This is a genomic window from Lentzea sp. NPDC004782 (assembly GCF_040609115.1).
In the GTDB taxonomy this organism is placed as follows: Bacteria; Actinomycetota; Actinomycetes; order Mycobacteriales; family Pseudonocardiaceae; genus Lentzea.
The window spans coordinates 43,107-100,777 of record NZ_JBEXJN010000003.1 but is presented as its reverse complement, the minus strand read 5'-3'; the positions used below and the strand labels follow the sequence as shown (position 1 = coordinate 100,777).

At 69.9% G+C, this 57,671-nt stretch carries 54 protein-coding genes and 1 riboswitch (1 of these 55 only partly in view); of the genes, 12 read left to right on the top strand and 42 right to left on the bottom strand.

What is annotated here, in order from left to right; all coding sequences use genetic code 11:
* From ABZV40_RS03750 to rimP, 17 genes are all read right to left on the bottom strand, one after another.
* Nucleotides 1–511, bottom strand: the beginning of a protein-coding gene (locus ABZV40_RS03750; RefSeq protein ID WP_355435230.1) for a pitrilysin family protein. 884 nt of this gene lie to the left of the window's left edge; only the first 511 of its 1,395 coding nucleotides appear in the window; its start codon is at nt 509–511; its stop codon lies beyond the left edge, outside the window.
* A 2-nt stretch (nt 512–513) separates the two neighbouring features.
* Entirely contained in the window at nt 514–2,760 is a 2,247-nt protein-coding gene (locus ABZV40_RS03745; protein ID WP_355435227.1) for a polyribonucleotide nucleotidyltransferase, read from the bottom strand.
* Between the two features lie 224 nt (nt 2,761–2,984).
* Entirely contained in the window at nt 2,985–3,254 is a 270-nt protein-coding gene (rpsO, locus tag ABZV40_RS03740; RefSeq protein WP_189254463.1) for a 30S ribosomal protein S15, read from the bottom strand.
* A gap of 127 nt (nt 3,255–3,381) precedes the next feature.
* Nucleotides 3,382–3,828 (bottom strand): 2'-5' RNA ligase family protein, encoded by a 447-nt coding sequence (locus ABZV40_RS03735; protein ID WP_355435224.1) that lies wholly within the window; start codon nt 3,826–3,828, stop codon nt 3,382–3,384.
* Between the two features lie 52 nt (nt 3,829–3,880).
* Nucleotides 3,881–4,363, bottom strand: a complete 483-nt coding sequence (locus ABZV40_RS03730; protein WP_355435785.1) for a helix-turn-helix transcriptional regulator — start codon at nt 4,361–4,363, stop codon at nt 3,881–3,883.
* A gap of 84 nt (nt 4,364–4,447) precedes the next feature.
* Nucleotides 4,448–5,380, bottom strand: coding sequence for a bifunctional riboflavin kinase/FAD synthetase (locus ABZV40_RS03725; protein ID WP_355435221.1), 933 nt, complete (start codon nt 5,378–5,380; stop codon nt 4,448–4,450).
* 35 nt (nt 5,381–5,415) lie between these two features.
* Nucleotides 5,416–6,303, bottom strand: a complete 888-nt coding sequence (truB, locus tag ABZV40_RS03720; RefSeq protein WP_355435218.1) for a tRNA pseudouridine(55) synthase TruB — start codon at nt 6,301–6,303, stop codon at nt 5,416–5,418.
* Nucleotides 6,304–6,314: 11 nt separating this feature from the next.
* A complete protein-coding gene (locus ABZV40_RS03715; RefSeq protein ID WP_355435215.1) occupies nt 6,315–7,640 on the bottom strand; it encodes an MFS transporter in 1,326 nt (441 codons plus the stop codon).
* 99 nt (nt 7,641–7,739) lie between these two features.
* Entirely contained in the window at nt 7,740–9,041 is a 1,302-nt protein-coding gene (locus tag ABZV40_RS03710) for an MATE family efflux transporter (protein WP_355435212.1), read from the bottom strand.
* A gap of 55 nt (nt 9,042–9,096) precedes the next feature.
* Nucleotides 9,097–10,230: an ROK family transcriptional regulator gene (locus tag ABZV40_RS03705; RefSeq protein ID WP_355435210.1), complete on the bottom strand. Its 1,134-nt coding sequence runs from the start codon at nt 10,228–10,230 to the stop codon at nt 9,097–9,099.
* Entirely contained in the window at nt 10,227–11,213 is a 987-nt protein-coding gene (locus ABZV40_RS03700; protein ID WP_355435207.1) for a bifunctional oligoribonuclease/PAP phosphatase NrnA, read from the bottom strand. The genes ABZV40_RS03705 and ABZV40_RS03700 overlap by 4 nt, the downstream gene beginning before the upstream one ends.
* Before the next feature lie 122 nt (nt 11,214–11,335).
* A complete protein-coding gene (gene rbfA, locus ABZV40_RS03695) occupies nt 11,336–11,785 on the bottom strand; it encodes a 30S ribosome-binding factor RbfA (RefSeq protein ID WP_355435204.1) in 450 nt (149 codons plus the stop codon).
* Nucleotides 11,786–11,798: 13 nt separating this feature from the next.
* Nucleotides 11,799–12,095 (bottom strand): DUF503 domain-containing protein, encoded by a 297-nt coding sequence (locus ABZV40_RS03690; protein WP_167975948.1) that lies wholly within the window; start codon nt 12,093–12,095, stop codon nt 11,799–11,801.
* A gap of 301 nt (nt 12,096–12,396) precedes the next feature.
* A complete protein-coding gene (gene infB / locus ABZV40_RS03685) occupies nt 12,397–15,525 on the bottom strand; it encodes a translation initiation factor IF-2 (protein ID WP_355435201.1) in 3,129 nt (1,042 codons plus the stop codon).
* Between the two features lie 87 nt (nt 15,526–15,612).
* A complete protein-coding gene (locus ABZV40_RS03680; RefSeq protein WP_355435198.1) occupies nt 15,613–15,936 on the bottom strand; it encodes a YlxR family protein in 324 nt (107 codons plus the stop codon).
* Between the two features lie 42 nt (nt 15,937–15,978).
* A complete protein-coding gene (gene nusA / locus ABZV40_RS03675; protein WP_355435195.1) occupies nt 15,979–16,992 on the bottom strand; it encodes a transcription termination factor NusA in 1,014 nt (337 codons plus the stop codon).
* Entirely contained in the window at nt 16,989–17,513 is a 525-nt protein-coding gene (gene rimP, locus ABZV40_RS03670; protein ID WP_355435192.1) for a ribosome maturation factor RimP, read from the bottom strand. Before rimP ends, nusA begins: the two co-directional genes overlap by 4 nt.
* Nucleotides 17,514–17,642: 129 nt before the next feature.
* On the opposite strand from rimP, the gene ABZV40_RS03665 reads away from it, so the two are divergent.
* Entirely contained in the window at nt 17,643–18,086 is a 444-nt protein-coding gene (locus ABZV40_RS03665; RefSeq protein ID WP_355435189.1) for a hypothetical protein, read from the top strand.
* Entirely contained in the window at nt 18,083–18,514 is a 432-nt protein-coding gene (locus tag ABZV40_RS03660; RefSeq protein WP_355435186.1) for a ferritin-like domain-containing protein, read from the top strand. Before ABZV40_RS03665 ends, ABZV40_RS03660 begins: the two co-directional genes overlap by 4 nt.
* A 118-nt stretch (nt 18,515–18,632) precedes the next feature.
* Here the strand turns inward: ABZV40_RS03660 and ABZV40_RS03655 are convergent, their stop codons facing one another.
* From ABZV40_RS03655 to ABZV40_RS03640, 4 genes are read right to left on the bottom strand one after another with little or no spacing between them, the layout of a single operon-like run.
* On the bottom strand, nt 18,633–19,361 hold the full coding sequence (locus ABZV40_RS03655) for a hypothetical protein (protein WP_355435183.1): 729 nt from the start codon (nt 19,359–19,361) through the stop codon (nt 18,633–18,635).
* A 55-nt stretch (nt 19,362–19,416) separates the two neighbouring features.
* Nucleotides 19,417–20,370, bottom strand: a complete 954-nt coding sequence (locus tag ABZV40_RS03650) for an aminotransferase class V-fold PLP-dependent enzyme (protein WP_355435181.1) — start codon at nt 20,368–20,370, stop codon at nt 19,417–19,419.
* Entirely contained in the window at nt 20,363–20,827 is a 465-nt protein-coding gene (locus tag ABZV40_RS03645) for a DUF4442 domain-containing protein (RefSeq protein WP_355435178.1), read from the bottom strand. The genes ABZV40_RS03650 and ABZV40_RS03645 overlap by 8 nt, the downstream gene beginning before the upstream one ends.
* 11 nt (nt 20,828–20,838) lie before the next feature.
* Nucleotides 20,839–21,747: a nucleotide disphospho-sugar-binding domain-containing protein gene (locus tag ABZV40_RS03640; RefSeq protein ID WP_355435176.1), complete on the bottom strand. Its 909-nt coding sequence runs from the start codon at nt 21,745–21,747 to the stop codon at nt 20,839–20,841.
* A 22-nt stretch (nt 21,748–21,769) separates the two neighbouring features.
* Here ABZV40_RS03640 and ABZV40_RS03635 point away from each other — a divergent pair, with 22 nt between their 5' ends.
* Together ABZV40_RS03635 and ABZV40_RS03630 are read left to right on the top strand one after the other, a co-directional pair.
* Nucleotides 21,770–22,327, top strand: coding sequence for a sugar O-acetyltransferase (locus tag ABZV40_RS03635; RefSeq protein WP_355435173.1), 558 nt, complete (start codon nt 21,770–21,772; stop codon nt 22,325–22,327).
* A gap of 4 nt (nt 22,328–22,331) precedes the next feature.
* On the top strand, nt 22,332–22,739 hold the full coding sequence (locus tag ABZV40_RS03630; RefSeq protein WP_355435170.1) for a YjbQ family protein: 408 nt from the start codon (nt 22,332–22,334) through the stop codon (nt 22,737–22,739).
* Here the strand turns inward: ABZV40_RS03630 and ABZV40_RS03625 are convergent.
* Nucleotides 22,635–23,594, bottom strand: coding sequence for an ABC transporter permease (locus ABZV40_RS03625; RefSeq protein ID WP_355435167.1), 960 nt, complete (start codon nt 23,592–23,594; stop codon nt 22,635–22,637). The two genes, ABZV40_RS03630 and ABZV40_RS03625, sit on opposite strands and share 105 nt — an antisense overlap.
* 118 nt (nt 23,595–23,712) lie before the next feature.
* Here ABZV40_RS03625 and ABZV40_RS03620 point away from each other — a divergent pair, with 118 nt between their 5' ends.
* Together ABZV40_RS03620 and ABZV40_RS03615 are read left to right on the top strand one after the other, a co-directional pair.
* Nucleotides 23,713–24,639, top strand: coding sequence for a hypothetical protein (locus ABZV40_RS03620; RefSeq protein ID WP_355435163.1), 927 nt, complete (start codon nt 23,713–23,715; stop codon nt 24,637–24,639).
* 57 nt (nt 24,640–24,696) lie between these two features.
* Complete coding sequence (locus ABZV40_RS03615; protein WP_355435160.1) at nt 24,697–25,134, top strand: hypothetical protein; 438 nt, start codon at nt 24,697–24,699, stop codon at nt 25,132–25,134.
* A gap of 41 nt (nt 25,135–25,175) precedes the next feature.
* Here the strand turns inward: ABZV40_RS03615 and ABZV40_RS03610 are convergent, their stop codons facing one another.
* Nucleotides 25,176–28,181, bottom strand: coding sequence for a BTAD domain-containing putative transcriptional regulator (locus tag ABZV40_RS03610; RefSeq protein ID WP_355435157.1), 3,006 nt, complete (start codon nt 28,179–28,181; stop codon nt 25,176–25,178).
* Nucleotides 28,182–28,973: 792 nt separating this feature from the next.
* On the opposite strand from ABZV40_RS03610, the gene ABZV40_RS03605 reads away from it, so the two are divergent.
* Entirely contained in the window at nt 28,974–29,267 is a 294-nt protein-coding gene (locus tag ABZV40_RS03605; protein WP_355435154.1) for a hypothetical protein, read from the top strand.
* A gap of 46 nt (nt 29,268–29,313) precedes the next feature.
* Nucleotides 29,314–31,869 (top strand): BTAD domain-containing putative transcriptional regulator, encoded by a 2,556-nt coding sequence (locus ABZV40_RS03600; RefSeq protein WP_355435152.1) that lies wholly within the window; start codon nt 29,314–29,316, stop codon nt 31,867–31,869.
* A 61-nt stretch (nt 31,870–31,930) separates the two neighbouring features.
* Here ABZV40_RS03600 and ABZV40_RS03595 read toward each other — a convergent pair whose 3' ends face one another.
* The 4 genes from ABZV40_RS03595 to ABZV40_RS03580 all read right to left on the bottom strand — a co-directional run bounded on the left by ABZV40_RS03595 (nt 31,931) and on the right by ABZV40_RS03580 (nt 36,377).
* A complete protein-coding gene (locus tag ABZV40_RS03595; protein ID WP_355435149.1) occupies nt 31,931–33,466 on the bottom strand; it encodes a DEAD/DEAH box helicase in 1,536 nt (511 codons plus the stop codon).
* Between the two features lie 233 nt (nt 33,467–33,699).
* On the bottom strand, nt 33,700–34,608 hold the full coding sequence (locus tag ABZV40_RS03590) for an RIO1 family regulatory kinase/ATPase (RefSeq protein WP_355435782.1): 909 nt from the start codon (nt 34,606–34,608) through the stop codon (nt 33,700–33,702).
* Between the two features lie 259 nt (nt 34,609–34,867).
* On the bottom strand, nt 34,868–35,596 hold the full coding sequence (yaaA, locus tag ABZV40_RS03585) for a peroxide stress protein YaaA (RefSeq protein ID WP_355435146.1): 729 nt from the start codon (nt 35,594–35,596) through the stop codon (nt 34,868–34,870).
* Between the two features lie 25 nt (nt 35,597–35,621).
* Nucleotides 35,622–36,377, bottom strand: coding sequence for a class I SAM-dependent methyltransferase (locus tag ABZV40_RS03580; RefSeq protein ID WP_355435143.1), 756 nt, complete (start codon nt 36,375–36,377; stop codon nt 35,622–35,624).
* 85 nt (nt 36,378–36,462) lie between these two features.
* On the opposite strand from ABZV40_RS03580, the gene ABZV40_RS03575 reads away from it, so the two are divergent.
* Nucleotides 36,463–37,443 (top strand): GNAT family N-acetyltransferase, encoded by a 981-nt coding sequence (locus tag ABZV40_RS03575; RefSeq protein ID WP_355435142.1) that lies wholly within the window; start codon nt 36,463–36,465, stop codon nt 37,441–37,443.
* A gap of 159 nt (nt 37,444–37,602) precedes the next feature.
* Here the strand turns inward: ABZV40_RS03575 and ABZV40_RS03570 are convergent, their stop codons facing one another.
* Nucleotides 37,603–37,965, bottom strand: coding sequence for a VOC family protein (locus tag ABZV40_RS03570; RefSeq protein ID WP_355435138.1), 363 nt, complete (start codon nt 37,963–37,965; stop codon nt 37,603–37,605).
* A 122-nt stretch (nt 37,966–38,087) separates the two neighbouring features.
* Here ABZV40_RS03570 and ABZV40_RS03565 point away from each other — a divergent pair, with 122 nt between their 5' ends.
* Nucleotides 38,088–39,830 (top strand): proline--tRNA ligase, encoded by a 1,743-nt coding sequence (locus ABZV40_RS03565; RefSeq protein WP_355435135.1) that lies wholly within the window; start codon nt 38,088–38,090, stop codon nt 39,828–39,830.
* A 58-nt stretch (nt 39,831–39,888) separates the two neighbouring features.
* Here ABZV40_RS03565 and ABZV40_RS03560 read toward each other — a convergent pair whose 3' ends face one another.
* The 13 genes from ABZV40_RS03560 to ABZV40_RS03500 form a co-directional block, all read right to left on the bottom strand.
* Nucleotides 39,889–40,752, bottom strand: coding sequence for an RICIN domain-containing protein (locus tag ABZV40_RS03560; RefSeq protein WP_355435134.1), 864 nt, complete (start codon nt 40,750–40,752; stop codon nt 39,889–39,891).
* 124 nt (nt 40,753–40,876) lie between these two features.
* The gene (gene cobA / locus ABZV40_RS03555) at nt 40,877–42,085 is read right to left on the bottom strand and encodes a uroporphyrinogen-III C-methyltransferase (protein WP_355435130.1); all 1,209 of its coding nucleotides are present in this window, start codon (nt 42,083–42,085) and stop codon (nt 40,877–40,879) included.
* Nucleotides 42,086–42,136: 51 nt separating this feature from the next.
* Nucleotides 42,137–42,850, bottom strand: coding sequence for a PIG-L deacetylase family protein (locus ABZV40_RS03550; RefSeq protein WP_355435128.1), 714 nt, complete (start codon nt 42,848–42,850; stop codon nt 42,137–42,139).
* A 124-nt stretch (nt 42,851–42,974) separates the two neighbouring features.
* Nucleotides 42,975–43,751: a serine protease gene (locus ABZV40_RS03545; protein ID WP_355435125.1), complete on the bottom strand. Its 777-nt coding sequence runs from the start codon at nt 43,749–43,751 to the stop codon at nt 42,975–42,977.
* Nucleotides 43,752–43,875: 124 nt separating this feature from the next.
* Nucleotides 43,876–45,249, bottom strand: coding sequence for a M4 family metallopeptidase (locus ABZV40_RS03540; RefSeq protein ID WP_355435122.1), 1,374 nt, complete (start codon nt 45,247–45,249; stop codon nt 43,876–43,878).
* Nucleotides 45,250–45,352: 103 nt separating this feature from the next.
* Nucleotides 45,353–46,609 (bottom strand): cobalamin biosynthesis protein, encoded by a 1,257-nt coding sequence (locus ABZV40_RS03535; protein WP_355435119.1) that lies wholly within the window; start codon nt 46,607–46,609, stop codon nt 45,353–45,355.
* Nucleotides 46,606–47,427 (bottom strand): hypothetical protein, encoded by an 822-nt coding sequence (locus ABZV40_RS03530; RefSeq protein WP_355435116.1) that lies wholly within the window; start codon nt 47,425–47,427, stop codon nt 46,606–46,608. The genes ABZV40_RS03535 and ABZV40_RS03530 overlap by 4 nt, the downstream gene beginning before the upstream one ends.
* Nucleotides 47,427–48,455, bottom strand: coding sequence for a cobalt-precorrin-4/precorrin-4 C(11)-methyltransferase (locus tag ABZV40_RS03525; protein ID WP_355435113.1), 1,029 nt, complete (start codon nt 48,453–48,455; stop codon nt 47,427–47,429). Before ABZV40_RS03525 ends, ABZV40_RS03530 begins: the two co-directional genes overlap by 1 nt.
* Before the next feature lie 29 nt (nt 48,456–48,484).
* Nucleotides 48,485–49,858, bottom strand: a complete 1,374-nt coding sequence (locus ABZV40_RS03520; protein ID WP_355435110.1) for a cobyrinate a,c-diamide synthase — start codon at nt 49,856–49,858, stop codon at nt 48,485–48,487.
* The gene (gene cobO, locus ABZV40_RS03515) at nt 49,855–50,469 is read right to left on the bottom strand and encodes a cob(I)yrinic acid a,c-diamide adenosyltransferase (RefSeq protein WP_355435106.1); all 615 of its coding nucleotides are present in this window, start codon (nt 50,467–50,469) and stop codon (nt 49,855–49,857) included. The genes ABZV40_RS03520 and cobO overlap by 4 nt, the downstream gene beginning before the upstream one ends.
* A 12-nt stretch (nt 50,470–50,481) precedes the next feature.
* A complete protein-coding gene (locus tag ABZV40_RS03510; protein ID WP_355435103.1) occupies nt 50,482–52,383 on the bottom strand; it encodes a putative cobaltochelatase in 1,902 nt (633 codons plus the stop codon).
* 39 nt (nt 52,384–52,422) lie between these two features.
* Nucleotides 52,423–52,563, bottom strand: a riboswitch (cobalamin riboswitch).
* 221 nt (nt 52,564–52,784) lie between these two features.
* Nucleotides 52,785–53,744 (bottom strand): beta-eliminating lyase-related protein, encoded by a 960-nt coding sequence (locus ABZV40_RS03505; RefSeq protein WP_355435100.1) that lies wholly within the window; start codon nt 53,742–53,744, stop codon nt 52,785–52,787.
* 10 nt (nt 53,745–53,754) lie between these two features.
* On the bottom strand, nt 53,755–54,258 hold the full coding sequence (locus tag ABZV40_RS03500) for a helix-turn-helix domain-containing protein (RefSeq protein WP_355435097.1): 504 nt from the start codon (nt 54,256–54,258) through the stop codon (nt 53,755–53,757).
* A gap of 82 nt (nt 54,259–54,340) precedes the next feature.
* Between ABZV40_RS03500 and ABZV40_RS03495 the strand changes: the two genes are divergently transcribed.
* Entirely contained in the window at nt 54,341–55,174 is an 834-nt protein-coding gene (locus ABZV40_RS03495; RefSeq protein ID WP_355435094.1) for a zinc-binding dehydrogenase, read from the top strand.
* Here the strand turns inward: ABZV40_RS03495 and ABZV40_RS03490 are convergent.
* Nucleotides 55,158–56,219 carry a hypothetical protein gene (locus tag ABZV40_RS03490; protein WP_355435091.1) on the bottom strand — a complete coding sequence of 354 codons (1,062 nt, stop codon included), beginning with the start codon at nt 56,217–56,219 and terminating at the stop codon, nt 55,158–55,160. The two genes, ABZV40_RS03495 and ABZV40_RS03490, sit on opposite strands and share 17 nt — an antisense overlap.
* A gap of 43 nt (nt 56,220–56,262) precedes the next feature.
* Between ABZV40_RS03490 and ABZV40_RS03485 the strand changes: the two genes are divergently transcribed.
* Nucleotides 56,263–57,456, top strand: coding sequence for an 8-amino-7-oxononanoate synthase (locus ABZV40_RS03485; RefSeq protein ID WP_355435088.1), 1,194 nt, complete (start codon nt 56,263–56,265; stop codon nt 57,454–57,456).
* Nucleotides 57,457–57,671 lie beyond the last annotated feature (215 nt).

Genomic DNA, 57,671 nt, shown 5'->3' with positions numbered 1-57,671 from the left:
CGTCGCGCATCGCGATCTCTTCGAGCACCACACCGCGTTCGGTCTCGAAGTCGCGGGGACCGCAGATCGCCTCGAACACCACGTCCGCGACCAGATCGACCGCCAGCGGCAGGTCCTCGTCCAGGACGTGCGCGTAGTAGCAGGTGTGCTCCTTGGCGGTGAACGCGTTCAGCTCGCCGCCGACCGCGTCGATCTCCTCGGCGATGGCCGCGGCCGAGCGACGCGCGGTTCCCTTGAACAGCAGGTGTTCCAGGTAGTGCGCGGCACCCGCGACCTCGGGCCGTTCGTCCCGGGACCCGACCTGCACCCACAGCCCGACCGAGGCGGACCGCACGCCCGGGATGCGCTCGGTGATGACCCGCAGACCCGAGGGCAGCATGCTGCGCCGCACCTCCGAGCCCGCGGACGCTTCGAGCACGCGCGTGCTGCCCGGCCGCTGGAGGTGCCCCAACCGTCCGGTACGCGGACGGCCGCGGGTGGATGCACCCGCGGCCGTCGCCTTGTCTGTCACGCTCACTGCGCGGGAGCCGCCTCAGCGGGCGCCTCGGCAGCGTCGGCGGCCGGAGCGTCGGCCGGCTTCGCGGCGTCGTCGTCCGACACCACGACCAGGCTGATCTTGCCGCGCTGGTCGATGTCGGCGATCTCGACGCGGAGCTTGTCGCCGACCTTGACGACGTCCTCCACCTTCGCGATGCGCTTGCCGTTGCCCAGCTTCGAGATGTGGACGAGGCCGTCCTTGCCGGGCAGCAGCGAGACGAACGCGCCGAACGCGGCCGTCTTCACCACGGTGCCCAGGAAGCGCTCGCCGACCTTCGGCAGCTGCGGGTTCGCGATCGCGTTGATCATGCCGATCGCGGCCTCGGCCGAGGGGCCGTCCGCCGCACCGACGTAGATCGTGCCGTCGTCCTCGATGGAGATGTCGGCACCGGTCTGCTCGGTGATCGAGTTGATCATCTTGCCCTTCGGGCCGATGACCTCGCCGATCTTGTCGGTCGGGATCTTGACCGACGTGACGCGCGGTGCGAAGGCGCTCATCTCGTCCGGGTCGGAGATGGCCTCGGCCATGACCTCCAGGATCGTGTAGCGAGCGTCGCGCGCCTGGCCGAGGGCCTGCGCGAGGACCTCGGACGGGATGCCGTCGAGCTTCGTGTCGAGCTGCAGCGCCGTCACGAACTCCTTGGTGCCCGCCACCTTGAAGTCCATGTCGCCGAACGCGTCCTCGGCACCGAGGATGTCGGTCAGCGCCACGTAGCGGGTCTCGCCGTCGACCTCGTCGGACACGAGGCCCATCGCGATGCCGGAGACCGGGGCCTTCAGCGGGACACCGGCGTTGAGCAGCGACATCGTCGACGCGCAGACCGAACCCATCGAGGTCGAGCCGTTGGAGCCCAGCGCCTCGGAGACCTGGCGGATCGCGTACGGGAACTCGTCGCGCTTGGGCAGCACGGGCATGATCGCCCGCTCGGCCAGCGCGCCGTGACCGATCTCGCGGCGCTTCGGCGAACCCACGCGGCCGGTCTCACCGGTCGAGTAGGGCGGGAAGTTGTAGTGGTGCAGGTAGCGCTTGTGCGTCTCCGGGGACAGCGAGTCGATCTGCTGCTCCATGCGCAGCATGTTCAGCGTGGTGACACCCAGGATCTGGGTCTCGCCGCGCTCGAACAGCGCCGAGCCGTGGGTCCTCGGGATCACGGCCACCTCGGCACCCAGGTCGCGGATGTCGGTGAGGCCGCGGCCGTCGATGCGGACCTTGTCGCGCAGGATCCGCTGGCGCACGAGCTTCTTGGTCAGCGAGCGGAACGCGGCGCCGATCTCCTTCTCGCGGCCCTCGAACTGCTCGGCCAGCTTGTCCAGCGTGGCGGCCTTGATCTCGTCGAGCTTGTCCTCGCGCTCCTGCTTGGCCGCGATGGTCAGCGCCTGCGCGAGCTCACCGGACGCGGCGGCCTCGACGGCCTCGAACGCGTCGGGCTGGTAGGCCGGGTACGTCGGGTACTCACCGGTCTCCTTGGCGGCGACCTGCGCGAGCTGCGCCTGCGCCTCGCAGAGGACCTTGATGAACGGCTTGGCGGCCTCGAGGCCCGCGGCCACGACCTCCTCGGTGGGGGCGACGGCGCCCTCGCCGATCAGGTCGATCACGTTCTCGGTGGCCTCCGCCTCGACCATCATGATCGCGACGTCGCCGGAGGGGACCACGCGGCCCGCGACGACCATGTCGAACACGGCCTTCTCGAGCTGCTCGTGGGTCGGGAACGCCACCCACTGGCCCTCGATCAGCGCGACGCGGACGCCGCCGATCGGGCCGGAGAACGGCAGGCCGGCGAGCTGCGTGGACGCGGACGCGGCGTTGATCGCCACGACGTCGTACAGGTCGGCCGGGTTCAGGCTCATCACGGTGATGACGACCTGGATCTCGTTGCGCAGACCGTCCACGAAGGACGGGCGCAGCGGACGGTCGATCAGGCGGCAGGTGAGGATGGCGTCCGTGCTGGGACGGCCCTCACGCCGGAAGAACGAGCCGGGGATGCGGCCCGCGGCGTACATGCGCTCCTCGACGTCCACCGTGAGGGGGAAGAAGTCGAAGTGCTCCTTGGGCTGCTTCGACGCCGTCGTGGCGGAGAGCAGCATCGTGTCGTCGTCCAGGTACGCGACCACGCTTCCGGCGGCCTGACGCGCGAGGCGCCCGGTCTCGAAGCGGATCGTGCGCGAGCCGAACTTGCCGTTGTCGATAACGGCAGTCGCCTCGTGGACCTCGATGTCCGTCATTTACTTGTTACTCCTCGTCTTTTGGACACCGCACACGCGTCTTGACGAGGCCGGTCTTCGATCGAAGTCCTCCGGAGCCGTCCGGAGGGCCACTACCGAGGACCGGCGATAACTGCTTCGCGCGATGCGGGCCCTGTTTTGTTCCTCTTTCAACCAGGGATCTGTATACACCTGGTTGTGCGCCGAGGGGGAGTGACCGGCCGGTCACTCCCCCTCGGCAAGCATCACCTGCGCAGACCGAGGCGCTGGATCAGCGCGCGGTAGCGGTTGATGTCCACCTTGGTCAGGTAGTTCAGCAGACGGCGGCGACGGCCGACCATCAGCAGAAGACCACGGCGGGAGTGGTGGTCGTGCTTGTGCTGCTTCAGGTGCTCCGTGAGGTCCGCGATGCGCTTGCTCAGCAGGGCGACCTGGGCCTCGGTCGAGCCGGTGTCGCTGTCGTGCAGACCGTACTCGGCGAGGATGGACTTCTTCTGCTCCGTGGACAGTGCCACTAGGTACTTCTCCTACTTGTTCAGGTCCGTGCGGCCCCACGCCCGCCGAATTGCTGGCCGGGGTAGCCGGTACTGGCCGCCACGGACCGCAGCCAGACCCAACTGCGAAGGTTATCAGGCACGATGCTCAGCGGCGCGCTGACGTGCGCAACCCCACCCGCGCGACGGGTGTGTAGACGCCGTCGGCGCTGCTCACGAGCACTGCTTCGGCCGGCTGCCACGGGCTGCTCAGGAAGGCCGGCATCGGCTGACCTTTGTACCCGTACGCCACCGTCAGGTGCGCCCACCAATTGTCGTTCGCGCCCGCTGCCCTTGCCAACCGATTTAACTCGCCGTCGATTCCCGCCCACAGGACCCGGCCGCGGAAGTTCCCGAAGTTCTTCAGCCGGATTTCCCCGACCTCGTGGCCTTCGAGCGCTTTGAAGCGTTCGTGATCTGCGGATTCGCCGTGGAAGCACAACGTGATGTGCCACTTCTCCGGCTTCGTCCACTCCAGGTCGAGGCTGCGGTCGAGCACCGCGTCGAGTTCCTCGACCACGTGCTGAGGCGGGTAGAGGGCGGTGAAGAACTTCATCGCCCTCGCGCGATCTCGCGGGTCTGGGGGTCGCTCCCCTGAGCGAGCCACTTCACCGCTGGCTGGCGGCGCGGATGGCGCGCCGGAACAGCTCGGCGATCGCCGGGAAGTCCTCGTGCAGCAGGTCCGCGGCCTGCTGGAGCTCGGTGCGGTCGGCGACCCGGCGCAGCACCGGGTACGCGACGCTCTCGTCGCCGTTGACCGGCAGGTTGTCGCGGGACACGGTCGGCTTGGACTCGCGCACGTCGTCGAGCGCCCGCTGCAACGCCTCCGGCGCCCCGGTCGCCACGTCCGGGGTGAGGATCTTGCGCTCCAGCATGATCATCCGGGCGAGCACGGCCGGGTTGCCGATCTTGGCGCGGCGGCCGCTCATCACCTGGCTGAGCATCGGCGCGCTGATCCCCAGCACGTCGGCGAGCTGGGCCTGCGAGACGTTGAAGGCCACGACCAACCTGCGCACCCGGTCACCCAGAGGTTCCCCGTACCACTCCCTCTGCAGGGCGAGGTTGCGCTGAACGATCTTGTGGTCCTCCACGTCGGCCTCTCCCGTAGCCCTCACTCCGACCAGCATCCTGCCAGCCTGCGGACGCCCCCACGTCCGCTTCGCCCAATCTGACGGTCACGACTCGGTCAGCAGTTCCCTCGTTCGGTCTACATCTCGGTGCATCTGCTCGAGAAGTGCCTCGACGGAGTCGAACTTGACCATTTCGCGCAGCCTGTCGACGAAGTCGACGGCGACCCGCTGCCCGTAGTAGTCCTCGTCCACGTCCAGCACGAACGCCTCGACGCGCCGCTCCCGGCCGGAGAACGTCGGGTTGGTCCCGACGCTGACGGCCGCCTTGAGCTTCTTGCCCCTCGCGTCGGTGAACCAGCACGCGTAGATGCCGTCCGCCGGAACGGCCGCGAACTTGGGCGTCGAGAGGTTGGCGGTCGGGAACCCCAGGTCCTTGCCGCGCCCGTCGCCGCGCACGACGATGCCCTCGAGGCGGTGCGGCCGCCCCAGCGCCTCCGCCGCCGCCTTCACGTCCCCCGCGTCGATGCACGCCCGGACGTAGGTCGACGAGTAGGTCACCTCGTCAGCGGACACCAGATCAGCCCCCTCGGTCACGAATCCGAACCGCTGCCCGAGCCGGCGCAGCAGTGCGACGTTACCCGCCGCCTTGTGCCCGAAGGTGAAGTTCTCACCCACTACGACCGCCGCCGCGTGCAACTTCTCGACCAGCACCTCGTGCACGAACTCGTCGGCGGGCATCCGGCTCGTCTCAAGGCTGAACGGCACCACCACGAAGTGGTCGACCCCCAGCTCCTCGACCAGCTCGGCCCGCCGCCGCAACGTCGTCAGCTGGGCCGGGTGGCTGCCGGGACGCACCACTTCGGACGGGTGGGGGTCGAAGGTCATCAGCACGCTCGGCAGCCCGCGCTGCTCCGCGAGCTCGACCGCCCTGCCGATGAGGGCCTGATGCCCTTTGTGGACACCGTCGAACACGCCGATGGTCACGACGCAGCGGCCCCAGCCGCCGGGAAGGTGATCTAGTCCGCGCCAGCGTTGCACGGTGATCAGCCTACGTCGGGTCGTGCCGCGCGGGCTCACCCAGCCGGGCTGAGAACCACGACGGGCTTGCACGCGTTGCCCTCGTCCTTGGCGAGCGCGATGACGTGCCCGTCCGGCCCGAAGACCCCGTAGGTGCCCTCGAAGCCGCCAGCGCGCAGCCGTTGCCCGTGCGAGAGCGCCGACGCCTCCCGCGGGTCGATCTCGCGGCGCGGGAACGCGGTGGCGACCGCGGCGTCGAGGTCCAGCGACAGGCCCGGTGTCTCCTCGAGCTGCTGGAGCGTCTTGGCCACGCGCAGGTCGAACGGGCCGACCCTGGTGCGCCGCAACGCACCCAGGTGGCCGCCGACGCCCAGCGCGGCACCGAGGTCGCGGGCCAGCGCGCGCACGTAGGTGCCGGAGGAGCACTCGACCATCACGTCGAGCAGAACCGTCTTGTCCTCACGACGCGTGAAGAGCACGTCGAACCGATGCACGGTGACCGGCCGTGCGGGGATCTCGACCTGCTCGCCCGCACGGACCCGTGCGTAGGCGCGCTTGCCGTCGATCTTCACCGCGGACACGGCCGACGGCACCTGCTGGATCGGCCCGGTCAGCTTCGCCACCTCGGCGGCGATCGCGTCGTCCTCGACACCGGAAGCGTCCACAGTGGACAGAACGTCGCCCTCGGCGTCGTCCGTGGTGGTGGCCGCGCCGAGCACGATCGTCGCGAGGTAGGCCTTGCTGTCGAGCGCGAGGTGGCCGAGGAGCTTCGTCGCGCGCTCGATGCCGAGCACGAGCACGCCGGTCGCCATCGGGTCCAACGTGCCGGCGTGCCCGACCTTGCGGGTGCCGAGAATCCTGCGCACACGCGCCACCACGTCGTGCGAGGTCATGCCGTCCGGCTTGTCGACGACGACCAGGCCCGGTGCAACAGAGGGTTTCACGGCCCGAAATCCTAAGCGACGCGCAGAGCGTCCCAGCGACGACGCCGCAACTGCACCGGCACCGTCTCACCACGCTCCTCCGCCGCGAACACCGCCGCACGCGCGCGCCGCCACCACACGAGCATCCGCCAGCCACCGAACGCGAGCACGATCACGCAGAAGCTGAACGCGACCCGGAACGCGGACTGCGGGGCGAGCACGCCCTCGACGAGGTCGAGCAGCACGCCGACGCCCAGCGCGGTCACCGTGACGGCGAGGAAGCCGCCGACGTTGACCAGGCCGCTCGCGGTGGACTGGCGGTGCACCGGGTTGTAGTCGCGGGCCAGCGCGAACGCGACACCGGAGATCGGCCCGCCCACGGTCAGCACGACGAACACGGCCGCGATGACCGGCACCGGCACGTGACCGCCCGGCCACAGCAGCAGCACGGCCCAGCCGAGGAGCGCGAACGCGAGGAACCAGCCCGCGATCGGCATGCGCCACTCGGGGTTGCGGGAGAACAACGCGCCGACGATCGGACTCGCCACGATCGCGCCGATGACCAGCAACCCGAGCGTGGACGACGCCGCCTTCGCCGACATGCCCTGCGCCTGCACTAGGTACGGGAACCCCCACAGCAGGCCGATCACGGCCGGCGTCGACATGGTGCTGAAGTGCGCCCAGAAGCCGAGCCGGGTGCCGGGCACGCTCCAGGCCTGCCGCACCTTGGGCCAGATCTGCCGCACCGGCACGGGTTCCGGCTTCGGCGCGGTGAAACCGGACGGCACGTCGCTCACCCTCAGGAACGCCACGGCCGCGTACAGCGCGGTGACACCGCCCGCGATGAGGAACGCCCAGGTCCACCCGATCGAGCCGAGCATGAGCGTCAACGGCACGGTCGCGACGAGGTTGCCCACACCGCCCAACGCGGCGGTGATCGCGATCACGAGCGAGTACTGCCGTGGCGGGAAGTGCGCCGCGACGATGCGGATCACGCTGATGAACGTCATCGCGTCACCCATGCCCAGCACGGCCCGTGCGACGAGACCCAGGCCGTACGAGTCGGCGACGGCGAAGAGGAGCTGGCCGGTGCCCATGAGCAACGCGGCCGCGGTGAGGATTTTGCGGGGCCCGAACCGGTCCACGAGCAGACCGGTCGGGATCTGCATGAAGGCGTAGACACCGATCTGCAGCACGGTGAACACACCGAGCTGCGCGGGTCCGAGCCCGAACCGCGCACTCGCTGCCAGCCCGGCCACGCCGAGCGTGCTGCGGTGGAAGACGGCGGCGAAGTAGACGAAGACGGCGGTGGTCCAGATCAGCCACGAGGTTCGGGTGGCGCGATCGACCGACGGCAAGACGGCACTCTCCCAGGTCGGAGGCAGGCAGACATTAGTTACATCGCCTAAACAACCTTCTTGGTAACGATTTCATGCCGTGAGGTCCGACACAGGGCCTCACCGGGAAGCCCCCTCGACCGCCCATTCGCCGGAACGAGCCCTCCACACCACTGCCACCAGTCGCAGAACCATGAACGCCGACAACCCGCTCCAAATCCCGGTCAGTCCCCATCCGAACCGATAGGACGCCCACACGAGCGGCAGGAAGCCGACCACGGCCGCCCCCAGAGTCGCGGTCCGCATGAACCGGACGTCGCCGGCGCCCAGCAACACCCCGTCCAGGGCGAACACGACCCCGGCGACGGGCTGCAGCAGAACGAAGAACCACCAGGCGTGCGGAATCTCCGCCAGCACCCCGGCATCCGAGGTGAACGCGGACGGCAGCACCGAAGCCAGCGAGGCGAAGACCACGCCGAGCCCGATTCCGAAAACCAGCCCGTAACGGGTGATCTGCCAGGCCAGCCGCTCCGCCTGAACCCGCCGGGACGCCCCCAATGCCGCCCCAACGAGCGACTGTGCGGCAATCGCAAGAGAGTCGAGCACCAAAGCCAGGAACGTCCACAGCTGCAACACGACCTGATGCGCGCCCACTGCCGCGACGGACGTCCGTGCCGCCACGGAAGCGGCGCTCACAAAACAGGCCTGGAACGCCAAGCTCCGCAACACCAAGTCACGGCCCATGCCCAACTGCGCGCGCATGGCGGCCCAATGTGGCGTGAGCGGCACCCGTTCCGCGAACAGCGCCTTGATGAACAGCCCGGCCGCGAGCACCTGCGCGACGACGTTGGCCACCGCGGAACCCTCAAGCCCCCAGCCCGCACCGTAGACGAGCACCGGGCACAACACCGTGGAAATGCCGTTGCCGATCAGGATGTATTTCAGGGGTCGCCGTGTGTCCTGAACACCGCGCATCCACCCGTTGCCGGCCATCGTGACGAGAATGAACGGCGCACCGAACAGCGCAATGCGCACCCACTCCACCGCCGCGTCCGCCACGCCGCCGTTCCCCGCGAGCAGCTCCGCCAAAGGTCGTGCGAAGACCTGGCCCAGCACCACCACGAGCAGACCGGCCGCCAGCGCGAGCCACGTGGCCTGCACGCCCTCCGACACCGCGTCCGCGCGACGGCCCGCGCCGTGCAAGCGAGCCGTGCGTGCCGTCGTGCCGTACGACAGGAACGTCAGCTGCGTCGACACCTGCGTGAGCAGCACGCCGCCGAGCGCCAGGCCGGCCAGCGGCAACGCACCCAGATGACCGACCACGGCCGTGTCGACCAGCACGTACAACGGCTCGGCTGCCAGCACCCCCAGGGCCGGGACGGCCAGCCCGATCACCCGCCGCGCGGGAACCCGATCCTCCACCCGACGAACGTAAGACGTCGTGCGCGCCTATGGCCGCTATAGCGACCAGAACCACTCACGCGCGTTGAGGCAGGCCGAACACCCGCTCACGTGCCACAGCCAGCGCCGAGTGCAGTGCGCCCGCGCGCACCGGCTTCGCGGTGATCTGGGCGAGCTGCACGGGCGTGCGCGGCACCACGAGCTTCAGCAGCTCCGCCGACACGAGATCGCACAACGTCTCGCCGCCCGCGTGCGCCACGCTGCCGGACATCAGCACCAGCTCCGGGTCGAGCACGCACACGACGTTCGCGAGGCCGAGCGCGATCCGGTGTGCCAGGTCGGTGAGGAACGCGCGGCCTCCGGTGCCGGCGGTGAGGGCCTGGGCCACGGCTTCGAGGCCGGACGACGCCGCGATGCCGTGCGAGGCGGCCAGGGCGACAAGGGCCTCGTTGTCCACCTGGTCGCCGTAGCGGCCGCCGGGGATCTGCATCGAGTCGATCTCGCCGGCCCCACCGGTGACACCGCGCAGCAGCACGCCGTTGACGACCACCGCCGAACCGATCTCGTCGGCCGGCCAGAACAGGACGAAGTTGCGGACGCCCGCGGCCTTGCCGGAGCTCATCTCCTCCAGCGCGGCGAGGTTGATGTCGTTCTCGATCGACACCGAGGTGCCGAGCAGGTCGCGCAGGGTCGCGGGCAGGTCGACGTCGACCAGCCCCGGCAGGTGCGGCGCGAAGCCGAGGTGGCCGGTGGCCGGGTCGACCGCGCCGGGCGTGCCCACGACCACGTGGGACAGGCTGTCCAGCCGCAGACCGGCCAGGGCGGCGGCCTTCTGCGCGGTCTCGCGGAACACCTGGAGCGTGTTCTCCTTGGGCATCGGCGCGCTGTGCTCGGACAGCAGCGAGCCGGTGATGTCCGCGATCGCCACGTCGATCAGGTCCGCCGACAGCGCCACGGCCGCGACATGACCCACGCCGCCGTTGACCGCCCACATCTGGGCGCGCGGGCCCCGGCCGCCACCGCGCAGTCCCGTGCGGACGACCATGCCGTCCTCTTCCAGACGCGCCAGCAGTTGCGCCGTCGCGGGCTTGGAGAGGCCGATGACCTCCTCCAGTTCGGCGCGCGTCATCGCCCCGCTGCGCAGCAGGGTCTCGATGGCCGCCCGATCGTTGATCTCCCGCAGCAGTCGCGGGCTTCCTGTCCGTGTCATGACTCCACCCGTTCCAACGCGCCCTTGAGCGCGGCAACGACCTGGTCCGCGGCACCGTCGCGGGTGAACCCGGCCGCCAGCCGGTGCCCGCCCCCGCCGAGCGCCTGCGCCACCTCACGCACGTCGACCCGGCCGACGGCGCGCAGCGACACCGACCAGAACCCGGGCCTCAGCTCCTTCAGCACGGCGGCCACCTCGGCCTCGGAGGTGGAGCGCACCACGTCGATCACGCTCTCCACCTCCTCGCTGCGCACGTCGCGCGCATCGTCCAGGCCCACCACCGCGTGCACCAACCCCAGTCCGTGCGCGGCCTTCTGGTCCAGCTCCGCGCGGGCCAGCACGCGCGACAACATGCCGAGGTACGCGAACGGATGCGCGTCCATCAACGGGCGCGTGACGGCGTACGCGTCCACTCCGGTCTGCAGCAGCCGCGCGGCCGTCTCGTGCGCGGCGGGACCGGCCTTGCGGAAGCCCCCGGTGTCCGTCACGAGCCCGGCGTAGATGCACCGCGCGATCGGCTCGTCGATCTCGACCGACATCTCGTCGAGCAGCCGCAACGCGATGAGCGCCGTTGCCTCGGCGTGCTCGTCGATGCAGTGCAACGTCCCGTAGCGCGTGTTCGACACGTGGTGGTCGATGACGATGACCGGACCGGTGCAGTGCGCGACACGGTCCGCCAGCGGTCCCAGCCGCCCCAGACTGCCGGTGTCCATGACCACGAGCATCTCCGGCGCGAGCGGCACCTCGTCCCGGTGCACCAGCAGACCGGCGGTGTCCAACGCCTTCAGCGACTCCGGCACGACCTCGGGCTCACCGAACGCCACGCGCACCGCGACACCGCGCCGGTGCAGCGCGAGCCCCACCGCCAAGGCACTCCCGAGCGTGTCCGCGTCGGGGTTGATGTGACTCAGCAAGGTCACATCGCGGGCGCCGGCCAGCAACCGCGCGGCCTCGGCAATGGTGGTGCTCAGATCGTCTGCCACAGGGAGACGTTAGCCGTTCGGCATCCCCATTTGCTGCAGGGCACCCTCGGACAAGACGGTTTCCACCTGGCGAACGAGCAAGGGACCGTTCCAGCAAGAGCTGTGTGAACGGTCCCCGCTGCTCAGTCCTCGTCGTCGTCCTCACGAGGAGCCTTGTACGGATCGGCCTCGCCGGCCGGAGACGCCCCCGCCGCCAGCCGAGCCACCTCGGCGTCGGCGGCCTGAGCACGAGCCAGCAGCTCGTCCATCTTCCTGGCCGCGTCCGGCACGGTGTCGGTCATGAACGTCAGCGTGGGCGTGAACCGCACGCCGGTCTGCTGGCCCACCATCGAGCGCAGCACACCCTTGGCCTTTTCCAGAGCGGCAGCCGCCCCGGCGAAATCAGGCTCGGAATCCAAACGCTCGCCGAGAACCGTGTAGTAAACGGTCGCGTCGTGCAGGTCGCCGGTCACCTTGGTGTCGGTGATGGTGACCCGTGCCAGACGCGGATCCTTGACCTCGTGCTCCAGAGCCGAAGCAACGATCTGCGAGATCCGCTTGGCGAGCTTGCGGGCACGTGCCGTGTCGGCCACGAGCCTCCCCTTCCTAGTCGTCCTCCGGCCCGACGAGCCTTGTCCGAGCCGAAAGCAGTTCCAGTTCGGGACGTCCGGCGACCAGCCTTTCACAGCTGGCCAGCACGTCCCTGACGTGCTCCAGGTCGGCGGCGACCGCCGCCACCCCGATCAGACTGCGCCGATGCAGGTCCAGATGACCGGCCTCGGAGACAGCGACCTCGAAGCGCTTGCGCAGCTCGGCCACGACGGGCCGCACCACCGAGCGCTTCTCCTTCAACGAGTGGACGTCACCCAAGAGCACGTCCAGTTCCAGAGCCCCCACGTACATGGGCAAGATCCTCCAGAAGAAGGAGGGTTAACGCATCAGCATTACGAACGACACGGTCCGCGCCTTCCGCCGCATCAGCACACGAACCCCGTTCGGGCGCGCAGCGCCCGAACACGCGGGCTTCCGGGGGTCGCCCCCCAGAAGACACCACGATCCACACTTTTCGCCACATCAGCATACGAACCCCGTTCGGGCGCGCAGCGCCCGAACCTGCGGGGGTCTGGGGGTCGTCCCCCAGAAGACACGACGAGCGACGTGGTCCGCGCTTTCCGCGGACACACGTCCCCCGAGCGAGTACCGATCAGGCGCGCGGCTTCTCGCGCATCTCGTAGGTCTCGATGATGTCTTCCAGCTTCAGGTCGCTGTAGTTGCCGAGCGTGAGACCACACTCGAAACCTTCACGGACCTCGGTGGCGTCGTCCTTGAACCGCTTGAGCGAGCTGATCGGGAGGTTCTCCGCGATCACCTTGCCGTCACGGATGAGGCGCGCCTTGGCGTTGCGGCGGATCTCGCCCGACAGGACCATGCAACCCGCGATCGTGCCGACCTTGGAGGACTTGAAGACGTCCCGGATCTCGGCGCGGCCGAGCTGGACCTCCTCGTACTCCGGCTTGAGGAGACCCTTGAGGGCCGCCTCGATCTCGTCGATCGCCTGGTAGATGACCGTGTAGTAGCGGACGTCGACGCCCTCGCGGTTCGCGAGCTCGGTCGCCTTGCCCTCGGCCCGGACGTTGAAGCCCAGGACGATGGCGGAACCGGCCACGGCGAGGTTGATGTCGCCCTCGGTGATGCCACCGACACCGCGGTGGATCACGCGCAGCTCGACGTCGTCGCCGACCTCGATCTTCATGAGCGCGTCCTCGAGGGCCTCGACGGTACCCGAGTTGTCACCCTTGATGATCAAGGTGAGCTGGCTGGTTTCCTTGAGCGCCGCGTCCAGGTCCTCGAGGCTGACGCGCTTGCGCTTGGCGGCGTTCTGCGCGTTGCGAGTGCGGGCCTGGCGACGCTCGGCGATCTGCCGTGCGACGCGGTCCTCCTCGACCACCAGGAACGTGTCACCGGCGCGCGGCACCGACGTCAGACCGATGACCTGCACCGGACGCGACGGCAGAGCGTCGTGGACGTCCTCGCCGTGCTCGTCCACCATGCGGCGGACGCGGCCGTAGGCGTCGCCCGCGACGATCGAGTCGCCGACGCGGAGCGTGCCTCGCTGGACCAGCACCGTGGCGACCGGACCGCGACCGCGGTCGAGGTGCGCCTCGATCGCGACACCCTGGGCCTCCATGTCCGGGTTGGCCCGGAGGTCCAGCGACGCGTCGGCGGTCAACAGGATGGCCTCCAGGAGGCCGTCGATGTTGATGCCCTGCTTCGCGGAGATGTCGACGAACATCGTGTCGCCGCCGTACTCCTCGGCGACCAGGCCGTACTCGGTCAGCTGCTGGCGGATCTTGGAGGGGTTCGCACCCTCCTTGTCGATCTTGTTGACCGCGACCACGATCGGCGCCTCGGCGGCCTGCGCGTGGTTGATCGCCTCGACCGTCTGCGGCATCACGCCGTCGTCCGCGGCGACGACGATGACCGCGATGTCGGTCGAGTTCGCACCACGGGCACGCATGGCGGTGAACGCCTCGTGACCCGGGGTGTCGATGAAGGTGATCAGACGCGGGTTGCCTTCGAGCTCCGTGCGGACCTGGTAGGCACCGATGTGCTGGGTGATGCCACCGGCCTCGCCCTCGTGCACCTTCGCCTTGCGGATGGTGTCGAGGAGTCGGGTCTTACCGTGGTCGACGTGACCCATGACGGTCACGACCGGCGGGCGGACCTGCAGATCGTCCTCGCCACCGGCGTCCTCGCCGTAGGTGATGTCGAACGTCTCCAGCAGCTCGCGGTCCTCCTCCTCGGGGGACACGACCTGCACGACGTAGTTCATCTCGGAGCCGAGCAGCTCCAGGATCTCGTCGGACACCGACTGGGTCGCCGTGACCATCTCGCCCAGGTGGAACAGCACCTGCACGAGCGACGCCGGGTTGGCGTTGATCTTGTCGGCGAAGTCGGTCAGCGAGGCACCGCGCGGCAGGCGGATCGTCTCGCCGCTGCCCTTGGGCAGGCGGACGCCACCGACCGAAGGCGCCTGCATGTTGTCCATGTACTCCTGGCGCTTCTGCCGCTTGGACTTGCGTCCACGGCGCGCCGGACCACCCGGACGACCGAAGGCACCAGCGGTACCGCCGCGACCAGCGCCGCCGCCACCGCCACCGGGACGACCGCGGAAACCGCCGCCACCACCGGCCGGGGCGCCGCCACCGGCACCGCCACCACCGCCGGGACGGAAGCCACCGCCTCCGCCACCGCCGCCACCGGGACGGAAGCCGCCACCGCCGCCTCCGCCGCCACCGCCGCGGAAGCCACCGCCGCCGCCTCCGCCGCCACCGCCGCGGAAGCCGCCACCGCCGCCACCACCACCGGGACGACCGCCACCGCCACCGGGACGGCCACCGCCGCCACCAGGACCGGGACGGTTACCACCGGCGGGGCGACCCGGCATCATGCCGGGGTTCGGCCGCGGGGGCATGTTGCCCGGGTTCGGGCGAGGACCGCCCTGACCGGGCGCGGACGGACGCGGGCCGCCCTGCGGGGCAGCCGGGCGCGGACCACCCTGACCGGGCGCGCCGCTGGGACGCGGACCGGCCGGACGCGGGTCGCCGGGCTTCGGGCCGGACGGACGGTCGCCGCCGGACTCCGGACGCGGGCCGGGACGAGGTCCAGGACGCGGCGCGGGAGCGTTGCCGCCACCCACGCCGAACGGGTTGTTGCCCGGACGCGGGGCACGCGGGCCTGCGGGCTTGGGAGCCTGCGGGCGCGGAGGCACCACGGACGGGGTCGAGCCGGCGGACGCGGCCGGGGCCTGCGGCTGCGGTTGCTGCTGCGGGGCCGGACGCGGGCCGGGACGCGGGGCACCGGGCTTGGGGCCGGGAGCCGAGGGTGCGGCCTTGGGCGCGGCCGGTGCCGGTGCGGCGGCGGCCGGTGCCTGGGGCTGCTGGACGGGCGCGGGCGGAGCCGGGGCCTGCGCGGCAGGGGCTGCCGGAGCGGGCTTCGGCGCCGGCGGGCGCGGGGCGGCCGGCTTCGGGCCGGGAACGGCCTTCGGCGCGGCGGGCTTGTTGTCGGTCGCGGCCGGCTTCGGCTCCGCCGGTGCGGCGGGCGCGGCGGCGGCAGCGGGTGCCGGAGCCTTCGGCTTCGGAGCGGACGGCTTGGGGGCCGACGGCTTCGACTTGGCTTCGTAGGCGTCACGGAGCCGCCGGGCCACGGGGGCCTCGACGGTGGACGACGCGGACTTCACGTATTCGCCTTGTTCGGCGAGCTTGTTCAGAACTTCCTTGCTCGTGACTCCGAGCTCTTTCGCGAGCTCGTGCACGCGGGCCTTGCCTGCCACTGCTCTCCTTGGTCGTGAGGCCGGCGGGCAAGTCCCATCGACCTCGTCTTAACGTCGCGCGTTCATGTCTTCAGCTTCACGGCTGACTCATGACGGGTCGACCTGCTTCCTTGTTTCCTGCGGACCGAGAGGCTGTCCCTCGATCGTTTTCCCGTGCTGCTCCAAGTGCTCGCGCAACAACGCGACGTCGAGTGCTCCCTGGACCCGGAGGGCCCGTGAGAACGCTCGTCGCCGCTCGGCGTTGCGCAGACATTCGAGATCGAAATGCAACCAAGCACCCCGACCAGGAAGCCGCCTGCGGACGTCCGGAACCACCGAACCGTCCACCGCGACCACACGCAGCAGCTCAGAGGGCAACGTTCGGGTGCGGCATCCGATGCACGTGCGAACAGGGCCGATGTGCTGGGTCACCGAACCCGACGTTGAACCGTTGATAAGTCTATCCCCTGGAGCTCATTCGGCCGAACTGGATGTGACTGCTCCGGCAGCCGGGGACTCCGCGTCGCTGCGGATGTCGATGCGCCAGCCGGTCAGGCGGGCGGCCAGGCGGGCGTTCTGCCCCTCCTTGCCGATCGCCAGCGACAGCTGGAAGTCCGGCACCACCACGCGCGCCGTCTTGGCGCGCTCGTCGAGCACCCGTACGGACACAACCTTCGCAGGTGACAATGCATTCCCGACGAAAGTGGCCGGGTCGTCCGAGTGGTCGATGATGTCGATCTTCTCACCGCCGAGCTCGTGCATCACGTTGCGCACGCGGGCACCCATCGGGCCGATGCAGGCACCCTTGGCGTTCACTCCGGCAACCGTTGATTTCACCGCGATCTTCGAACGGTGACCTGCCTCACGTGCCACCGCGGGGATCTCCACGGTGCCGTCCGCGATCTCCGGAACCTCGAGGGCGAACAGCCGCCGGACGAGGTTCGGGTGCGTGCGAGAGAGAGCGATCTGCGGTCCGCGCGCACCGCGGGACACGCTCACGACGTAGCACTTGATGCGCTCGCCGTGGTTGTACTGCTCGCCCGGCACCTGCTCGGCCGGCGGCAGCACGCCCTCGGTGTCGCCCACCTGGACGACGACCATGCCGCGGGCGTTCGCGCGGGCGTCGCGCTGCACGACCCCGGCGATGATCTCGCCCTCCTTGGCGGCGAACTCGCCGAACGTGCGCTCGTGCTCGGCGTCGCGCAGGCGCTGCAGGATGACCTGGCGCGCGGTGGTGGCGGCGATGCGGCCGAAGCCCTCGGGAGTGTCGTCCCACTCCTCCTGCACCGCGCCGTCCGGCCCCAGCTCCTGCGCGAGCACGCGCACGACGCCGGTCTTGCGGTCGATCTCCACCCGCGAGTGCGAGTGATGCCCTTCGGTGTGCTTGTAGGCGGTCAGCAGTGCTGACTCGATCGCCTCCAGGACCGTCTCGAAGGGGATGTCCTTTTCACGTTCGATCGCCCTCAGGGCGGCGATGTCGACGTTCACCTCGGCTCCTCCTTCGGTGCTTTCCGAGTGAGCCGAGCCAGTTCCTCGACCGGCGGCTGCTTGAACTCGATCTCCATGACCGCGCGTTCGATGTGGCGGTACTCCACGCGCCGCAGCTCGCCCTGGTGCAGCAGCTCGACACCGGTCTCGTCGCACTCCCCGACCCGGCCGAACCACTCGACCTGCTCGGGCTGCTTGACCTTCACGAGACGCAGGTGCGCGCGCTTCCAGTGGCGCGGGCGGGTGAGCGGGCGGTCGACACCCGGCGAGGTGACCTCGAGGGTGTACGGCCCGTTGATCAGGTGGTCGTGCGCGTCGAGCGCGGCGGAGACCACCCGGCTCGCCTCGGCGACCTCGTCGAGCCCGATGCCGTCCTCGCCGTCCACCACGACCTTGACCAGACGGCGGCGCCCAGCCTGATTCACGTCGAGTGCGTCGAGGTCGAAGCCGATCGCTTCGAGTGCTTCTCGCACAACGGGTGCTAGCTGCGCGGCAAGCTCTCCGCGCGGCGGGCTGGACACGTGGTGTCTCCTTGTCGTTCGAACGCATGAAAACCCCGGCCGACGGTGTTTCGGCGGCCGTGGACGCCCAGACTATCTCCTTTGCCCGGCTCCCACCGCGCCGCAGGGCTGCTGGCAAGATGGGTTCGCGTGATCTCCGAATCGGTCAGCCGCCGCCGCGTGCTGCTCGCGGTGGCCGCGGCACCGCTCGCCGTTGCGTGCACCACAGAACCTCCCCCGCCCCCGCCGCCGGACCCGTTGTCGGCGCTCGCGTCCCAGGCGCGGGCGGACGCCGCGCTGGCCCAGACGCTGACGGGCGTGGCGGCGGCCGCGGAGATCGCCAAGGCCCGCGACGCGCACGCCCGGCTGCTGCAGGCCGAGGTCGACCGCGAACGCCCGCCGCTGTCCTCGACGGCGCCGCCCGCGCCCACCGCGCCGCCCACGCCGCCGGACCCGCTGGCGGCACTGCGGACCGCTCTCGACTCCGCCGTGCGCGACGCGTCGGCGATCGTGCCCAAGCTGCCCACCTACCGCGCCGGCCTCGTCGGTTCGGTGGCCGCGGGCTGCGCTTCGCTGCGGGAGGTGCTCTCGTGAGCGACGTGGACGCCGTGCAGACCGCGCTCGGCACCGAGCACGCGGCGTTGTGGACCTACGAGCTGGTGTCGGCCTTCCTGGGCAACCAGGCCGCCGCCGTCGCGGAGGGCGCCAACGCGCACCGGGCGCGCCGGGACGCGACCGAGCGGTGGCTGCGGGACCGTCAGGCGACGCCGAACCCGCCCGCCGCCGCCTACCTCCCACCGGCTCCGGTCTCCGACGGCCCGTCCGCGCTCACCGCGCTCGTCGCCGTCGAGCAGGACACCTGTGCCGCGTGGCGCGGGGTGCTGGAGCGCACCGACGACGCGGCGCTGCGGACCTCGGCCCTGGAGGCCCTGACCACGGCCGCCGTGCGCGCGACGAGGTGGCGCAAGGCCGCCGGAACCACCCCGGCGTCGATCACGATGCCAGGCGTCGCCTCGGGCTGACGGCCACCCTTCCGCATCCCGAAAGCAACGCGGGGGCCCCGCGTTACCCCGGAGGGCACGCGGGGACCCCGCGTTTCCGTAGAGGGCACGCGGGGAGAGCGAAAGGTCCCCGCGTGCGCTAGCCGCCGAACGAGGACGCGAGCCGGATCGCGTCGGCGGAGACCTTCTTCATCTCCTTGTTGTGCGCCAGCGCGTCGGCGCTCTTGACCGGTGAGTCGGACTCGACGATCACGACCTGCTGGTCGCGCTGCTCGGACGCGTACCCGCCGTTGGCCAGCGTGGTCAGCGGCGGCACGCTGATGGCCTTGTCCAGGACGAGGTCCTTGACGTTGCCGGTGCCGTCCTTCTGGGTCAGCTCGCGCAACGCCTTGGCCTCCTCCGCCGTCCGCATCTTCACGACGGACACCGACGAGTACACGGTCCGGCCGTCGGGCAGCTTGGCCGTGTAGAAGGCTCTGGTGAGCTGCAGGCACGGGGTCGTCTTGAAGAACGTCGACGTCTGCCCGGAGGCGTGGGCCGCGCAGTCGCTGTCCTTCACCGGTTCCGGCAGCTGCGGCACGGTGGTGAACTCGAACTCGCCCGCGGTCTTCTGCGGTTGCGCGACCGGCTGGTCTACCGGATCCGACGGCTGCAACACCCACCACACGAATCCCGAGACCACCGCGACGCCGACGAGTGCCAGCGCCTTGCCCACCCAGGTCGACCGGCGCGAGGGCGGAGGCGGCTGGTGAGGCAGCTGGCCCTGGCGGTTGTCCATGATCGACTGGAGCTTCATCAGCTCGTCGGCCGGGTAGAGCGGCGCGGTGTCGGTCGGCCTCGGTGGGAAGCGAGGCAGGTTCTGGGTCACCTCTTCAGGTGACTGGCGTGGTTCCGACACAAGGACCCACGGTAACGGACGGCGCTCAGGTGAGCGCCTTGAGCACCCGATCGATGTCCTCGACCGTGTTGTAGAGGTGACCCGAAAACCGGGTTCTACCTGCGCGAACCGACGAGACGACACCGGGGACCGGTGGCACGTCCACCGAGACGATCGCGGAACCGTTGGGCGGGAGACCGAGCCCGGCCAGAAGGCGATCCGTCAGGTTCACGTTGTGCGCGCGCACGGCCTCGAGGTCCAGTGTGGCGACCCACGGCAGCGCCACCGCCGCACCGACGTGTGCGAACCACGTCGGCGAGAGGTCGAACCGCCGTGCCTCCGAATGGAGCACTAGCTCCGTGCCGTAGTTCTCCCCCGTGCTGTACCAGTTCGCCGCCAACGGCGAGAGGAAGTCCATCCGGTCCGGCCGCACCGCCATCCAGGCCGCACCGCGCGGTGCCATCAGCCACTTGTACGCGGCACCGACGACGAAGTCGGCCCACGACAGCGACAGCGGCAGCCACCCCGCGGCCTGCGACACGTCCATCAGCACCGGTTTGCCCGACGCCCGCAAGGCTTCGAGGTCCGCGATCGCACCGTCCGCGGACTGCACCACGCTCACCGCGACGAGATCGCATTCGTCCACTGTGGACACCATCCGGTGCCCGGCCGCGACGAACGGCAGCGAGACGCTCGTGAACTCGCCCTCGGGCACGCAGATCCTCGACCCGGCCGGCAACGCCTGGGCGACCAGCGACACGAACTGCGAGACCGTCGCACCGCATGCGACCGACGACGCCGTCACTCCGACGATCCGGCCCCATGCCGCCCGTGAGGTCTCGACGACCTCGTTGAAGCTCGACGACGTGTCCTGCCCGCGCCGCCACCGTTCGTGGGCCGCCGCGACCGCGTCCGCGACGTGCCGCGGTGGTACGCCGATGGACGCCGTGTTCAGGTAGCCCGGCTCGACGTCGAAGACCGCCCCGAAGGCCTCACGCATGCGCGAGCTGCTTGCCGCGTTTGCGCCGCGCGTAGACCTGCTTGCGCACCCGGGCGATCACGTTCCCGTCCTGCCCGACGACGTCCGTGTCGAACCAGATCAACGCCTTCTCCCCCGAACGCGTCTGCTCCAGCACCTGCTCGACGTGGGAGTCGGTCAGCCGGAACTCCGCGTGCACCGTGCCGCGGCCGGGTGCGACGAACTCGATCTCGCCCGCCTGGTCCCACACCACGTGCTCACCGCCGAGCTGGTGGAACAGCAGCAGGACCCAGAACGGGTCGGTCATCGCGAACAGCGAGCCGCCGAAGTGGGTGCCGAAGAAGTTGCGGTTCCACGGGCGCAGGCGCATGCGCACTCGCGCGTACCGGTAGTCCGGCGACATCTCTTCCACGCGGATCCCGGCGAACAGGAACGGCGGCCACAGGTTCATCCCGAAGCGCAGGCGGCTGGCCTTCATAAAAAACAGTGTTACACAACGTTCGCCAGACCGTCCGCAACTTCCTCCGGCGACGGCATGTGACGTATCTCCTCAGCCAGCTGGCCTGCGGCTTCGCCGCACGCTCCGTCCACTAGCAACAGTCGTGCGCTCTCCGCGATCGCCTCGGCACTCACCGCGTCCGGACGCACGCCCGCCCCGGCCGCGACGAGCGCCTCCGCGTTGCCGAACTGGTCCGCTCCCTGCGGAAGCACGACCTGCGGGACACCCGACGCCAGCGCGGCGAGCATCGTGCCGCTGCCACCGTGGTGCACGACGACGTCCGCCTGCTTGATCACCTCGGCCTGCGGCAGCCACCTGCCGGGCGTGGCGACCACCACCTGGGCGTCGAGCCGTTGCAGCCCGGCGACGGCGGTCGCGAGCAGGTCCTCGTTGCCGAACACGGTGCCGAACGTGACGTAGATCAGCTTCTCGTGCGTGCGCGGCGGCACCTCGCCCGGCGTCGCGTGCGGCACCGGCCGGAGCAGGATCCGCTCGGCCGTGAAGTCCTTGCTCTGCAACGAAGGCGGGCAGATGTCGAGGTGCCTGCCACCCTCCGGCCGGGCGAGCCCGATGCCTTCGTCGAACATCCGCCCGAACCCGTGCCACAGCACCGGAAACGCGCGGCGGCGGGCCTCGGAGAACACCTCCGGCACGGACCACCCGCTGATCACCAGGTCGGGCAGGACGCGTTCCAGCTCGGGCGCGATGTCCTCCGCGTAGATGTCACCGAACACCAGACCCGGCCGGAACGGCCGCAGGCCCAGTCTGGTCAGCTCGGGGTGCATCTCGTCGCCGACCGCGAAGTGGACCTCGTGCCCGGCATCGCGCAGTGCGAGCGCCAACGGGATCAACGGATAGGTGTGCCCAACGGTCGCCATGCTGGCGAAAAGCACGCGCATGCCATGACGATACTGAGGCCTCATGGGAACCAACCGCGAGAAGATGATCAAGGGTGAGCCCTACCTGTCGATGGACCCGGAGCTGGACGCGGACCGGCGGCGCGCCTGGCGGGAGATGGCTCGGTTCAACGCGCACGACCCGGAAGACCTCGACGGCCAGTACGCCATCCTCAAAGGATTTCTCGCGGAGATCGGCACGAACACGACGCTGCTGCCGCGCCTGCAGATCGAGTACGGCTACAACACGCGCATCGGCTCGAACAGCTTCATGAACTACGACGGCATCATCCTCGACTGCGGTCCGGTGACCATCGGCGACAACGTGATGATGGGGCCGCGCGTGCAGCTGCTGACGGCGTTGCACCCGATCGAGGACCACGAGGCGCGGATCGCCGGCTGGGAGACCACCGCACCGATCGTCATCGGCGACGAGGTGTGGTTCGGCGGCGGCGTCATCGTGTGCCCCGGCGTGACCATCGGCAACAACACGGTGGTCGGCGCGGGCAGCGTCGTGACGCGCGATTTGCCTGATCACGTGCTCGCGGTCGGCAACCCGGCACGGGTCGTTCGTAAGATCTGAGGTCATGCGCAGCGAGGAGATCCAGGTCCGCACCGGTTCCGATGAGGTCGTGCGGGACCTCACGCGCGAGTGCGAGCGGTTCCTCCACAGCGAGAACGGCGACGGCCTGCTGCACGTGTGGGTGCCGCACGCGACCGCCGGTGTCGCCATCATCGAGACGGGCGCGGGCAGCGACGACGACCTGCTGACCGCGTTGGAGCGCATCCTGCCCCGCGACGTGAAGTGGCGGCACCGGCACGGCACCCCCGGTCACGGTCGTGACCACGTGATGCCCGCGCTGGTGCCGCCGTACGCGACGATTCCGGTGTTAGGCGGTGTGCTGGCGCTCGGGACGTGGCAGTCCGTCTGCCTCGTGGACACCAACGTCGACAACCCCGTCCGCACGGTCCGGCTGAGCTTCCTTGCCGGCTAGCAGCAGCACGAGCCCCGCGAGCGCGATCCCGCCGAACACCCACCACTCGGCGCCGATGGATCCGCCGTACATGAGGCTGCGCAGGCCTTCCGCCGAGAACCGGAACGGCGTCCACGACCACAGCACCGCCTTGTACGCGGGGTTGAGGAGCTCCGGCACCTGACCGGCCACCGCGGGCGCCATCAGGTAGAGGATGCCGAGGACGCCCATCGCGCGGATGCCGAGTTGCTTGAACAACCCGGCCTGCAGCAACGCGAACGACACGGCGACCGCGAGCAGGAAGCTCAGCGTCTTCGCGCTGACCGTGACGCCCCACCAGGCCAGCAACCCGGTCACGGAACCGACGACCAGCACGGCCGTGGTGACCGCCGACAGCAGCCGCAGCCGACGGCCCTTCAGCACCACGAACAGCAGTCCGGAGATCATCCCGCCGACCCACAGCAGCGCGGACGCGGCGAGCGGCGCCGTGCGTTCGGCCGCGGAGACGACCTGGCCCTCGACCCCGACGGGCAGCCCGGCACCCTGCGCCACGCCGGTCAGCACCTGCTGCGCGACCTGGGTGCCCGACGGGTTGACCGCCGGGTTGAGCCGGATCGTCGCCTTGCCGGGTGAGATCTCCAGGACCCCGTAGACCTCCTTGTCCGCCAACAGGGTCCGGGCTTCGTCGGCTCCGACCACCTTGAGGTCGACCTCGGGCGAGTCGGCGGCTTTCACCCGTTCGGCGATCGGGGGCGGTGCCACCACGGCGAGCGGGACGTCGTGCGGGTGCACGGTGGCCTGCACGCCGAAAGTCAGCAGTCCCAGCAGAAACGCCACCACCGCACCTGCGACGGCGGCGACCAGCGCGGTGCGCATCACGAGCCTCCAAGTTCATCAAACGTTGAATTTAGCGGGCACGCTACGCTTCGCTCCGCATTGAAGTCAACGCTTGATGAATTAACTCCTGTCAGACCCACCAGGTACCGTTCACCGCGTGACTTACCCAGGTGGCGGCGGACAGGGCGGCTGGAACGACCAGCAGCAGGGCTGGGGCCAGCAGCAGGGTGACTACTCGAGCGGTGGCTACCAGGTCGGCGGCTATCCGCAGACGGGCGGTTTCCCCCAGCAGGGGTACGGCCAGTACGGCGGTCTCGGCGTCTACGGCGGGTTCGACAGCGAGCCGCCGAAGAGGAGGAAGACGCTCTGGCTGGTCATCAGCACCGTCGTGCTGGTGCTGCTCGTCGGCGGCGGCGTCACCTGGTTCGTGCTGTCACGCAACACGAACGACCAGAACGCCCAGCCCACCCCGTCCACGCCGACCAGCACCTCCGCGCAACCCACCACCGGCGCGTGCAAGAACGAAGGCGTGCAGTGCGTCCAGACGTCCCTCGGGTACAACTACGAGGTCCCGAAGAACTGGGACCTCGTGCCCGAGGCGAAGATCCCGATCGAGAAGTACCCCGGCATCGCACTGACCGGCGTCAGCACGTACGGCGACTACGAGTGCGAGGGCAAGTCGTTCACCAAGGGCACCAACGGCGGCACGTTGCTGCCCAAGGGCGACATGAACCAGACCGCCTCCGACTTCGCCAAGGCCGTGGGCACCCAGTTCTACTCGTCGGGCGGCGAACCGCAGGTGACGCTGGCGCAGCCCAAGCCGGTGAAGATCCAGCACACCCAGAAGGACGGCCAGAAGGTCGTCGTCGAGGGCGTGCAGGTCGACGCCACGGTCACCCAGTCGGCCAGCAAGTGCCTGGCGAGCAAGGGCGTCGTCAAGGTCCTCGTGCTCAACGGCAGCAGCAAGCTGCACGTGCTGGTCGTGAACGGCGATCTGGAGGGCGGCGGAGGCGGCACGGACAAGCCGCTGCCGAAGGAGTCCGACCTGCAGAAGATGATCGACTCGCTGGTGCCGACCACGTAGTGCTGCGGGCCGGCTCCGCGAGGCTCGGCACCGGCTTCTCCGGGCACAATCGCCGACGTGAACGAGAGCACCTGGTCGGCTGTCGAGTCCGTCCGCAGCTACGTCGTGGCCCTTCACGAGGTCAGGAGTCGGCTGTTCGCTGATCTCCCTGGTATGACCGGCGTGCAGGACATCATGTTCGCGGTGCGCTCGCAACGGACGATGGCCCGCGAGGGCCGGACGGCCAGCGGCATCGAGTACTCGGTTCACGGCGCGGGATGCCGTATGACCGACCAGTACGGCCGTGAGGTGGACGTCGACCTGGTTCCCGACCCTGACAGGGCCGTCGAGGTGGAAGCCTTCGACGTCTGGCGAATCAAGTCCTTCCTCTCCGGCAACGGACATCACCCCCTGACGGACGAGGAGCTCAACGCCGCGTGCGAGCAGCTCGCTGCCTGCGGCGAGCTGCGGGTGGTCGAACCCGGTCGATGGTTCGCGCTGCCGCCGGCCAACTGACGGTTCCGGCATTTCAAATCACTCTGTGCCGGACACCGCCGTCAGCGCGTGGCGCCGTTCGACGGGACGGCGCCGTTCGACGGGACGGCGGCGGGCAGCGGGTGCTCGGCGGTGATCTTCTCCAGCACGGCCAGCGCCTTGCTCTCCCACAGCGCCAACCGCAACTCCTGGAACGTCATCATCGCCTGCTCGACGATGGCGATCGCGTGGAACGTCTCGCCCCGCTGCGACACGAGCTGCGCGAGGTCGAGCCGGATCCGCGCCGCGCCGACGCGGTCGAGGTTCTCCTCGCACAGCCGGATCGCGCGCCGCAGCAGCCGTCCCGCCTCGGCGAACATCCGCATGCGGCCGTGGATGAGCCCGAGCGAGTGCAGGGCGTAGCTCTCGCCGACGGTGTCGCCGGAGCGCTGCACCATGCCCAGCACCGACGTGATGAGCTGCTGCGCCTGCTCGTAGCGGCCCTGCACCAGCATCGCGCCGCCGAGCCGGTACAGCACCTGGGCTTCGACGCGCGGGCTGGAGATCTCCCGGCACATGCCGAGGGCGCCGCGCAGCTGGCCCACCGCGAGCTCGTGTTCGCCCCGGTCCAGTGACAGCTGGGCGAGCTGGGACACCACGTAGGCCTGGCCGACTACGTCGCCGACGCGTTTGAAGCCGGCCAGCGACTGTTCGAAGATCCGGGCCGCGAGCTCCGGGCGGCCCTCGTTGTACTCCAGCAGCCCCAGGTTGCGGCGCACCAGGGCGAGCCCGTGGGTGTCGTCGAGCTCGGTGAAGATCTCCAGCGCCGGTTCCAGGGCCGTTCTGGACGCCTCCATGCGGCGCTGGCTGTGGTGCAGGGAGCCGAGTGAGCACAGCAGGGCCGCGGTGCCGCGTTTGTTGCCCGCCTTGCGCACCGCGTCCAGGGCGCGTTCGTGGGTCTGCTGCCAGTCGTCGAGGTAGCTGCGGGTCTCGAACAACGTCACGAGCGTCATCGCGAGGTCCCAGCACAGCTCGTCCAGGCCCGCGTCGGCCGCCTGCAGGACGGCCGCGCAGATGTTCGGGCGCTCGCTTTCCAGCCACCCCAACGGGTCCTGCAGCACCTGGTCGAGGTACGAGGAGTGCGGCTGCCACCGTCGGCCGTTGCCGTGCAGGACGGTGAAGTCGCCGCCGTACAGCCGTTGGTGGGCCTGCTCGGCCATCGCGAGCCAGCCGCCGGCGACGCGTTCCACGGCGGCGTACTGGGTGGCCGGGGACTCGTGCGCGGCGAGCTGTTCCTTGGCGAACAAGCGGATCAGGTCGTGGAAGCGGTAGCGGGGCAGGCCCGTCACGTCGCTGCCGACCACGTCGAGCAGCTGCGCGTCGACGAGGCGTTCCAGGAGGTCGAAGCCGCGGTTGCGGTCGTCGTCGGTGAGCGCGGACGCCGTCCAGACCGGCAGGCTTTCCGCTTCCAGCAACGACATCAACCGCATGACCCGGCACGTGTCGGGTTCCAGGCCGTCGTAGGTCAGCGAGAGGCTGGCGCGCACGACCATGTCGCCGTGCACCAACTCGTCGAGGCGATGACGTTCGTCGGCGAGACGTCCGACCATCGAGGCCAACGTCCAGTGCGGGCGGGCGGCCAGACGGGCGCCGATGATGCGCAACGCCAGGGGCAGACCTCCGACGACATCCACCAACGCCGATGCCGCAACGGGTTCGCTCTCCAGGCGTTGCGTGCCGATGATGCGGCCCAGCAGTTCGAGGGCGTCGTCGGAGTCCATGAAGTCGACGTCGACCAAATGAGATCCGGCGAGACCGGTCAACCGGGTCCTGCTCGTGACGATCACACCGCACGTCGGCGAGCCCGGAAGCAGCTGGTGCACCTGCGACTCGCTGGCCGCGTCGTCGAGAACGACCAGCACACGGCGGTTGGCGAGCATGCTGCGGTACATGTCCGCGCGCTCGTCCACGCCATCGGGCAGTGTGGAACCCACAGCGCCCAAAGCGGACAGAAACCGGCCGAGAATCTCGGCGGGAGTGGCGGGCTGCGCCTGGGTGCCGCGCAGGTCGCAGTAGAGCTGGCCGTCCGGATAGGTCTCGGCCGCCACGCGGTGGGCCACGTGGATCGCGAGAGCGCTCTTACCGATGCCCGCCTTGCCCGAGATGTTGACCACGGGCATGGTCAGGTGGTCGCCGGACAGCACGGCCTCGGCACGGGCCACCACGTCCTGGCGCCCGATGAAGTCCGCGATGGTGGCCGGAAGCTGGTGCGGTGACACGACGTTCTGGACGGTGACCGGGACCGACTTCTCCTGGTCGAGGCGCAGCACCTCGTCGTCGGTCAGGATCGCGGTCTCGAGCTTGCGCAGCTGGTCGCTCGGTTCGAGGCCGAGGTGCTCGATGAAGAGGTCGCGGCCCGTGCGATAGACGTCCAAAGCCTCGGACTGACGGCCGGAGCGGTAGAGCGCGAGCATCAGCTGACCGCGCGGCCGTTCCCGCAACGGGTGTTCGGTCACCATGCTCTGCAATTCACCGATGAGAGCGTGGTGCCTGCCGAGCAACAACTCGATGTCGACGCAGTTCTCCAGCACCGACAGGCGTTTCTCGTCCAGACGCACCGCTTTGTTCTGCAACGTGGCCGCGGCGCCGCCGAGTGCGGGACCGCGCCACAACGCCAGTGCCTGCCGCAGCATCGCGGAGGCCTCTTCCATGCGTCCCTGACGGACGGCGGCGTCGGAGTCGGCCACGCGGCGTTCGAAGAGGAAGGTGTCGATCCTGTCGGCGGCGACGCGCAACAGGTAGCCGGGCTGGCGGGTCTCGATCTGGGCGTCGACGCCGACCCTCGCGAACTCCCGCCGGAGCGCGGACACGCAGATCTGGATCTGCGCCCGTGCGGTCGACGGCGGGGTGTGCTCCCAGACGAGGTCGATCAGCTGGTCCATGCTGACCACGCGGTTGGCTTCCAGCAGCAGAGCGCCCAGGATCGTCTGCTGACGTCCTGGCGGTACCTGAACCTGCTCCTCGGCTCCGATGACCTCGATCGGGCCGAGCAGCTTGAAAATCAGCTTCTCATCAGGGGCGGAGCTCATGTCGGACGACCCCTCGCGCCTTTATCTCTCGCAAAGCCCAACACCTCACGCTCCGGACGATTTCCGCTACGGATTTCCCGTGACGGAATTGCATTTACGGATGGGCGTACTCGCGTTCGTGCAATCCGGCCGAAGACGCGGAAAAAGGCACTCCCAGGCGTCACCTCAAGATCGGCTTACAATATGAAAATTTTTCACTTCCCGCTGCTGACCTCCCGTTCATAGAGACTGCAGGGCGGTCACTCAGATGGGTGATGATCTCCAAAGTTAGCTCCGGCAGGTAAAACTGTCAAGATCCTTCTTGTGTATCGGCGCACGATCCACCATAATGCGCCCGATCTCAATAGGCATCTCATTTGGAGATGCTCAGATCAGGAACAACAGGGCAGATCAAGCAGTACGTGTGCCTGAGAATTCACAGGTGGTCGGTGGCGGCGTCACGACGATCGTACGTCATGCCGCCAAGCAGCCTGAACGTCTCATCGGCGCTACTCCGAGCGGCACAAGCCGTTCGTTCGGATCGCTAACCGCACCCAACCATTGCGGTACACCGCACCCAATTTCAGGGACAAGCCACCACCCTGCGTAGTAACGGCTGTTCGTTGACTGGCGGATCAACTGTTGAGGCGTCTCATTTGGCCAGTTCAAGGCCGCCATCACGGCCGATTGATACGCGGTGGGTGCGCGATAGAGCGGCGATGGGCGGCGCTCCTAACTTCGCTCTCAGACGCCGCTCGAACGCGGCTGAAGCAGCACTCAAGCCAAGGACCGACCAAGCATGAGGAGGCCGACATGATCCGCAAGACGACCGCTGCCGCTCTGGTTCTCTCCGCCGTCCCCACGGCCCTGGCTCTCTCGCTGTTCTCCGGCACCGCGCAGGCCGACACCCCGTGGGGCAAGAGCGCCGCGGACGACACCCCGTGGAGCAAGGTCATCGCCGCTGATGACACCCCGTGGGGCAAGAGCGTCGCGAACGACACCCCGTGGGGTCGCGCCACAGACACGCCGTGGGGCCACTCCATCGCGCTCCCGGCGGTCCCGAACCACAACGACACCCCGTGGGACGACGACACCCCCTGGGGCTGATCTCTCCCCCTCCGACCGGATCACCGTCTAGATGGAGGCCAGAACCATGCGTTTTCACCTGCTGGGCTCACTGGAAGTCCTCGACGACGACCTGCCCGTGCCACTCGGCGGGGTCAAGCAGCGCGCGGCTCTGGGTTTCCTCCTGCTGCACGCCAACCGCGTGGTGGCGACCAGCAAGCTGCTCCAGGCGCTGTGGCCGCGGGACGTGCCGCCCACAGCGCGCAAGATGCTCCAGAACGCGGTCTCCGGGCTGCGTGGCGTTCTCACTCCCCACGGCAGCAGCTCTGAGGGGTCTGCGCTGCTGCTGACCCACGCGCCGGGATACCTCCTGCGCGTGGACCCCGACTCACTCGACCTGTCGCAATTCCAGCAGCTCACCGAACAGGGCCGAGGTGAACTGTCCGCCGGCAACTTCTCCGCCGCCGCGAAGGTGCTCCGCAAGGCACTGGGCCTGTGGCGCGGACCGGTGCTCGCGGATCTCGCGGAGACCGGCATCAACTGGCCTGAGCTGACCGCCATCAAGGACTGGCGGCTGGCCACGCAGGAGGACTGCTTCGAGGCAGAGCTCGCCTGCGGACGGCACTACGAGATCATCGGCGAGCTGGAGTCGTTGATCGAGGCCGAGCCGTATCGCGAACGGCTGGGTGGACAGCTGATGCTGGCGCTTTACCGGTGTGGCCGGCAGGTCGACGCCTTGAGCGTCTACCGCCGCACGAGGGCGGCGCTGGTGGAGGAGCTCGGTCTCGAACCGGGCCGTGAGCTGCAGGAACTGGAGCGCGCGATCCTCGACCACGCCCCCGCGCTGGACCTCCCGCCGTCGGTGCAGCGCAGGCACCTGCTCGCCGTCGGCCACTCCTCTCCCGTTCCACCCGTCCCCGCTCCGGCTCCCGCGGTGGTCACGCAGCCCTCCCCCGCGGTGGAACCGGCCGATGTGGACGTGACGACCGTGGAGCGCAAGCTCGTCAGTGCCGTGATGGTGTCCGCTCAGCTCGGTCTCGCGGCCGGCGACGGCGACCCCGAAGACGTCGACGCGGTGCACCAGGAAGTCGCCGCCGTGGTTTCCTCCGAGGTTTCCCGGTTGGGCGGTGTCGTCGGCGGCAACGTCGGCTCCGTGTTCCTCGCACTGTTCGGTGTGCCTCGCACGTCGGAGGATGATGCCGATCGCGCCGTGCGTTCGGCGTTGGCCATCCGTGACCGTCTGGCCGCGGTCGCGGACGTGCAGATCGGTGTGGCCACGGGCGAGGCCCTGGTGCGGCTACCCGCGTCCGGCACGCCTTCCGCGTCCGGCGTGCTGCTCGACCGGTGCCGCCAGCTGATGGCGCTCGCCCCGCTGGGCGCCGTCCGCGCCTGCACCGCGACCCGTGCCGGAAGCTCCTCCGTGACGTGGGCCGACGATCCCGTCCCGACCGGTGGCTGGCAGGCGGTCTCGTGCGTGTCCCCGCGCGGCGCGACCCGCCGGGCCCAGGCGCCGGTGCCGTTCGTCGAGCGCGAACGCGAGCTCCTTGTGCTGCAAGGACTTCTCGACGAGGTCCGCACCCGCCGCCGCCCGCACTTCGTGACCGTGCTCGGCGAGGCCGGTGTGGGCAAGACCCGGCTCGTCAACGAGCTCACTTCTTCGTGCGCCACTGCATTGCGTGGCACCGCAACGGCTTTCGGAGACGACTACGGCTACGGGCCGTTGTCCGACGTCGTGCGCGGGTTCGCCTCCCCGGAGACGCTGCACGCCGCGGTCTCCTCGTTGGTCGGCGCCGGCGAGCTCGCGGACCGCCTCGCGGCGAGCCTGGTCGGCCTCGCGGGGCCGAGCCCGGACGTCACGGCGGACTTCGCGGCGTGGCGCCGGTTCCTGGAGGAGATCGCCGAGTCCGAGCCGCTGGTCGTCTTCCTGGAGGACCTGCACTGGGCGAACGACGTGGTGCTCGACTTCGTGGAGGAGCTGAGCGAGCACGCGGCTTCGGTGCCGCTGCTGGTGGTCGTCACGGCCCGTCCGGAACTGCTGCAGCGCCGCCCCTCGTGGTTCGGCGGCAAGCGCAACGCGACCACGATCAGCCTGGAACCGTTGTCCCACAACGGGACCCGGAGCCTGCTGAACTCGTTGCTGGAGGCCGGTGAGCTCTCCGGCGAGCTGTGGCAGGCCCTGGTGTCGTGCGTCGGCGGCAACCCGTTGTTCGCCGTCGAGTACGCCCGGATGGTGTCCGATCCGCGCAACCCGTGCCTGCACAACGAAGGCGGGCTGCCGATGCCGTCGTCCGTGCGCGGAGTGCTCGCGGCTCAGCTCGACTCGCTGCCGTTCGAGGTGAAGGCCGTGCTGCAGGACGCCGCCGTCGTGGGTGATCTGGTCTCTCCCGGCGCGGTCGCCGCCACCGGCCTGCGCGACCCCGGCGAGGTCGCCAAGGCGCTGGAGTTGCTGGAGCAGCGGGACTTCCTGCGCCGTCAGGGCCGCAACAGCGAGACCGGCGAGATCGAGTACGGGTTCCGGCACCTGCTGGTGCGCGACGTCGTGGCCGACCAACTGCCTCGCACGGTGCGTGCGGCGAAACAGGAACGTGCGCTCGCGTGGTTCGAGGAACCGGCCCTGGACCTCACCGACCGCCGGGCAGGCTGAACGATGAACGGCGCATTTGTCCACGTGAGGTGGACAAATGCGCCGTTCATCGTCAACTGGGTCAGTGCTGCGGAGCCCTGCGCGGACGGCCGGTGCGCTCCGTGCGGCCGAAACCGCGGCCACCCTCGGAACGCTCCGAGCGACGCGGTCCGCCGCGGAACTCGCCGCCCTCCGAACGACGGCCGGAGCCACCGCGGTACTCGCCGCGGCCACCGGCGGCCGGAGCGCCGAAACGACGTCCGCCACCGCCACTGCGACGGGCCGGCTTCTCACGCTCGACGACCGGCTCACCGCTCGGGGTGCGGGCACCCGTGATGCGGATCAGGTCCTCGTCGCCGGGGCGCACCTTCGTGCTCTCCGGACGGATGCCCGCGCGAGCGGCCATGCCCTGGACGGCGCGGCGCTGGTCGTGCGTGACCAGCGTGACGACCGTGCCGGACTGGCCGGCACGAGCCGTGCGGCCGGCGCGGTGCAGGTAGTCCTTCGGGTCGGCCGGCGGGTCGACGTGCACGACGAGCGAGACGTCGTCGACGTGGATGCCGCGGGCCGCCACGTCCGTCGCGATCAGAACCGGCGTGGTGCCCTCGCGGAACTCGCCGAGCACGCGGGTGCGGGCGCTCTGCGCCTTGCCGCCGTGCAGGGCTCCCGCGTGGACGCCGACGGAGCGGAGCTTCTTGGCCAGGCGGTCGACGTGGTGCTTGGTGCGCACGAACATGATCGTGCGGCCCTCGCGCGCGGCCACCTCGGTCACCACGTTCTGCTTGTCCTCAGCGGACACGAACAGCAGGTGGTGCTCCATCGTCGTGACACTCGCGGTGGGCGGGGCCACCGAGTGCGTCACCGGGTCGTGCAGGTACTGGCGGACCAGCTTGTCGACGTCGCCGTCGAGCGTCGCGGAGAACAGCAGGCGCTGGCCGTCCTGCGGGGTCAGGTCGAGGATCGCCCGGACCTGGGGCATGAAGCCCATGTCGGCCATCTGGTCGGCCTCGTCCAGCGCGGTGATCTCGACCTGGGACAGGTCGCAGGTCTCCTGGCGGACGTGGTCGGACAGGCGCCCCGGCGTGGCGATCAGCAGGTCGACGCCGCGGCGCAGGTGGTCGATCTGCCGCGGAAACGACGTGCCGCCGACGACGACGCGGCACCACAGGCCCAGTGCGCGGGCGTGCGGCATGAGCGCCGTCTCGACCTGCATCGCGAGCTCGCGGGTCGGGACGAGGATGAGGCCACGCGGCTTGTGCGGCGTGGAACGGCCGCCCGCGAGGCGGGTCAGCATCGCGAGACCGAACGCCAGCGTCTTGCCGGAACCGGTCTGGCCGCGGCCGAGGATGTCACGGCCCGACATGGAGTCGGGCAGGGTGGCCGCCTGGATGGGGAACGGCTCGGTGATCTCGTTGGCGGCGAGCGAACGGATCAGCGCGTCGGAAAGGCCGATTTCGGCGAACGAGGGCAGCGGGCCTTCCGGCAGCGTGCTCTCGAAGTGCTCGGCGACGACCGGTTCCTCGACCCGCTGCTGCGGACGCGAGGAGTTGCCCTGGCGACCCGAGCGGCGCCGCGGTGACCTGCGGCTGTGTGCGCGCTCGGAACGACCTTCGGACATTGATGGCAAAACAAACCTCCGAGACATGGCACGTCTCAAGGCTGCCCCGCGCTTACCGCGGTGCCAGTTCACAAGGACGAGCCCGGCGTGGTGGTCACGCCTGAATGAGTGGGTGGACGCACCGGTCAACGGCGGTCAGGCCTTCATCGGTGCACAGCACAGTCTAGCTGATCATTGGTGGTGCGTTGCGCGCCCGGCAGTGTCGTTGGACACTGCCGGGCGCGCAACCTCGGTCACGCCATACCCGCCACGTCCAGCAGCGTTGCCACCAGCGCGGACGGGTCGGCGATCTCCGGCGGGAGGCCGCGCGAGGCGAACCACCCGCTGATGTTGCGGACGTCGCGGTCGAGGAACTCCACGCCGCGGGGGTTCGCGACGAGGTCGACCACCTGCGGCAGGTCGATCATGACCAGCCTGCCGTCGTGGACCATCAGGTTGAACGCGGACAGGTCGCCGTGCGTGACGCCCGCCTCCGCGAGCGTCGTCAACGTGGCGACCAGCTGACGCCACAGGTCGAGCAGCTCGTCCTCATCAGGACGCGTCTGCGCGAGCCGCGGTGCCGCGTTGCCCTCGTCGTCCCCGATGAACTCCAGCAGCAGCTCAGTGCCGCTGCGTTGCACCGGGTACGGCACGGGCGCGCCGATCTGCCACAGCCTGGCGAGCGCGGCGAACTCCGCGACCGCCCACTGCTCCGCGATCAGGTTGCGCCCGAACGCCGTGCGGTTCTGGACGGCCCGCATCTCGCGGGACTTCCTCATCCGCCGGCCTTCCAGGTACCCCGCGTCGCGGTGGAACATCCGGTGGTCGTTGCTGCGGTAGCGCTTGGCGGCGAGCAGGCACGCCTTCTCGCCCAGCGCGCGTTCCAGCAGGAAGACGTCCGCCTCCTTGCCGGTCTTCACGACGCCCAGCTCGCGGTCGACCGCGGCCAGCTCGGTGACGACCCAGCTCGGGCGCGGCTTCGGTCCCTGCTCGGCGTCGCCCCAGGTGGACCAGCGGTCGCCGTCCGCCGGGGTGTCCGCCGTGCTGAGCTGGTCCTCGCGCAGTCGTGCGACTCGCAGCTTCTCGGCTTCTGTCATGCGGCCGCGGCGCGTCGGCTCCGCGTCTTCGGCCGTGCGCTTACCGCGCTTTCCCTTGCGCCGCATGGTGTCGGCGTCGTCGAAAGAGGATTCGAAACGTTCGTACAGATCGTGCTCGCGCACGGTGGGGTCTCCCAGAAGGTGAAGGTGACCGCCCCACAGGCGCTCTGCGATCAAACGACGCTGATCAGGCGCGAAGGGCGGAGGGACGGGTCTCGCGGACACGTCCGAAGACAGGCTCTGACATGTCACACCTCCTCGTTCCTCACGCCGCACTTCGGCTGCGGTGAAGCTTGCCGGGTCGCTCTCCCGGCGCGCAACCGAATTAATCCGTGATCAGGTCAGCGGTCTTCTCGCCGGTCGGCAGCATCTTGAGCCCGGCCTTCTGCGCGACCTCGACCAGGCCTTTCAGGTCGCTCGGCTCGGCGCTGGTGGTGACGATGGCGCGGGCGAGCAGACCCTTGTGCGCCTTGTTGAAGTGGCTGACGACCTTGCCCTCGCTCGTGACCACCCGGACGACGACGGCGTGCGGGATCCGCGCGAGGCTCGAGTACGCGCCGGACCTCAGGTCGACGACGAACTCGTCGGCTTCCTCGAGCACGGGCTCCAACGCCGGCTTCCACAGCGTGCGCAGGCTGCCGTGGGACGGCAGCGTGCTGCCGCCGGACAGCCGGTACGCGGGCACGGGATCGCCGCCGCGGACCACCCCGAACAGCGCCGACGCGACCGCGAGCCGCTGGTAGGCGCGTTGCTTCTCGGCCTTCTTGAGGCTCGGGAAGTCCAGGTTGTCGTAGAGGACGCCGGTGTAGCGCAGCAGCGCGGGCGTCGTCTCGGACGTCCGCAGCGCCGCGTTGCGCTCGACCTCGTCGAGCTGGCGTTCGGAGAGGTCGAGCGCCTTGAGGCTCGCCGGCACGTCGTTCGCCAGGTCCTCCAGCGCGGACACCAGCTTGTCGCGCACGGGGTTGAGCTCAGGGAACGACAGCGCGTCGAGGTCGAGCGGCGCGCCCTCGCCGCCGATCGCCTTGGTCTCCGACGGGGGAAGCAGCACCAGCACGAGGTGAAGGGTAGCGACCCGTCCGCTACGGGGCCTGCAGCGTCAGGTACGCGAGGCCGAGCGTGCCGCGCCAGCCGCGCAGGCGGTAGGTGCGCTGCGCGTCGGCCTTCGCCCGGATCTCGCCGGCGTGCTCGGAGCCGGGGTTGTCGCGCAACCAGCGTTCCCAGGCGAGGCCGTGCCCGTTCTCGAACACGTCCCACTCGTCGAGGCTCGCCTGCTCCACCGCGAGCAGCCGGTAGCCGTGCTCGTGCGCCAGGTCCACCAGGTCGGCGACCGTGCCGTACTGGTCGCGCGGGATCGGCATCGCGGCGAGCTGCTCGGCGGTCGGCTCGCGCTCCCAGAAACCCTCGCCCAGCAACAACTTCCCCTGCGGACTGAGTAGCTTCCGGACCGCGGCGAGCGCGTTCGCCGTGTGCCGCAACGGATCTCCGCCCCACGCCTGGGTGGCACCGTTGACGATCACGACGTCCGCAGGCTTCTCGGGTTGCCACTGCCGGACGTTCGCAACGTGCAAGCCGACCCGTGCCGCGAGGCCTCGCGACGAGGCGTTGGCCTGGGCACGCGCGATGGCCGTCGCGTCCAGATCGACACCGGTGCCGGTGGCGGTGGGCGCGGCTTCGAGCACGCGGAGCAGGAACTCCGCCCACCCGCACCCGACGTCCAGCACGTGCTTCCCGTCGAGCGGCTGCAACCCGCGGATCAACCGGGCGGCCCGTTCGTCGGACAGCGGTCCGTGAAACGTGAGGTCCTCGTGCAGCGGCGCTATCTCAGGTGTCGTCATCGCACGCAGGATGGCGTCGTTCGTCCCGTACGGGCAACGCGTTATTCAGTTGTAGGCTCCATCACCTCCCCGTAGCTTCGTTTTCGTGGAACTCGTGTGGCGCTCACTCACAACGGCGGACATCCCCGCCGTGACAGCGCTGCACACCACGGCCGAGGCCATCGACGACACCGGCGAACTGCTGTCCGAAGAGGACTTCACCGAGAAGTTCGCCGAGACCGACCTGCCCAGCGGATCGCTGGCCGTGTTCGCGGACGACGTGCTCGCCGCCTACGGCCTCGTCGCGCTGCGCGACAATCCCGTTGGCATACACCGCGTGCGGCTCGACGGCGCGGTGCACCCTTCGTACCGCCGCAACGGCATCGGACGACAGCTGTTGACCCGCCTCGTCGCGTTGGCACGAGAGCTGCACACCACACGCCACCCAGACCTGCCCCTGGTGGCGAGCACCATGGTCGAGAACCGCTCGGCCGGGCACGTCGCACTGGTCAAGTCGCTCGGGTTCAGCGCCGACCGCCACTTCTACGACCTGGAGGTGGCGCTGGGCGAGTCACTCGCCCAGGTCCCGACCCCGCGCGGCTACGAGATCGTGCCGTTCTCCGCGACTCGTGACGAAGAGGTCCGCCAGGTGTGCAACGCGGCGTTCGCCGCACACTGGGGTTCGGTCGACCGCAGCCCGCAGGAGTGGGCGGCGTCCTTCACCAACAGCAAGCGTTTCGTTCCGGAGACCTCCTTCCTGGCGTTGAAGGACGACGCCGTGGTCGGTTTCGTGCTCGCCCGGTACTACCCGGTCGTCGAGGAGATGACCGGCGTCCGCGAACTGTGGATCGGGGACGTCGGTACCCTCGCCGACCACCGCGGGCGCGGGGTGGCCTCGGCCTTGCTGAGCCGCACGCTGGCTCGGGCTGCGGCGCAGGGCTACCGGCGCGCCGGGCTGTCCGTGGACACGGCCAACCCGACCCGTGCGCTCGGCGTGTACGAGCGCGCCGGGTTCGGGGTGGCGCGGACCTGGATCGACTACGGGCTGCCGGTGGAGCTTCAGGGCTCCACGCCCGCGTTGCCCTGACCTTGGCCCGAGCCGCACGCTGGCTCACGCCAAGGCAGAGCCACCGGCACACCGGACCGCCCATGGACACGACCAACCCGACCCGCGCGCTCAGCGTGCACGAACGCGCCGAATCCGAGCCGGCACGAACCTGAAGCGGCCACGGGCACCGGCAGAGCCCTAAAGCTCCTCGCCCGCCTGGCCGACGCAGAACTCGTTGCCCTCCGGGTCGGCCAGCACCGACCAGACGAGGCCGGGAATGCTGTGCACGGCGACCTCGGTGGCGCCGAGCGCGACGAGTCTGGCCACCTCGGCCTTGCGGTCCGGCACGTGCGAGTCGAAGTGGACGCGGTTCTTGCCCGGTGTGGCGTCCGGAACCTGCTGGAGGCCCAGAGCCACGCCGTGCTCGGTGTTCGGCGCGAGGACGATGAACTCGCCGCCCCAGTCGTTCTGGATCGTCGTGTTCAGCGCGGCGGTCCAGAACTGGGCGAGCTTGCGCGGGTCGCCGGTGTCGATGGTGATCATGGCAATCGTCAGGGACATGGGGCGGACGCTACCCAGGGGGTCTGACAGTTTTGGTTTGTGCAGGTCAGATGCCCGGCGACGGGCACCTTCAACCCAACCAGTAGGCTGCTCCGACAGCCCGTGAACGAGGAGTACCCACCGTGATCACCAGGATGTCGTCGCTGTTCCTGCGCACGCTTCGCGAGGACCCGGCCGACGCCGAAGTGCCCAGCCACAAGCTGCTGGTGCGCGCCGGCTACGTCCGCCGCGTCGCGCCGGGCGGGTACTCCTGGCTGCCGCTGGGGTTGCGGGTGCTGCGCAACATCGAGGCCGTCATCCGCGAGGAGATGGACGCGTTCGGCGCGCAGGAGATCCAGTTCCCCGCCCTGCTGCCCAAGGAGCCCTACGAGGCGACCAACCGGTGGGAGGAGTACGGGCCCAACATCTTCCGGCTCAAGGACCGCAAGGGCGCCGACTACCTGCTCGGGCCCACCCACGAGGAGCTGTTCACGCTCACCGTGAAGGGCGAGTACAGCTCGTACAAGGACTACCCCGTCACGCTGTACCAGATCCAGACCAAGTACCGCGACGAGGCGCGTCCCCGTGCGGGCATCCTGCGCGGCCGCGAGTTCCTGATGAAGGACTCGTACTCGTTCGACCTGACCGACGAGGGCCTCAGCAAGTCGTACCAGGACCACCGCGACGCCTACATCCGCATCTTCGACCGGCTCGGCCTGGAGTACGTGGTCGTGTCGGCGACGTCCGGTGCGATGGGCGGCAGTGCGTCCGAGGAGTTCCTGGCCGTCGCCGAGACGGGTGAGGACACCTTCGTCCGCAGCACCGAGTCCGGTTACGCGGCGAACGTCGAGGCCGTCACGACGCCCGCGCCGCCCGCGCAGTCGATCGACGACAAGCCCGCCGCTCAGGTGCACCACACGCCGAACACGCCGACCATCGAGTCGCTGGTGGACTTCCTCAACGCCAACACCGACCGCAAGTTCACCGCGGCCGACACGTTGAAGAACGTCCTGGTGAAGCTCCGGCACCCCGGCAAGGACTGGGAGCTGCTGGCGGTGGCCGTGCCCGGCGACCGCGAGGTGGACTTCAAGCGGCTGGAGGCGGCGCTGGAGCCCGCCGAGGTCGCGATGGTCGAGGAGTCGGACTTCGCCAAGAACTCGTTCCTGGTCAAGGGTTACATCGGTCCGGGCGCCCTGCAGGCCAACGGTGTCCGCTACCTCGCCGACCCCCGCGTCGTCACGGGCACCGCGTGGGTGACGGGCGCCGACAAGGCCGACCACCACGTCGTCGACCTCGTGGTGGGCCGCGACTTCACGCCCGACGGCGTCATCGACGTCGCCGAGGTCCGCGAGGGCGACCCGTCGCCGGACGGCAAGGGCGTGCTGGTCGCCGCGCGCGGCATCGAGATCGGCCACATCTTCCAGCTGGGCCGCAAGTACGCCGACGCGTTCTCGCTCGACGCGCTCGGCCCGGACTCCAAGCCCGTCCGCATCACCATGGGCTCGTACGGCATCGGCGTCTCGCGGCTCGTCGCGGCGATCGCCGAGCAGTCGCACGACGAGCGCGGCCTGATCTGGCCCCGCAACGTCGCGCCCGCCGACGTCCACATCGTCATCGCGGGCAAGGACGACGCGCTCGTCGAGGCCGGCGAGGACTTCGCGAAGCAGCTGAGCGGCAAGGGCCTCAAGGTCCTGCTGGACGACCGCAAGGCGAGCCCCGGGGTCAAGTTCACGGACGCCGAGCTGGTGGGCATCCCGACGATCCTGGTGATCGGCCGCGGCCTCAAGGACGGCACCGTCGAGGTCAAGGACCGTCGTTCCGGTGACCGCGTCGAGGTCCCGGTCGCCGAGGCGGTCGACCACCTGGTCCGCGTCGTCAAGGGCTGACAGACCGAAAGGCCGCTTCCCCGCGGGAGATGGGGAAGCGGCCTTTTTCACGCCCTGGTCACTTCTTGGCCGCTGCCTTGAAGTCCCACTTGGCCACGTCACCGGAACACGACGCCGCGGTGACCTTGCCCGAGGCATCGCGGTAGCACTTGGTGTTGTACTGCATGTCCGAGATGGTCTTGTTCGGGTTGATGGACCACTGCTGAGCCGGGCCGCCGTCGCACTTCTTCAGCAGCACCTTGCCCGACGACAACGTGGTGCACAGCTGCGGCGAGCCCTGCTCCATGAACGCGCCGTGGAACTTGAACTGCTGCGCGGCGGAACCGTTGCAGGTGGCCGTGGTGAGCTGCGAGCCGGACGCGCCGCCCTGCAGGCACTTGCCGGTCGAGACGTTCTTGTACTCACCGTTGGTGGTCTTGGGCTTCGCACCGCCGTAGCACTCGCCCGTGGACGTGTTGAAGATCGGCGTCGGGTCGACGGTGAGGTTCGACGGCGGGTTGAGGACGGTCTCCTCCATCACGGGCTTGCCGTCGTCGTGGTAGTTCGTGAGGGCGTCTTCGCAGTCGATGGCGTTCATGGCGTTGCCGCCCTTGCCACCGATCCAGGCGTCGAAGTGCCACAGCTTCGGGCCGCCGTTGGGGCCGTTGCCGTTCCAGTCCTGCTCACACGAGGAACAGCCGTCCTCCATGATGAAGTACTTCTTCACGCGCGGGAAGTAGATCTTGGTGCCCGGCTTGGCTTCTTTGCTGGACGTCGCGAACGTGATCGGGTCGGACCAGGTCCCCTTGCCGCCTGCCGTGTCGTGGATCTTCGGGTAGGAGATGTCTCCGCCCGGCGGGGTGTTGTCGTACCAGCCGTAGAAGGTCCAGAAGACCTGTTGGGATGCGGCGCTCGCGGGTGATGAAGCGAACAAACCGGACATCATGAGCAGTATGCCTGCCGCCACAGACAGGGCGCGTTTCATGCGTGCCTCCGCAAGAACCGGTGGACTTAGGCGGCGTGCATGCAGAGTCCACCGGCCTGGCGGCTTTTGTAAAGAAACTTATCTAACTATTTGCAGGAGCAATGTTCGCGACCGGACCGACGACGATGATGGCCGGAGGACGGACTTCCCAGCGCTTCACGTCGGCCCCCAGGGAGTCCAGAGTGGACCGGAAAACGCGCTGGGACGCCGTGGCGCCCTCCTGGATCACAGCGACCGGCGTGGAACCGGGACGGCCTTCCATGAGAGCAGAAGCGAAGGCACCGGCTCGTTCGACGGCCATCATCAGCACGACGGTGCCTTGCAGGCGTGCGATCGCCGGCCAGTCCACGAGAGAGCGCGGGTCATCGGGTGCGACGTGACCGGACACCACCACGACCTCGTGCGCCACGCCTCGGTGCGTCACGGGCACACCGGCCAACGCGGGCACGCCGAACGCCGATGTCACGCCCGGCACCACGGTCACCGGGATGCCGGCTTCGGCGCACGCCAGCAGCTCCTCGAAGCCGCGGCCGAAGACGTACGGGTCGCCGCCCTTCAACCGGACGACGAACTTGCCCTCCTTGGCGCGGTCGATCAGCGTCTGGTTGATGAAATCCTGCGTGGCCGCACGGCCGTAGGGAATCTTCGCCGCGTCGACGACCTCGACGTGCGCGGGCAGTTCCTCCAGCAGCTCACGCGGGGCCAGCCGGTCGGCGACGACGACGTCCGCCTGGGCCAGCAAACGCTTGCCCTTCACGGTGATCAGCTCGGCGTCCCCCGGTCCGCCACCCACCAGGGCGACCCCGACCGGCGCCGCGGTCTGGTCCGCGATCCGCCCGTCCCGCAACGCCGCCACGAGCCCGTCGCGCACGGAAGCCGAACGACGGTGCTCGCCACCCGCCAGCACACCGAGCACAAGACCGTCGTGCGTGCCCACGGCCGGTGTGACGGCTGTACCCTCGACTGCGATGTCCGCGCGCACGCAGAACACACGGTGAGAAAGCGCCTCTTCGCCGATCTGCGTGTTGACGTTGACGTTGGACGTGCACGCCACCACGTACCACGCGCCCTCGACGTCACCGGGCTGGAAGCGCCGTTGATGCCACGTCAGCTCCCCCGCGTCGACCATGCCCTGCACGGCGGGGGTGACGGACGGCGACACGAGCTCGACGGCGGCGCCGGACGCGATCAGGCGGGGCAGGCGGCGCTGGGCGACCGTGCCTCCGCCGACCACGAGGACGCGCCGGCCCCGCAGGTCGAGGCCGGCCAGGTAGTGCTGTTCAAAGGGCATGCGTAGAAGCATCCACAACCGACACGTCGTGTCCACCCGAAGGGAACATGGTCACACCCGCAGCATCTCGAACGAGGTGGCCAGGCCGCCGCCGAACCGCTGCCCCACCGCCTCGGCGACGCCGCGCAGGAACGCATCGGGATCTGCCATGTCGCCGCTCAGCGCAGCGAGATACGCCTTGTGCGCGCGCAGAGATGCCACCGCAGCGTCGAACGAGTCGGTGATGTCCACGGCGTGCGTCGACAACGGCGAAGACGCCGCCGCCACGTACCGAACACCGCTCCACGGCTCTAGGCCCAGGTCCTGGAAGATCCACCGGTTGGCCGCATCGCGCACGGCGTCGACGGCCGCGCGTCCGACCGCGATGTGGTCCGCCTGGTTCCACGCGCCGCCGGGCCAGGTGTCGCGGAAGTTGCTGACGATCACGAACTCGGGCCGGTGCCGCCGGATCGCCGCCGCGATGTCACGCCGCAACGGCACGCCGTACTCGATGACCCCGTCCTGGTGGTCCAGGAACTCGACCTCGGACACGCCCACCGCGGCGCACGACGCGATCTGCTCCTCGACGCGCAACGGCCCGGCGACCGACGGCTCCATCGTGTCGATGCCCGCCTCACCACGGCACGCCAGCACGTACGCGACTTTCTTACCCTGGGCGGTCCACCGCGCGACGGCACCCGCACCGCCGTACTCCATGTCATCGGGATGAGCGACGACGACCAGCGCGGTCGACCAGTCCTCCGGCACCGCTTCGAGATCAGCCATGCCCCGCAGGATGCGCGAGAACGTACGCACCTTGCAACTGACGGACGGCCACCACACCGTGTGCTGAGGATCGGTGTGGTGGCCGTGTCCATGCCCAGGCAAACGTCCACTGAGGACTGGCGGGTCAGAGCTGAGCGGTGATGACCGAGTTGTAAGGCGCGATCCGGCCGTAGACACCGGGGTAACCGGCCGCCGCACAGCCCTGGCCCCACGACGTGTCACCGATGAGCTTGCCACCGAACACCAGCGGGCCGCCGGAGTCGCCCTGGCAGGTGTCCACGCCACCCTGCGGGAAGCCCGCGCACACCATCGAGGTGTTGCTGTACTGCGAGTACGCGGACTTGCAGGTCGCGTCCGAGGTCAGCGGCACGTTGGCCTTCAGCAGGTACCGCGAGGCGGAACCGCCCGACGACGTGGTGCCCCAGCCGAGGATCAGCGCGGAGTTGCCCGCCGCGTACAGCGCGGTGTCGGCGGGGGTGGCGAGTGGCAGGGTGGCCGAGCTGATGTTGCGGTCCAGCGTCAGCACGGCGACGTCGTAACCGGCGGTCGCGGTGGTGTAGCTCGGGTGGATCCAGATCTTGGTCACGTTCGCGACGGTGCCGGCGGTGCTCTGCTTGTCGTCACGACCGTGCACGACCCGAGTGCTGGCGGGCGTGCGGCCCTTCGCACAGTGTGCGGCGGTGACGACCTTGTTGGCCTTCACGAGAGTGCCACCGCAGAACTGGAAGTTGGCGGTCGTCGTCAGCATGACGACCCACGGGTAGTCGGCGGTGCTGGCCCGCGTGCCACCGACGATCATCGGCGACACGTCGTCGGCGTTGGCTGCCGGTGCGGTGAAGAAGATGCTCGCGAGAGCGGACACCACGACGGACACGATCAGGCGATGCAGGGTTTTCGCCATGTTGCCAGTCCTTCCCGATGACGCTGTGTGTGCAGGGTGTCGAGCGGCGGCACACACAGCGTCACGGGTGGAGATTCGGCGGCATAACCGCCATTAGTCGGGCATGTCCGACTTCACAGTTGACCTAGCTGATGATTTTGCGTGCCTGGAACGCTGCCGCAACCGCGGTGGCATCCGCGTCACCGTAGAGCTTCTTGGCCGTGGCCACGGTCGCGTTGGCAGCCGCCTTGAAGTCGGTCGCCGGCGAGTAGGAGAACTGCGCCTCCAGCACGATCTTCGCGGACTTCTCCCTGCCGAACTTCTTGAAGATGTCGTACAGGGCACGCGACCAGATCTCACCGTCGTCGTGCACCTCGCCGGTCTTGTCGGCGATCGTCTTGTTGGTGTCGGTGCGGCGGATGCAGTGCGGCGTCGTGGTCGTGTAGGCCGTCGAGTCCCAGTCCATGACACACGCCAGCGGGGTCGTGGCCGTGTCCTTCGAGTCGCGGGAGGACATGATCATCGCCCACCAGTCGCCGAAGCCCTCACCGATCGCGCCGCCCTCCTCGGTCGAGCCGAAGCCCGGCACCTGGGCGTCCTGGATCGCGTGGCCGAGCTCGTGCCACACCACCTCGAGGTCCTCGGCGTCGTCCACCCCGCCGGTGCCGAACGTGATCAGGTCCTTCGACGGGTCGTAGAACGAGTTGTCGTCGGTCAGGCCGATCGTGGTGATCTTCTGGGACTCGTTGTTGATGTTCTTGAAGCCGAGGCTCTGGATGTACTTCTGGGCCTCCGTCACGCCCCAGTAGGCGTTGGTCTGCTCGAAGTACGGGTTGTGCCTGGTGTACTCGAACTTCCGGGTCTTGCTGTACGCCAGCTTGCTCTTGGCACCCGTCACCTGGGCGTAGTCACCCTTGAGGTAGCCGGAGCTGTCCAGGTTGGACAGCGTGACCGACTTGTACGCACTGGCGGGCACGGCCGAGTCGGCGTCGTTGTTGTCCGTGAGGCTCTCGTTCTGCAGCGCCACCACGGGGTTCGGGCTGAACACCTTGCCGGTGCCGTCGTAGTGCTTGACCAGGCTCTCCGACTTCATGACGGCGCCGGTCCCCGCGTGCACGAGGGTGCGCTCGGATCCCTTGCCGTTGTCGGAGATCACCTCGTAGACGAGCCCGGTCCCGGGCAGCACCTTGAGGTTCGCGCCTTCCGGCACACCGGCGGACTTGGTCTTGGCTTCCTCCGCGGTGACGGCGGGCGTGACGTCGACCGAGCCGACGGCGAGGCGACCGTCGTCCACGGTCTTCACGCCGGTCGCCTTGTCGACGTGCTCGACGTAGTAGGCGCCCAGCACGGGCTTTCCGTCGTAGGTCTGCTCGTACCAGGTGTGCGTGGCGGTCAGCGAGTCGCGGATGGCCAGCAGGCGCAGGCCTTCCTTGGCGGCGGCGGCCTGAGCGTTGATCGTCAGCAGGGACAGTGCGACGCCGGCGGTGCAGGCGACAGCGACGAGACGACGGGATCTCATGTCGGTCTCCAGAGCATCGGGCCCGAGGCAGGGAGTGGGCCGTGTGCGCGGGGACGCTAATCAAGAAATCTTCGACGGAGACCCTACGAAAGGAGGAAAACCGTCAGTGTTCCCATACTCCGGGAACAACAATTACGTCGGCTTCGACCGGAATGTCCAGCGTTGGCCCGGTTCCGAAAGCGACGAACGCGACGGCCGCACCCACCGCGGCCAAGTCGCAGGCGCCCTCGTGGCGGATCTCGGTGCCGGGACGCAACAAGGACGAGACCGCGTCGATCGCTTCCGGTGTGCCCACCACGAACGCCGCCCGCCGGATCTCCGCCTCCGCACGCGGAGTGCGTTCCTCCGCGGCGCCCGGTCCCAGCCCGACCAGCGCGAGGCGGCCGCGCGGCAGCACCCGTGCCGCGGCCACGGTCACGTTGTCCCGCTTGAACTTCTCGGCCGCGAGCTCGATCCGCCCGCCGTGCCCGATGCTCCGCGCGCCGCGCAACGCCGCCGCTTCCGCCACACTCGCGGTGCCCATCGAGTTGCGCACCACCGAGCTCGGGTTCGGCACACCGATCTCGGCCAGCTCCTCGGTCGGGAACGTCAGCAGCTCGGCCGTGTCGCCGTGCCAGAAGCCCCAGTCCTCCACCGCGTCCACGATGCCGGGCTCGTCCGCTTTGGCGTCCGCCGTCGCGAAAGCCTTGATGGCACGCAGATCCAGCCCGCCCTGCGCGTCCAGTTCGGCCAACGCGGCACCCACGCTCGTGGCCGACGCACCGCGCGTCGAGCCCACGCCGACGACGAGGGTGCGCGGGACGATCCGCAGCACGTTGTCCTTGGCGGCGGCCGCCCGGTCGTCGATGACGATCATCCAGGTCGCGTCCTCGCCCGCGCCCACGACGTTGGGCGGCAGGGCGGGCAGCGGGAAGCCCAACGGGTTGCGCAGCACGACCTTCTCGCCCGCCTCGATGGCGGCGGCGCAGGCCTCGACGTTGCCGTCGGCGGTGGCGTCGAGCTGCTCGACCAGCTCGTCCAGCACCGAGTCGATCGACGGACCGCCCGTCACGACGGCCGTGCGGTTGAGCGCGTCGGCGACGTGGCGGGCGAACGCGTCGGCGTCACCAGCCAGTGCCACGACGAAATGCGCGTCCACGCACACCACGGCCGGGTCGGATCGCCTGTCCCGCACCAGGGGCGCGATCAACCGGACCGCGGAGCCCGCGTCCAGGAACAGCACCACCGCGCCGAGGCGCGGCCACAACCGTTGCACGGCCGGCTTGAGCGGACCGTCCGGCACGACCGCGTCCGCACCCAGCAGACCGGCGAGATCGGCCGCGTCACCGCGCTGCGCCGCACCGGCGAACACACCGATCACTTCTTCGTTCCCCACAACACGGTCACCGGGACCGCCGGAGCGAATCCCGAGTCGAGCAACCTGGAGGCGGTCCAGTGCACGCCTTCCACCTCGTACCCGGCGGCCACCAGCGCGTCCCGCGCGGGCACGATCTCGTCCACCCGTTCCGTCACGACGACCACGCGCCGGGCGCTCACCGCAGCGGACGCCTTGACCTCGGCCAGCTGACCGCGTCCGACGAACACGGCGTCCGGGCGGGGCAACGACGCCGTGTCCAGCTCGGCTTCCTCGACCCGCACGTCGACGCCGTGCGCCGACGCGTTCGCGATGATCCGCACGCACTGCACGGGATCCGGCTCGACCGCGAGCACCGCGGCACCCAGGCGGGCGCATTCCACGGCCACCGCGCCGGAACCGGCCAGCACGTCCCACACCAGCACGCCGGGCCGCGGGGCGAGCCGGGCCAGCACGAACGCCCGGACCTCCGCGCCGAGGACGTGGCTGCGGCTCGCGAACGCGTCGTCCGGCAGCGCCCAGCCGTCGTTCGAGACGAGGAACTCGTTGTCCGCCAAGCACAACACCGCGTCCGGTGCGGTCCAGCGGCGGGTCACCGCATCACGCGGGTCCACTGTGGTCAGCTCGCCGGAGTCCGAGACGACCATCGTGCGGCGCCAGCCCGCGAGACCCGCGCCGATCTCGGCCGGTCCGATGCCCTCGGCGAGCTTGACGATCACGGCGGAACGGGCGCGGCACACGTTCAGCGCGGGACGCAGACCGTCCGCCGCGTCGACGGTCTCGACGGGGCGTCCGGCTGCTTCCCGCAACTTCTCCAGCGACATCAGTTCGTGGTGCGCTTCGGCTTACGCGCGGCGGGCTTCTTCTTCGGCGTGGCCGTCGAGGCGCGGACCGTCGGCGGCTTCGGCTTCTCCGCCGCGACGACCGTCAGCTTCGGCTTCGGCGCGGCCTCCTCGGCCGGCTTGCGCACCGACTGCTGTATTTCCTCGACCGCGGTCCACGCCGGGTTCGGCTCCGCGGCGGGCGCCTGCGCGGGCGCGGGGATGGGCTCGTCGGCCCGCGTCGCGATGCGCGTGGCGGCACGACGCGACCACCGCGTCGGGCGGGCCGCGCGGATCGGCTCGTCCACCGACGTCGTGGCCGAGGTGGAGACACGGCGCGTGGGCGCCTTCACCGCCGTGCCGACGAGGAACAGCGTCGGGCGGTACAGCTTGTGCTGCTTCACCACCGACTCCAGCTCGCCGACCGTCGTGTGCACGACCAGTTCGTCGGCCTGGCTCACCTTGTACGCGACGACGACCGGCGTCTCGCGCGTGTAGCCGCCCTGCAGCAGCTTCTCGACGAACTGACCGGTGCGCGCACCCGAGACCGTGGCGGCCATCGTGGTCTGCAGCGCGGCGAACTCGGCGACCAGCTCGCTGCTCTCCGGCGAGATCAGCACGGTCGACGACGCCTCGGTCAGCGTGAGCTCGCGACCGATCCGGGCAGCGGCGGCGGCCACCACGGAGACACCCGGCACGACCTCGACCTCAAGACCGAGACGCACGCACAGGTCGTACTGCTCCTGCACACCACCACCGGTCGCGGCATCGCCCGTGTGCAGACGGACGACCGTCTGCCGTGAGGCGGCCGCACGGCGGTAGAGATCGGTGATCTCCTCGGACGTGACGCGCGAGAAGTCGACCAGGTCGGCGTCGGCGCGGGCGTGCTCGCGCACGCACTCGGCGTCGACCGCGCTGGGGGCCCAGATGACGACGTCGGCTTCCGCGATGCGGCGCGCGCCTCGGAGAGTGATGAGGTCGGCGGCACCCGGACCGGCGCCGACGAAGGAAACCCGACCGGTCGTCGTCACGACAGCTCCACAGGGGTTCGGACTTTGGCTTAGGCGAAGACCGTACCGCCTGCCGTTCCGGCCACGAACGGGTGGCAGGCCCGCACGAACCGGGCTACGGCTTCCGGATCACCTGCCGGGTGCGTGTGGAGGTACGACGCGTGCACTCCGCCCTTCACGAAACCCTCCGCGACCGGCCGGGAGTCGACGCCGCGCCAGTGCCACGCGGGTGGCGTCGAGTGCGGTGTGGACAGCTGGGTCCGGTGGAACTCGTGGCCGGTGACGCGGCTGCCCGGCGGGTGCAGCGGTGAGCCCGCGGACGCGACGGCGTCCCGGTAACCCAAGGTCAGCTTCGGGGTCATGAACCCGTCGGCGTCGAGCACCCCGCACATCGGGTGCCCGTCGAGCGATCTCGCCAGGTACAGCAACCCGCCGCACTCGGCGTGCACCGGCGCACCCGATCGAGCGAACCGGGCGACCGCGTCGCGCAACTTCACGTTGGCCGACAAAGCTTCCGCGTGCTGCTCGGGGAACCCGCCCGGCAGCACGAGTCCCGCGGTGCCCTCAGGCAGATCGTCGTCGTTGAGGGGGTCGACGACCGCCACGGCCGCGCCCGCCGCCTTGAGGATTTCGACGTGCTCGGCGTAGCCGAACGTGAACGCCGCTCCGCCCGCGACCGCGACCAGCGGTTCTCCGGTCACCGGTTCGACCTGGGGCTCCCACGCGGCAACCGCCATCGCGGGCACCGACGCCAGCCCGCGCACCGCTTCGAGATCGACGTGCTCGGCGACGGCGGCGGCGATCGCGTCGACGGCCCGCACCGCCTCCGAGCCGTGCTCCGCTGCCGTGACGAGGCCTAGATGCCTTGAGGGCAAGGAGAACTGCGGGTCTCTCGGCAGCACGCCGAGCACGTCCAGGCCGACCTCGTCGCACGCCGACCTGAGCACCTGCTCGTGCCGTTCCGACCCGACCTGGTTGAGGATCACGCCGCCGAGCCGGACCGTCGGGTCGTAGCCGCGGAAACCGTGCAGCAGGGCCGCGAGCGACCGGCTCTGGCCGCGCGCGTCCACGACGAACAGCACCGGCGCGTTGATCAGCTTGGCCACGTGGGCGGTCGAGCCGACGCCCGCGGTGTCGACGCGCCCGTCGAACAGGCCCATCACGCCTTCGACGACCGCGATGTCGCAGCCCTTGGCGCCGTGCGCGAACAGGCCGGGGACGCGGTGCTCGCCGACGAGCACCGGATCCAGGTTGCGGCCGGGGCGCCCGGTGGCGAGCGAGTGGTAGCCGGGGTCGATGTAGTCGGGGCCGACCTTGAACGGCGCGACGCGTGACCCGGTGCGGCGCAGCGCGGCCATGAGGCCCGTCGCGACGGTGGTCTTGCCGCTGCCCGAGGCCGGGGCGGCGACGACCAGCCTGTTCACCACTCGATCCCCCGCTGGCCCTTCTGCCCGGCGTCCATCGGGTGCTTGACCTTGGTCATCTCCACCACGAGGTCGGCGGCCTCGACGAGCTTTTCCGGCGCGTACCGCCCGGTGATCACCACGTGCTGGTGACCGGGCCGGGTGACCAGCGTGTCGACGACCTCGTCGACGTCGATCCAGCCCCAGTGCAGCGGGTAGGTGAACTCGTCGAGCACGTAGAAGCCGTGGCGTTCGGCCCGCAGCCTGCGGGCGATCTCCCGCCAGCCTTCGAGCGCGGCGGCGGCGTGGTCTTCCTCGGTGCCCTGCTTGCGGGACCACGACCAGCCCTCGCCCATCTTGTGCCACTCGACCGCGCCGCCCTCGCCGGTCTCGTCGTGCAGCCGGCCGAGCGCCTTGAACGCGGACTCCTCGCCGACCTTCCACTTGGCGGACTTCACGAACTGGAACACGCCGATGTCCCAGCCCTGGTTCCAGCCGCGCAACGCCATGCCGAACGCCGACGTCGACTTCCCCTTCATCTCACCGGTGTGCAGCATGAGCAACGGCCGGTTGCGGCGCTGGCGCGTCGTCAGGCCGTCCTTCGGCACCTCGGTGGGCTGTCCCTGTGGCACTGGGGTTTCTCCTTATGCGGCGCGGACGACGCCGGCGAGGTGGTCGGCGCTGAGCTGGTCGAGACGGACGCAGGTGCCGTGCAACGCCTCGGCGATCTTCTGGGCGAGGCCGAGGCGGATGTGGCCCTGTTCGCAGTCGACGACCACGACCGCGGTCTGTTCGAGCAGGCCCGCGGCCTTCAGCGCGTCCTTGGTCGGGTCGCCGCCGAGTCCTGACGACGTCGCGCGGCCATCGGTGAGGAGGACGACCAGCGGGCGCTTGCGCGGGTCCCGCAGCCGTTCGATCTCCAGGACCCGGTGGGCCTTGAGGATGCCGTCCGCGAGCGGCGTGCGGCCGCCGGTGCGCATCTTCTTGAGCCTGGTCGCGGCCGCGTCGACGGACGTCGTCGGGGGCAGGGCCACTTCGGCGTTCTGACCGCGGAACGTCACCACGCCGACCTTGTCCCGGCGCTGGTAGGCGTCACGCAGCAGGGAGACGACCGCGCCGCTGACCGCGGACATCCGCTGACGTGCGGCCATCGAACCGGAAGCGTCGACGACGAACAGGATGAGGTTGGACTCCTTGCCCTCCCGCACGGCCTTGCGGAGGTCGGATCCCTCCAGCTTCAGGCCGGGCCCGCTGCGGCCGCGGGCCTGCTGGTGCGGCGCCGCGTTCGTGAGGGTGTCGACCAGGTGCAGTCCGCTTCCGTCCACTTCGGACGAACGCACGACCCGGCCGGTGCGGGCACGGGCCCTGGACCGCTTGCCCGGCGCGCCTTCCCCGACTCCGGGAACCTCCAGCAGGCGTGCTTTGAACGCCGGCGCGGGTTCCGGTGCCGGACGGTCCTGCGGCGCGTTCCCGTTGCCCGCCGGGCCTTCCTGCGGTTCGGGCAGCTCACCACCGCCGGGGCCGTCGTCGTCCGGGCCGTCTGGCTCGTCCGCGTGCTCGGCGGCCTGGCGCATCGCGTCTTCGAGCTGCTGCTCCTCGATGCCCGGCTCGTCGAACGGGTCGCGCCGACGACGGTGCGGCAGAGCGAGCCGGACGGCGGTCTCGACGTCGGTCTCCTCCACCTCCGTCGCGCCGCGCCAGGCCGCGTGGGCGGTGGCGGCACGGGCGACGACGAGGTCCGCGCGCATGCCGTCGACCTCGAAAGCCGCGCAGACGGCGGCGATCCTGCGCAGCTCACCGTCCGGAAGGGACACTCGCGGGAGGTTCGCGCGTGCCTGCGTGATCTGCTGCTTGAGCTTCGCGTCCTCGTCCGCCCACTTCGCGGCGAACGTCACCGGGTCGGCCTCGTAGGCGAGCCGGCGCCGGATCACCTCGGTGCGGACACCGACGTCCCGTGCCGCCTTCACCGCCACGGTCAGCCCGAACCGGTCGAGCAGCTGCGGCCGCAGCTCGCCCTCCTCGGGGTTCATCGTGCCGACCAGCAGGAACTGCGACGGGTGCGACACCGAGACGCCTTCGCGCTCCACGTGCGCCCGCCCCATCGCCGCCGCGTCGAGCAGCAGGTCGACCAGGTGGTCGTGCAGCAGGTTGACCTCGTCGACGTAGAGCACGCCCCGGTGCGCCGCGGCCAGCAGCCCGGGCTGGAACGCCCGCACCCCCTCGGTCAGCGCCTTCTCCAGGTCGAGCGACCCGACCAGCCGGTCCTCGGTGGCACCGACCGGCAACTCGACGAGTTTCGCGGGCCTGCGCTCACTGCCGTCGTGCGGCGCGTCCGGGCAGTCCGTCGTGCCCGGCACGCAGCCGAACCGGCAGTTCTCGGAGACGTCCAGCTCGGGCAGCAGCGCGGCCAGGGCACGCACGATCGTCGACTTCGCGGTCCCCTTCTCGCCGCGCACGAGAACACCGCCGATACCGGGGTGCACGGCGTTCAGCAGCAGGGCCAGCCGGAGGTCGTCATGTCCGACGACAGCCGAAAAGGGGAACATGCTCGGCGAAGTCCTTCCTCGGGTGTCCACGCCCGTGGCCGGTGGTCGAAAGAGGGGGACGAGTTCCTGACTCCCGGCCTCCTCCTCGAGAACCGGTCACAGTCGCGGGACGGCGCCGGATTCGCACCGGCTTCCTCGCACTCCCCTCACAGCCCCGGCATCGTCGCATTTCGGTCCTGCCGGTCCAACAGCCAGGTGAGCGACATCGCGTCGCGGACGCGGCAGGCTGCTGGTTCTCAGTCGCACTAGCGCTGCGAAGTCCTGGCAACCGAGGTCGCGGACGCGCTGGTAGAGCAACTTCTCGTCCGCTTCCAGGACCGAGTCGTCCTGCTCGAGGACGAGCATCGGACTCCGCGAGGTCTGTGGTCACCTGACAACACCACGGCCGCCGCGATGTCACATCAGAGCAGGCTCTGGAACTCCGCCCACGCCTCCCGCACCTCGTCGCCCGTCCACTCCAGCGCGGGCTCCGCCACCGTGACCTCGGTCTTGGCCATCTGACCGTCCCGCCAGAACCGCCCGAGGAACTTCCCGCTCGCCTCGGTCAGCCGGGCCGGGTCGCCGGGCAGGTGCAGCGCGAACTGGTGGGTGTGCGGCTCCGGCAGGCCCATCGCCTCGGCGACCACCTTGGCGTGCGCGACGTAGGTGCCCAGGCGGGGCAGCACGGTGTCGAGGCCGTGCAGGGCCGACAGCGCCGCCGGCCACTGCTGGAACAGCATGCCGCCGTAGCGGTGCCGCCAGACGCGGGCCTGGTCGACGAAGTCCCGGGTGCCGGCGAGTGCCGCACCGGAGATGCCCTCCAGCGACTTGTAGAACGAGACGTAGATCGAGTCGAAGAGGCCCGCGATCTCCTCCAACGGCTTGCCGAGGCCGTACGTGCTCTCCCACAGACGGGCGCCGTCGAGGTGCACGACGGCGTCGCGGTCGCGGGCGGCGTCGACCACGGACACCAGCTCGTCCCAGGTCGGCAGGACGAAGCCGGCCTCGCGGTCGGGGACCTCCACCAGCAGCGTGCCGAACGGTTCCGGGCAGTCCGCCACGTGCTCGTTCGCGACCTTGATCGGGCGGAGGCCGGACAGGACGGTCAGCGCGTCGTCCTCGTGGTGCAGGGGGTGGGCCAGCGGGTGCATCGCCACGATCGGGTTGTGGGTGCGGTCGGCCCAGCAGCGCAGGGCGATCTGCTGCGCCATGGTGCCGGTCGGCACGAACAGCGCCGCCTCGGTGCCGAGCAGTTGCGCGACCCGCGTTTCCAGGGCGCCCACCGGGCCGCCTTCGCCGTAGCGGTCCGGGTCGACGTCCGGCACCGGGCCGAGCAACTCCAGCAGCGACTTCTTGCGGACTCCCGAGAGCTGGCGGTTCATCACCCCGGCATCAAACCCCAGCGGCCAGCGTGTTCGCGAGCGAAATGACGCCCGCTCGGATGTCGTGGGCGGTCATGCCCTGGTCGAGCAGGAACGCGATGTGCTCGCCGCGCAGCACGGCCAGCAGGGTGTGGGCCTTGAAGGTGGAGCCGACGAGCCCCGTCAGCCGGTCGACGGTGAGCTGGAAGTTGCCCTCGCAGCTGCGGGTCGTGGTCCGCTCGACCGCGATCACCAGCGGCAACGACGCCAGCACGTGGTCGAACAGGGTGCCGGCGAACTCGGCGGCGGTGCGGCACTCCAGTGAGGCGACCTTGATCCACGACGCGGCCGTCTCGTCCACGACGGCCTGGATGAGGCCCGCCTTGTCGCCGAACCTGCGGAACACCGTGCCCTTGCCGACGCCCGCCGCCGCGGCCACGTCCTCCATCGACACGGCCTCGACGCCGTGCTCGCAGATCAGGTCGGTGGCGGCCGCGAGCAACGCGGCCCGGTTGCGCGCGGCATCGGCTCGCATCACAGCTCCTTGACATAAGCGGACTGACGGTCCGTATAGTAGCAACCGGACCGTCAGTCCGCTTACTGGGGGAGATCACGAGATGAAGGCAGTGCGGTTCCACGAGTTCGGCGGCCCCGAGCTGCTGGTCGCGGAAGAGGTCGCGGACCCGGTCGGCGACACCCTTGTCGACGTCACCGCGATCGGCCTCAACTACGGCGAGACGGTCATCCGCCGCGGCAAGGGGCGCGAGCTCTTCCCGTGGTATCCGGGCCCGACGCTGCCCGCCGTCCTGGGCTCGGAGGTCGTCGGCATCACGCAGGACGGACGCCGCGTCATCGGCGTGCCGAGAGACGGCGCCTACGCCACGAAGGCCGTCGTCGAAGATCCGGTCGAGCTGCCGGACGACGTGAGCGACCACGAGGCCCTGGCCCTGTTCCTGCAGGGCACCACCGCGGTCGCCGCAGCGAAGGCGGCGCGCATCCGACCGGGCGACCGGGTGCTGGTCGAAGCGGCGAACGGCGGCGTCGGCACCCTGCTCGGGCAGCTCGCGGAACGGGCGGGCGCGACCGTGCTGAAGGCGTCCAGCAGGTGCGGCATCGGCTACGACTGGGACGGTCTGGAGCCCGTGGACGTCGTGTTCGAGTCGATCGGCGGCCGGATCGGCCGCAACGCGTTCGAGCTGCTCAAGGACGGCAGCGGACGGATGGTCGTCTTCGGGTACGCGAGCGGTGAGCCGTTGGACGTCACAGCCGGCGACATCTTCCGCAAGGGTGTCGCGGTCATGGGCCTGCCGCGCGACGTCACGCTGCAAGAGGTCTTCAGCCACAACCTCAAGCCGGTGCTCGGCGACGTCTACAAGCTCGACGAGATCGCCGAGGCGCACCGGGCGCTGGAGGCCCGCACGACGACGGGCAAGCTCATCGCGCGACCGTGACCGACTTCGGTGCGCGGAACGACAGCAGGTTCAGCCACTCCGGCGCCGGCCCGACCAGGTGCAACGACGGTTCGTGCGCCGCCACGGTCCGCAGCACCACCGCGGTTTCCAACCGGGCCAGACCGGCGCCGAGGCAGAAGTGGCGGCCGTACCCGAACGCCAGGTGCCGCGGGTCGTTCTCCTTGCCGCTCAACAACAGCACCAGCTCGGCACCGGCAGGCACGCGCACCCCGGACAGCACCACCTCGCGGGCGGTCAGCCGGCGCCAGGTCACCACGGGCGTCTCGGTCCGCAGCACGTCCTCGACGAACGACTCGGCGACCTCCCGGTCGGCCAGCCGCGCCCACAGCGCACGGTCCCGCAACGCCCGGTGCAACGCCGTGGACAGCAGCTGGGTCGTCGTCTCCTGACCGGCGATCAGCAGGAAGTAGCAGAGGCCGGCGGAGTCCTCGGCGGAGACGCCGGCGTCGGCGAGCGCGCAGAACAGCTCGCCGTCGCGCGCGTGGTAGCGCTTGACCAGCCACTGGTGGAAGTCGCCGACGTCGTCGACCAGCTCCAGCTGGCGTTCGCGGGTGATGTCGCCCCAGAAGAACTCCAGCGAGCCGGAGCTCCAGCGCTTCAACGTCGGGATGTCGACGTTCTCCAGGCCGAGCAGCTCCATCAGCACGATCGCGGGCAGGTCCCACGCCAGGTCGCGCACGAGATCCTTGCCACCAAGACGTTCCAAAACGAGCTCACGAATGCGAGGCTCGGCCGCCGCGACCCGCGAGGGCGTGAAGAACGACGCCACCAGGCGGCGAAGGCCCGCGTGCGACGCAGAACCGTTGTTCGCGAGCGTCGGCGGCAACGAGAACCGGGCCCTCACCAGGGCGCGCAGCGCCGCGGGTGCCACCGGCGTGACGGCGGTCAGCGCGTTGTCGGGCAGGTAGGTGACAGGATCTGCCAGCACCGCGCGCACGTCGTCGTAGGCCGACACCACCCAGCGGCCGTCGCAGAACTGCACCGGCGAGGTGAGCTCGGCACGCGTGAAGGTGAACAGGTCCACAAGCGGCACGCTAGTCGGCGGATGGGAGACTCAGGCGGTGACCGTGAGCACAACTGAGGCGATTTCCAGTGGTGGTGAGTCGACGTTCGACTGGATCGACGTCCGCTCCGAAGCGCGCGCCAAGGCGGGTCTGACCCGCCGCGTCCGGCCGCGCACGGCGGACTCGACCGATCTCGACCTCGCCGGCAACGACTACCTCGGGCTCGCCAAGGACAAGCGCGTCGCCGGTGCCGCGGCCGCCGCCACGCTCAAGTGGGGTGCGGGCTCGACGGGATCGCGCCTGGTCACGGGGTCGACGGAGCTGCACGCCGAGCTGGAGTACGAGCTCGCGAACTTCTGCGGCGCGCAGTCCGCGCTGGTCTTCAGCAGCGGCTACGCGGCGAACCTCGGCGCGGTCACGGCGCTCACCGGGCCCGGCACCGCGATCGTGGCCGACCAGCACATCCACGCGTCGCTGATCGACGGCACGCGACTGTCCAAAGCGGACGTCGTCGTCACCGACCACTGCAACGTCGGCAAGGTCCGGCACGCGCTGGAGACCCGCGGCAAGCGCCGCGCGATCGTCGTCACGGACTCGGTGTTCTCCGTCGACGGCGACATCGCGCCGCTCAACGAACTGCACGAGGCCTGCCGCGCCACCGGTGCCGCGCTCGTGGTCGACGACGCGCACGGACTCGGCGTGGTCGGACCGGGCGGACGCGGCGCGGTCGCCGAGGCGGGCATCATCAAGGCACCGGACGTGATCACCACGCTGACGCTGAGCAAGTCGCTCGGCGCGCAGGGCGGCGCGGTCCTCGGCCCGAGCCGGGTGATCAAGCACCTGATCGACACCGCGCGCACGTTCATCTTCGACACCGGACTCGCGCCTTCGAGCGCGGCGGCCGCGCTCGCGGCGATCAAGATCCTGCGCGAGGAACCGGACCGCCCCGAGCGCGCGCTGACCGTGGCGCACGACCTGAGCAACCGCCTGAAGGAGGCCGGTTTCCAGGTCAGCACGCCCGCGGCCGCCGTGGTGAGCGTCCGCGCGCCCGGCCCGGAGCAGGCGTTCCGGTGGGCGGAGAGCTGCCGCACCAACGGCGTGGTCGTCGGCTGCTTCCGGCCGCCGTCGGTGCCGGACCAGATCAGCAGGCTGCGGCTGACCGCGCGCGCCGACCTGACCGAGGCCGACATCGAACGCGCGGTGCGCGTGATCACGGAGTGCGCGGCGTCCGCAGGTGTGGAATCCCGTCCTCGATGAGGCCCGCACCCTTCACGACCGAAGTGCACGCGGGGAGCTTTCGTGCGCTCCTACCGCACGCGAGGGCCCCGCGTGCGACCCCGACCGGGCAGGGCGGGGTCACGGAGTGCGCTGCATCCACAGGTGTGGAATCCCGTCCTCGATGAGGCCCGCACCCTTCACGACCGAAGTGCACGCGGGGAGCTTTCGTGCGCTCCTACCGCACGCGAGGGCCC

What these genes read in the sequence shown, in the direction of transcription:
- ABZV40_RS03745 (WP_355435227.1), bottom strand. Translation starts at nt 2,760, where the DNA reads ATGACGGACATCGAGGTCCACGAGGCGACTGCCGTTATCGACAACGGC.
- ABZV40_RS03545 (WP_355435125.1), bottom strand. Translation starts at nt 43,751, where the DNA reads ATGGCGAAAACCCTGCATCGCCTGATCGTGTCCGTCGTGGTGTCCGCT.
- ABZV40_RS03735 (WP_355435224.1), bottom strand. Translation starts at nt 3,828, where the DNA reads ATGAAGTTCTTCACCGCCCTCTACCCGCCTCAGCACGTGGTCGAGGAA.
- ABZV40_RS03560 (WP_355435134.1), bottom strand. Translation starts at nt 40,752, where the DNA reads ATGTCCGGTTTGTTCGCTTCATCACCCGCGAGCGCCGCATCCCAACAG.
- ABZV40_RS03645 (WP_355435178.1), bottom strand. Translation starts at nt 20,827, where the DNA reads ATGAAGGCCAGCCGCCTGCGCTTCGGGATGAACCTGTGGCCGCCGTTC.
- ABZV40_RS03570 (WP_355435138.1), bottom strand. Translation starts at nt 37,965, where the DNA reads ATGTCCCTGACGATTGCCATGATCACCATCGACACCGGCGACCCGCGC.
- ABZV40_RS03640 (WP_355435176.1), bottom strand. Translation starts at nt 21,747, where the DNA reads ATGCGCGTGCTTTTCGCCAGCATGGCGACCGTTGGGCACACCTATCCG.
- ABZV40_RS03495 (WP_355435094.1), top strand. Translation starts at nt 54,341, where the DNA reads ATGAAGGCAGTGCGGTTCCACGAGTTCGGCGGCCCCGAGCTGCTGGTC.
- ABZV40_RS03650 (WP_355435181.1), bottom strand. Translation starts at nt 20,370, where the DNA reads ATGCGTGAGGCCTTCGGGGCGGTCTTCGACGTCGAGCCGGGCTACCTG.
- ABZV40_RS03595 (WP_355435149.1), bottom strand. Translation starts at nt 33,466, where the DNA reads ATGTCCGAAGGTCGTTCCGAGCGCGCACACAGCCGCAGGTCACCGCGG.
- ABZV40_RS03600 (WP_355435152.1), top strand. Translation starts at nt 29,314, where the DNA reads ATGCGTTTTCACCTGCTGGGCTCACTGGAAGTCCTCGACGACGACCTG.
- ABZV40_RS03635 (WP_355435173.1), top strand. Translation starts at nt 21,770, where the DNA reads ATGGGAACCAACCGCGAGAAGATGATCAAGGGTGAGCCCTACCTGTCG.
- ABZV40_RS03500 (WP_355435097.1), bottom strand. Translation starts at nt 54,258, where the DNA reads ATGCGAGCCGATGCCGCGCGCAACCGGGCCGCGTTGCTCGCGGCCGCC.
- ABZV40_RS03630 (WP_355435170.1), top strand. Translation starts at nt 22,332, where the DNA reads ATGCGCAGCGAGGAGATCCAGGTCCGCACCGGTTCCGATGAGGTCGTG.
- ABZV40_RS03690 (WP_167975948.1), bottom strand. Translation starts at nt 12,095, where the DNA reads ATGTACGTGGGGGCTCTGGAACTGGACGTGCTCTTGGGTGACGTCCAC.
- ABZV40_RS03610 (WP_355435157.1), bottom strand. Translation starts at nt 28,181, where the DNA reads ATGAGCTCCGCCCCTGATGAGAAGCTGATTTTCAAGCTGCTCGGCCCG.
- ABZV40_RS03705 (WP_355435210.1), bottom strand. Translation starts at nt 10,230, where the DNA reads ATGACACGGACAGGAAGCCCGCGACTGCTGCGGGAGATCAACGATCGG.
- ABZV40_RS03605 (WP_355435154.1), top strand. Translation starts at nt 28,974, where the DNA reads ATGATCCGCAAGACGACCGCTGCCGCTCTGGTTCTCTCCGCCGTCCCC.
- ABZV40_RS03505 (WP_355435100.1), bottom strand. Translation starts at nt 53,744, where the DNA reads ATGAACCGCCAGCTCTCGGGAGTCCGCAAGAAGTCGCTGCTGGAGTTG.
- ABZV40_RS03580 (WP_355435143.1), bottom strand. Translation starts at nt 36,377, where the DNA reads ATGACGACACCTGAGATAGCGCCGCTGCACGAGGACCTCACGTTTCAC.
- ABZV40_RS03530 (WP_355435116.1), bottom strand. Translation starts at nt 47,427, where the DNA reads ATGTCGCTGGAGAAGTTGCGGGAAGCAGCCGGACGCCCCGTCGAGACC.
- ABZV40_RS03540 (WP_355435122.1), bottom strand. Translation starts at nt 45,249, where the DNA reads ATGAGATCCCGTCGTCTCGTCGCTGTCGCCTGCACCGCCGGCGTCGCA.
- ABZV40_RS03590 (WP_355435782.1), bottom strand. Translation starts at nt 34,608, where the DNA reads ATGCGGCGCAAGGGAAAGCGCGGTAAGCGCACGGCCGAAGACGCGGAG.
- ABZV40_RS03625 (WP_355435167.1), bottom strand. Translation starts at nt 23,594, where the DNA reads ATGCGCACCGCGCTGGTCGCCGCCGTCGCAGGTGCGGTGGTGGCGTTT.
- ABZV40_RS03510 (WP_355435103.1), bottom strand. Translation starts at nt 52,383, where the DNA reads ATGTTCCCCTTTTCGGCTGTCGTCGGACATGACGACCTCCGGCTGGCC.
- ABZV40_RS03550 (WP_355435128.1), bottom strand. Translation starts at nt 42,850, where the DNA reads ATGGCTGATCTCGAAGCGGTGCCGGAGGACTGGTCGACCGCGCTGGTC.
- cobA (WP_355435130.1), bottom strand. Translation starts at nt 42,085, where the DNA reads ATGCCCTTTGAACAGCACTACCTGGCCGGCCTCGACCTGCGGGGCCGG.